The sequence below is a fragment of the Ectobacillus ponti genome (genome assembly GCF_024294785.1).
In the GTDB taxonomy this organism is placed as follows: Bacteria; Bacillota; Bacilli; order Bacillales; family Bacillaceae_G; genus Ectobacillus; species Ectobacillus ponti.
On sequence record NZ_JANCLT010000005.1, the window covers coordinates 1 to 57,671 of the forward strand.

The window sequence follows — 57,671 nt, forward strand, 5'->3', positions numbered from 1 at the left end:
TTCTATTCAAAACACCTAAAAAAAGCGCCCTCGCTGCCAAAGGCAGCGAGGGCGCTTCACTAAAGTTGATGGCAATGGCCTTTGGCGGCTTTCTTTTTTTATATTTTCTTGGTTCCCCGGAAGGAAAACGCTTTCTTCTCGAGAATATAACTTTTACCTGTATCTGGAAGATACCGGCCGGTCAGTAAAGGAGGCGTACATATGCATTTTTCATACTCTGATAAAACAAAGCACTTGCTGCAGCAGGTGGAGCAGTTCATGGAGGATGTCATTTATCCGAATGAAAAGCTGTATGAAGAGCAGCTGCGGGAGGCTGGCAATCCATGGTTCATCCCGCCGATTATGGAGGAAATGAAGCAACAAGCGAAGCAGGCGGGACTTTGGAATCTGTTTCTGCCGGAGAGCGGATATGGAGCCGGGCTGACGAACCTGGAATATGCCCCGTTGTGTGAGGTGATGGGGCGTTCGATGATTGCGCCGGAGGTATTTAACTGTGCGGCCCCGGACACAGGAAACATGGAGGTGCTCGTCCGCTACGGGACAGCGGCCCAGAAGGAGCAATGGCTGCTTCCGCTGTTGGACGGCGAGATCCGTTCCTGCTTCGCGATGACGGAGCCCGGGGTGGCTTCCTCTGATGCAACAAATATCCAGGCGGAAATCCGCCGTGAAGGCGATGAGTACGTGATTAATGGACGGAAATGGTGGACGTCCGGAGCCGGCGACCCACGCTGTAAAATTGCGATTTTCATGGGGAAAACAGACCCGCAGGCCCCGCGCCATCTGCAGCAGTCCATGATTTTGGTGCCGATGGATGCACCGGGTGTGAAGGTGCTGCGCATGCTGCCGGTTTTCGGCTATGACCACGCGCCGCATGGCCACGCCGAGATTTTGTTTGAAAATGTCCGGGTGCCCGCATCCAATATCCTTTGGGGCGAAGGAAAGGGCTTCGCGATTGCGCAAGGACGTCTCGGCCCCGGCCGTATCCATCATTGCATGCGTCTCATCGGTGTCGCGGAACGGGCGCTTGAGGTCATGTGCGGGCGTGTAATGCAGCGTGTGGCATTCGGGAAGCCGCTGGCCGAGCAAGGGGTTGTGCAAGAGTGGATTGCAGAGTCCCGCATGGAAATCGAACAAGCCCGCCTCCTGACGCTGAAGGCGGCCTATATGATGGACACAGTTGGAAACAAGGAGGCGAAGCAGGAAATTGCGATGATTAAGGTGATTGCGCCGAATGTGGCTTTAAAGGTGCTCGACCGTGCCATTCAGGCTTGCGGCGGAGCGGGTGTGAGCGATGACTTTCCGCTTGCGGCGCATTGGGCCAATTCCCGCACTCTCCGTCTGGCGGATGGGCCGGATGAGGTGCACAAGGCGGCCGTTGCCAAGCTGGAGCTGCGCCCGTACCGGCAGAAGGAGGCGGCAGTCAAATAAGGGGGTGAAGGCATGAGGGACAAGCTGATTCAAAGCAGCATCGAGCTGTTTGAGAAGCAAGGGTTTGCGGAGACATCCATTCAGGACATTGTCAGCGGCCTTGGTGTGACCAAGGGGGCATTTTATTATCATTTTCCGTCCAAGGAGGCCTTGCTGCTGCAAATCCACCAACGCTTCATTGATGCCCTGCTGCGCCGGCAGCACAGCATTCTTGAGAGCGCAAAAACGTGCAGTGAGAAGCTCCGGGAAGTCGTGCTTATGCTGCTGCAAAACATTGAGCAGAACGGTGCCAGCGCCCGCGTATTCTTTCGGGAGCTGCAAAATATCAAAGAAGAGAATCTGCCGGGCGTGCTGGAGAAACGGGACAGCTTCCGCAAAGGCATCAGCGATTTAATCCGGGCCGGCATGAAGAGCGGGGAATTCCGGGGGGATTTGCATCCCGATATGACGGCGCTCGGCATACTTGGCATGTGCAACTGGAGCTATATGTGGTTTAACCCAGGCGGACTGCTGCAGACGGAGGAGCTGGCCGTTTATTTTACCGGCCTGATTCTATCAGGCATTGTGAGGGAGGAGCAAGGATGGCAATAGATACAATGCCGATGCGTAAAGGCGAGGAGTTGCCGGTTTGCGAGCTGGAGGTGTTTTTACGGAAGCATGTGACGGATTTGCCGGATGGCCCGTTGCGGGTGGCACAATTCCCGGCAGGGCACTCGAATTTGACTTATGAGCTCTCCGTTGGATCGTGGGAAGCTGTGCTGCGCCGGCCTCCTCTCGGTCCAGTGGCGCCGAAGGCTCACGATATGGAGCGGGAGAGCCGTCTGTTGGCGGCACTGCATGGGCACTTTCCGCTGGCGCCCAAACCTTATTTCTATCATGACGGAAGCGAGGTGATCGGGAGCCCTTTCTTTGTCATGGAGCGCCGGCGCGGCGTCGTGATGGATACCGCTTTTCCGCCGGAGGTGCAGGTGACACCGGGATTGTGCCGGGCCGTCTCTCATTTGGCGGTGGACACATTGGTGCAGCTCCACCAGGTTCCGTATCAAGGAACGGCACTGGAAGCAATCGGGCATCCCGCCGGCTTTATGGAGCGGCAGGTGCACGGCTGGATCAGGCGGTATGAGCGGGCAAAAACAGAGACCATCCCAGAGGTGGAGGCGCTGACGAAATGGCTGGCGGCGAACATCCCGGCATCATCGGAGGCGGCCATGATTCATTACGACTTTAAGTGCAATAACATGATGTTCTCCCATGACTTAACGAAGGTTACGGGCGTATTTGACTGGGAAATGTCCACCATTGGCGATCCGCTTGCCGATCTTGGCGCCGCGCTGAGCTATTGGGTGCAGGCGGACGATCCGAAGTTTCTGCAACATGGGCTGGGCAAGCCGCCTGTTACTGTACTGGACGGCTTCCTGACACGAAAGGAATTCATTGAGGAATATGCCCGCCGCAGCGGCCGTGATGTTTCGGGCATCCATTTTTATGTCACCTTTGCCTACTTCAAGCTGGCAGTCATTGCACAGCAGATTTTCTACCGCTTTGCCAAAGGGCAGACAAATGACCCGCGCTTTGCCGGCATGGACAAATTTGTGTATATGCTTGTGCTGCATGCATTGGAGCATAAGCAAAAAGAGGTGTAGGACTTGGGGCGGCTGCATGTGATTATGCGAAAGGAAGATATCGACCCGAAGAGAGTGGAGGAAAAGGTGGCTGTCGTGCTGGATATCTTAATTGCGACCACAATGATTACATCAGCATTCCGGCACGGGGCTAAGCAGGTTGTGCCCGTACGCACACAGGAGGAAGCATTGGAGGCTGCTGTTCACTATTCAGCCGGGGAAGTGCTGGCAGCGGGAGAATACCAGGGACGTGCTGTGGAGGGGCTCCTGCTGCCGAATCCTACAGAACTGCAGGCACATCTCCCGGGCAAAACCTTTGTCTTATCCACTACAAACGGCACCGTCGCAATTTCAAAAGCAGCAGGAGCGAAGGCGCTGTATGCCGCTTCCCTGTTGAACGGGGCAGCGGTGGCCCGGCGTATCGGCAACTGCCATCCCGATGATACCATTCTCATCATTTGCTCCGGTTCTGGCGGGTCTGTGGCGCTTGAAGACTTATACGGAGCGGGCTACCTCATTTCTTGTCTTTTGGAGCAGGCGGGCTGGGAGCTGACAGATTCCGCCTGCGCCGCCTTATTTCTGTATGAAGGGAAGAAAGGGCAGGCGGAGGAGGTGCTGCGGGCATCCAGGGTCGGCAGGGCGCTTGTCCGCGGCGGCTATGAGAAGGAAGTGCGTTACGCGGCGCAATGCGGCATGTATGGGACGGTGCCGCAGCTGCAGGAAGGAACCATTCTAATGGAGGTGGGGGAGACATGGCCAAAACGGACGTAAAACAAAAGGGAGGCGGCTTTTTGCTCGCGGAAACGAGTGCGGCTTCGGTGTTCACACCGGAAGATTTCACAGCAGAGCATCGTTTAATTGCGCAGACTGCGGAAAAATTCGTGGAGCGGGATGTGCTTCCTCAAATGGAGGCCATTGAACGGCAGGACTTTGGCGCAGTGGTTCGTTTGCTGCATAAGGCCGGGGAATTGGGTCTTTTGGCGCACAGCGTGCCGGAGCCATACGGCGGCCTCGGGCTGGATAAGATTACGAAGAGCATTGTCGGAGAGCATGTGGGCCGGGCAGGCGCTTATGGGGTGGCCCATTCCAACCATACATGCATTGCCACACTTCCCATCACCTATTTCGGAACAGAGCGGCAAAAGGAGGCATACCTGCCCAAGCTCGCCTCGGGTGAATATATTGGCGCCTACTGCCTGACCGAGCCGGATGCCGGATCGGATGCAATGTCCGGCCAAACAACGGCGCGTTTGAATGAAGCGGGGACGCATTACTTGCTGAACGGCTCCAAGCTGTATATTACCAATGCCGCCTTCTCGGACACATTCATTGTATATGCCAAGGTGGACGGAGAGAAATTCACGGCATTCCTGGTGGAAAAGGGCTTTACAGGCTTATCCATCGGCCCGGAGGAAAAGAAGATGGGCATCAAAGGCTCTTCGACCTGCCCGGTTATATTGGAGGACTGCGAGGTTCCGGCGGAGAATGTGATTGGCACTGTCGGCAAAGGGCATCATATTGCCTTTAATGTGCTGAACCTTGGGCGCTTTAACCTGGGATCCGCCTGTATGGGCGGAGCGAAGGGCTCATTAAAGCTTGCCATTGATTATACGCTGGCACGCCGGCAATTTGGCCGTTCTATTGCATCGTTCCCGGCCACACAGGAGAAGCTGGCAACGATGGCCAGCCGGATTTATGCGGCAGAATCGCTGCAGTACCGGACAGCTGGTTTGCTGGAGGCTGTGTTAGGGGACGGAACAGAGGGCGTGGGAAGCGTGACGGAGAGACTGGCGGAATACGCAATCGAATGCGCTGTGTGCAAGGTGTTTGGTTCGGAGACGCTGGATTATGTAGTGGATGAAGCTGTGCAGCTGCACGGCGGCGCGGGCTACATGCAGGAGTATGCCATTGAACGGGCATACCGGGATTCCCGGATTAACCGCATTTTTGAGGGGACAAATGAAATTAACCGCTTGATTATTCCAGGCTTTCTGCTGCGGAAGGCAAAACAGGGCGGCATACCGCTGCAGGAGGCAATCACCCAAGCAACGGTTGAATGGCAAAATGGCAGCAATACGGAGAAAGCGCGGGAGGAGGACATGACAGCATCTATGCGCCGGTTGTTTCTGGCGCTGCTGGGCGCGGCGTTTCTGCAGTTTGGCGCGAAGCTGGAGAGCGAGCAGGAGCTCGTCATGAAGCTGGCAGATGTGGCGATCAGCCTGTATGCGGCTGAGTCAGCCGTACTGCGCGCCAAGAAGGCGGAAGGTGAAAAATTAAAAGCGCAATTGGCTGCCCAGTATGTCGATGATGCGTATATGGAAACGGAAAGATTGGCTAAACAGCTGGTCATTTCCCTGTACAGCGGGGAGCAGCAGCGGCACTATCTGCATTTGCTTCAAAAGGAATGCAGCCGTTTTACCTACGAAAATCCGATTTTGCGCAAACGGGCCATTGCGGCAGCGTTGCTGGATGCGCAAGCCTATACGTGCTAAGGAGGGGAAGGCTGATGGAAAAGCAATGGCTGTCGCAATACACAGATTCCATTCAAACAGTGGTGGAAGTGCCAGTGGTCCCGGTTTATCGGGTGCTGGAGGAAACAACGGAACGATATGGCGGGCAGGATGCCGTTTCTTTTTACGGCCGCACCTTGACATATAAACAGGTATTGGGGATGGCGCGTGCATTTGCCGGCGCCATCCAGGAGCAGGGGGTGCAAAAGGGCGACCGGATAGCGATTATGCTGCCGAATTGCCCCCAGTATATCGTAGCGTATTATGGCATCCTGCTGGCCGGCGCTGTTGTGACACAAGTGAATCCGATGCTGATGGAGCGGGAGCTCACTCATATTCTGCAGGACTCCGGTGCCCGCATGGTGGTTGCCTATGCGCCGCTGTCGGGGCGTGTGCAGGCCGTGCAGGGGGAGACGGATGTAGAGACTGTCATTTCTGTGGTGCTGACGCCTGAGGAAGCAGCCTTGTCACAGGGCGTTCCGTTTGAGGCTTTTATGCAGACGGGAGTTGCCTGGCGCCCTGTTGAGATTCATCCGCGGGAGGACGTGGCGGTGCTGCAGTACACAGGCGGCACGACCGGCCTCTCCAAGGGCGCGATGCTGACCCATTATAACGTGGTGGCCAATCTGGTGCAAACGTACGAGTTTTTCAAGGAAGAAATCACAATGGGGCAGGAGCGCTATCTTACAGTAATCCCCCTGTTCCATGTGTTTGGCATGACCTCCTGCATGAATCTCGCAATCTATGCCGGAGGAACCAACATTCTGCTGCCGCGCTTTGGGACCGAAGAGGTGCTTCAGACGATCAAGCGGGAGCGGCCGACCATCTTCCCCGGTGTGCCGACGATGTATATTGCCCTTACCAGCCATCCGCAAGCAGAGCAATACGGCATTGACAGCATCCGCATCTGCAATACAGGAAGCGCCCCGATGCCAGTTGAGGTTTTGCGGGAGTTTGAGAGAAAGACAGGAGCGCAAATCCTGGAGGGATACGGCCTCAGCGAAGCTTCTCCTGTTACGCATGTGAATCCGCCGTTTGGCGTCCGCAAGCCGGGCAGCATCGGCATTGGCGTGCCATCCACCGATTATAAGGTTGTCGATTTGGCGCAGGGCTTGCAGGAGGTTCCTGCCGGTGAACTGGGCGAACTCATCATCCGCGGTCCGCAGGTCATGAAAGGGTATTGGAATATGCCGGAGGAAACAGCACATACCATCCGGGACGGCTGGCTCTATACGGGTGATATTGCCCGAACGGATGAAGACGGTTATGTATACATCGTGGACCGGAAAAAGGACATGATTCTGGCAAGCGGATTTAATGTGTATCCGCGTGATATTGAGGAGGTCCTGTATGAGCATCCGGCTGTACAGGAAGCAGTTGTAGTCGGCGTGCCGGATGCATATCGCGGCGAGACTGTGAAAGCGGTAGTCGTGCTGAAAAACGGTGCCGCCGCCGCAGAAGACGAGCTCATTGCGTACTGCCGGCCGCTGATGGCTGCCTACAAGGTTCCGAGAATTGTAGAATTCAGGGGGTCTCTCCCAAAAACAAACGTCGGCAAAATTTTGCGCCGGGCCATCCGGGATGAAATGAAGCAGCGGTAAAGGAGGAACGGAAATGGGACAGGTACAGGTACAGAACATTACAGTTGTGGGTGCGGGGTCCATGGGGCACCAAATTGCCATGCTGTGTGCGCTTGGCGGTTTTCGGACCGTACTGCAGGATGTGAATGAGGAAGCACTGAAAAAGGCGGGGACAATACTGCAGGAGCTTATGGCGAAGTGGGAGGCAAAGGGGAAAGTCACGGCAGAGCAAAAGGAGGCCGCCTTCTCCCGCCTTTCCTTCACTGCGAGCCTGGAGGAAGCGGCGCGTCACACGGACTTCGTCATTGAAGCGGTGGTGGAGAAGCTGGATGTCAAGCGGGATGTGTTTGCCAAGCTGGACGAGTTGGCGCCGGCGCATGCCATCCTGGCAACGAACAGCTCCACAATTGTCAATTCTTTGCTTGCCGACGTAACAAAGCGTCCGGAACGGGTATGCAACATGCATTTCTTTTATCCGCCGCTTGTTATGGACTGTGTCGAGGTTGTGATGAGTGAGCAGACAGCGGGAGAGACGGCGCAGATTGCCATGGATGTGTGCAAACAGATCAACCGTACCGGTGTGTTGCTTCGTAAAGAAATTTCAGGCTTCGTTGCCAACCGGATTCTGGGAGCGCTGATGGATGAGGCGCTGCATCTGTATGAGCAGGGCATCGCTGATTTTCAGGACATTGACTTCATCTGCAAAAAGGCATTGAACCATCCGATTGGCCCATTTGCCCTAATGGATTTGTCCGGCCTTGATGTGGCGTATTTTGTGCAGCAGCAGCGCTATGCGGAAACGGGCGACCCGAAGGACATGCCGCACGCCGCTGTTGTGGAGAAGGTGCAGGCCGGCAAGCTGGGCCGCAAAACCGGCGAGGGCTGGTACAGCTATCAGCAAAAGGAGGAGGTGAAGCGCCCATGACGCTGCTGCGGGTGGAGAAAGAGGCGAAGACAGCGGTTGTGACCATTGACAATCCGCCGCTGAATGTAATGTGCAAAGCTGTGCTCGAGGAACTGCGGGATGCCTTCAGAGACTTGGCGGCAGATGCGGATGTGAATGCCATTATTTTAACAGGGGCAGGACAGAAGGCCTTCATGGCCGGTGCAGATATTAAAGAATTCCCGCAATGGATCGGCCGTGAGAATCTGAAGGATATGTTCCTCGAGACACATGAAATCCTGAATGCGGTCGCTTCTTGCCCGAAGCCTGTAATTGCTGTGCTGAATGGCATTACCTTCGGGGGCGGCTGCGAGCTGGCGTTAGCCTGCGACTTGCGGATTGCCGAGGAGCATGCGCAAATCGGGCTGCCCGAGATTAAGCTTGGCTTGTTCCCGGGCGGAGGCGGAACACAGCGTCTGCCGCGTCTGATCGGGGGAGCGAAGGCAAAGGAGCTGATGTTCACAGGCGACCCGATTTCAGCGTCTGAGGCCAAGGCGATTGGCCTCGTGAATCAGGTGGCTCCAGCCGGGGAGGGGCTCGCGGCAGCGCAAAAGCTGGCCGGCAAAATAAGCGGCTATTCTCTGCAAGCCTTGACCCGGATCAAAAAAGCGGTGGATGAAGGAATGAATACAACGCTGCAGCAAGGACTGGTGCGGGAAGCAGAGCTGTTTGAAGAGGTGTTTCAGACAGAAGACATCAAAGAAGGCGTGCAGGCTTTTCTTGAAAAGCGCCGGCCGGCCTTTACCGGACGATAGGAGGAATGGATATGCAGGCAAGAGAGCTGTTCAATCTAGAAGGCAAGGTTGCCATCGTGACAGGTGGAGGGCGGGGGCTTGGCGAACAGATGGCCATCGGCCTGGCGGAAAGCGGTGCCCATGTCGTTGTGTGTTCACGGAAGCTGGAGGCATGCGAAGAGGTGGCGCACACGCTGGAATCACTCGGTGTCGGCACGTTGGCTTTGGCATGCGATATTACAAAGCAGGAGGATGTAGCGCGCGTTGTGGAGGAAACAAAGCGGAAATTCGGCCATATTGACATTCTCATCAATAACTCCGGCATTTCCTGGGGGGCGCCGGTGGAGGAGTATCCCATCGACCGTTTCAATCAGGTGCTGCAGGTGAATGTTGCGGGTTTGTTCATGATGACGCAGGCTGCAGGAAAAGAAATGCTTGCCCGCCGGTACGGCCGGATTGTAAACATTGCATCTGTAGCGGGGCTTGTCGGCCAGGATCCGCGTGTCCTGAACGCTGTCGGCTACAGCGCCAGCAAAGGGGCTGTGCTTTCCTTAACAAAGGACTTGGCTGTAAAATGGGCACCATACGGCATTACTGTAAATGCGCTGGCACCGGGGTTCTTCCCGTCGCGCATGGCGGATGCAATTATTGGGCGGGCCGGCGGGAGCATTACAAGCGGTGTGCCGATGGGCCGTCTGGGCGGTGCCGACGATTTGAAAGGGGCTGCATTATTTTTTGCATCTGATGCATCAAAATACGTAACGGGACAAATCCTTGCCGTGGATGGCGGCGCAACAGCCATGTGAGAATGCGGAAAAATATTTTTTGAAAATAGTGTATGAGGAGAAGGGCGGAGAAGTGATCCGGCCTTCTTCTATTTCTGCCGTCAGGAAAAGTCGAAACGTCATGGAAAAACAAAATTTTTATGTAAGAGGATTGTCAGATAAACGCTATTTTGGCAAGTATTTTTTCGTTCCAGCCTGCAAATATTATTTGAATATTCCTATTTTGTACACTTTCTTGTAGACAGGCATTCCATAGTTTTATACAATGAGAACGTAGTGTTTTTCACATGCTAAATGCGGGGAGGATGGGAACCATGAATATCCATGAGTATCAAGGAAAAGAAATCCTTAGAAGCTATGGGGTAAGCGTTCCTAATGGAAAGGTTGCTTTCACAGTAGAGGAAGCTGTTGAAGCTGCAAAGGAATTAGGGACTCAAGTATGTGTAGTGAAAGCGCAAATCCACGCGGGCGGACGGGGGAAGGCCGGCGGTGTAAAGGTAGCGAAAAACCTTGACGAGGTTCGTACATATGCGGAAAACATCTTGGGCGCTACGCTTGTCACTCATCAAACAGGTCCTGAAGGAAAAGAAGTTAAGCGCTTACTTATCGAAGAAGGCTGCGATATTAAAAAGGAATACTACGTCGGCTTGGTGCTTGACCGCGCGACTTCCCAAGTGGTGCTGATGGCATCCGAAGAGGGCGGCACTGAGATTGAAGAAGTGGCAGAACAGACACCAGAAAAGATTTTCAAAGAATACATTGATCCGGCAGTCGGCCTGCAGGCGTTCCAAGCGCGCCGCATTGCTTTCAACATCAACATCCCGAATGAACTGGTCGGACAAGCTGTCAAGTTCATGACAAGCCTGTACCAGGCGTTTGTAGAAAAAGACTGCTCGATTGCAGAAATCAATCCGCTCGTTGTTACAGGCGACGGCAAGGTAATGGCATTGGATGCAAAGCTGAACTTTGATTCCAATGCACTGTACCGCCATAAGGATATTGTGGCGCTTCGCGACCTGGATGAAGAAGATCCGAAGGAAATTGAAGCATCCAAGTATGACCTGAACTACATCTCTCTTGATGGCAACATCGGCTGTATGGTTAACGGCGCAGGCTTGGCAATGGCAACAATGGACATCATCAAGCACTATGGCGGCGACCCTGCGAACTTCCTGGATGTCGGCGGCGGCGCAACAGCTGAAAAGGTGACGGAAGCATTTAAAATCATCCTGTCTGACCAGAATGTAAAAGGCATTTTCGTTAACATCTTCGGCGGCATCATGAAGTGTGATGTAATCGCGCAGGGCGTGGTGGAAGCGACAAAGCAGGTGGGCCTTGAGTTGCCGCTTGTTGTACGCCTGGAAGGCACGAACGTGGAGCTTGGCAAGCAAATTTTGAATGAATCCGGCTTAAACATTACAGCTGCTGAATCAATGGCAGACGGTGCGCAAAAGATTGTTGCGCTTGTAGGCTAAGGAAGGCGGGGGAGACAGATGAGCGTATTTATTAACAAGGATACAAAGGTAATTGTACAAGGTATCACGGGGAAACAAGGTTTGTTCCATGCGACACAAATGCTGGAGTACGGCACACAAATCGTGGGCGGCACATCTCCAGGCAAGGGTGGCACCGAAGTGATCGGTGTGCCTGTCTTCAACACGGTCGAAGAAGCGGTACAGGCAACTGGCGCCAATGCTTCTGTTATCTATGTTCCGCCGGCATTTGCGGCAGATTCCATTATGGAAGCTGTTGATGCGGAGCTTGACCTTGTGGTATGCATCACAGAAGGCATCCCGGTGCTTGACATGGTGAAAGTGAAGAAGTACATGGCCGGCAAGAAAACACGCTTGGTTGGTCCAAACTGCCCGGGTGTGATTACACCTGAAGAGTGCAAAATCGGCATCATGCCTGGCTACATCCATATGAAGGGCCATGTCGGCATCGTATCCCGCTCCGGCACCCTGACATATGAAGCTGTGCATCAGCTGACACAAGCAGGGATTGGTCAGTCCACGGCTGTCGGCATCGGCGGCGACCCGGTGAACGGCACAAACTTCATCGATGTGCTGAAGGCGTTCAATGAGGATCCGGAAACACATGCGGTCATCATGATCGGCGAAATCGGCGGCACGGCTGAAGAAGAAGCTGCTGAGTGGGTAAAAGCGAACATGACAAAGCCGGTTGTCGGCTTCATCGGCGGCCAGACTGCGCCTGCAGGAAAGCGTATGGGCCATGCCGGCGCCATCATTTCCGGCGGCAAAGGCACAGCTGCAGAGAAGATTAAGACCATGGAAGAGTGCGGCATTAAAGTTGCTGAAACTCCATCTGTTATGGGCGAAACCTTAATTGCTGTACTGAAGGAAAAGGGACTGTTTGAAACTTGTAAAGTAAATTAAGGCGGCAGAAGGACACTCCTGGGACAGGGGTGCCCTTCTTCGCTTTTCCTTGTTGGCATCATATTTAAGGAGGCGCGTATGAAACAAGAAAGGCTGCTTCATGTACACTGGGCTTTGTTTGACAATCACAAGGCAATGCAACGGCTTATGCAGTGGGATCCGGACTTGCAGCAGGTATACACACAGTCACCCTCTGGTCTCCAAACACTCCTTATGCTATCTCCACGCCAGGCGCAGGCGCTGTTTTACTGCCTGCACCATATTCCTCTTTCCTCCATTATAAGCCAGCTTCAGTGTGAGCAAATCTTTTATGTGACAATTTGGGATGCGGATTATCCCGCACTTCTGCAGCAAATCTATGACCCTCCGTTTATTTTGTACGGCAAGGGAAGCCGCAATCTGCTGCAGCATGCTTGCAAGCTGGCGGTGGTGGGCACACGGACGCCTTCCTCATATGGAATGGCCAGCTTACAAGGGATTCTTCGAGACCTGCTGCAGTACGATGTGCTCATTGTCAGTGGAATGGCCAACGGCATCGATACAGCAGCGCACCGTCTTGCTTTAGAACAAAAAAAACCGACAATTGCCGTATTGGGCGGCGGTTTTCGGTATATTTATCCGCAGACGAATTATACTGTATTAAAAAAGTGGCAGGCTCTTCTCCTGTTGCTGAGTGAGTACCCGCCGCATGTGAGACCGCAAAAATGGCATTTTCCGAAGCGGAACCGAATCATCAGCGGATTGTCCCAAGGGGTGCTTGTTGCAGAAGCAAAGGAAAGGAGCGGGTCACTTATCACGGCCGACTGCGCCTTGGAGCAGAATAGGGAGCTGTTTGCTGTTCCGGGGCCTCCGTTCCTGCCCACGGCAGCGGGTCCGAACCGTCTCATTCAGCAGGGAGCCAAGCTGGTTATGAATGCGGCAGATATAATAGAAGAATTGTGGAATTAGCAGGATTTGGTCGAATTACATCTTTTTGAAAGAGAACAGTTGACAATAGTAGCATGCCTTATGGTATTTTATACTCATTATAGATTGACAAACGAAATGAGAATCCATAATATTAGTCAATGACTTGTATCATCCTGTATATCATATAGACAAGTGTCCCCTGCTGATGGACAAGGAGCGGGCTGCTGGTGCATCGCGGGGGACTTTTTTATACAAATAGCTGTATTTCACGACTACATAACAAGAGTTGAATCCACCTCTCAAGGAGGCATAAGCATGTCGGAGTATCTCGTAATTGTCGAATCGCCTTCTAAAGCGAAAACGATAGAAAAATATTTAGGCAAAAAATATAAAGTAGTAGCGTCCATGGGGCACGTTCGCGATTTGCCAAAGAGTCAAATGGGAATTGAGGTCAAGCATAACTTTGAACCGAAGTATATTACCATCCGCGGCAAAGGGCCTGTGCTGAAGGAATTGAAGAGTGCAGCCAAAAAGGCAAAGAAAGTGTTTCTGGCGGCTGACCCGGACCGCGAAGGGGAAGCGATTGCCTGGCATTTGGCGCATACGTTGAATGTGGACACAGCCTCGGATTGCCGGGTTGTCTTCAATGAAATTACAAAAGATGCGGTTAAGGAGTCCTTTAAGAAGCCGCGGGCCATCAATATGGATCTCGTGGATGCGCAGCAGGCGCGCCGTGTGCTGGACCGTCTGGTCGGCTATAATATCAGCCCTTTATTATGGAAGAAAGTGAAAAAGGGCTTGAGCGCCGGACGGGTGCAGTCAGTGGCGGTCCGTCTCATTATTGAGCGCGAAAAGGAAATTCAGGCCTTTGTGCCCGAAGAGTTCTGGACAGTGAAAACAGAGCTTGTGAAGGGCAAGGATGTGTTTGAAGCATCCTTTTACGGTGTGGACGGGGCCAAGGTCGAGTTGACCAATGAGCAGCAGGTGCAGGACATTCTGGCGAAGCTGCAGGGGAATGCGTTTACAGTTGAAAATGTAGTACGGAAAGAACGAAAGCGGAACCCGGCTTTGCCGTTTACAACCTCGTCCCTCCAACAGGAGGCTGCGCGCAAGCTGAACATGCGCGCGAAAAAAACAATGATGATCGCCCAGCAGCTGTATGAAGGCATTGAGCTTGGCAAGCAGGGTTCAACAGGCTTGATCACTTATATGCGTACAGACTCCACACGCATTTCGGAAACAGCCCAAAAGGAAGCGCGTGCCTATATTGAGGAAGTATACGGAGCGGATTACGCGGCGACGGAAGCACGAAAGGAAGTAAAGGGGACCAACGCCCAGGATGCTCACGAAGCAATCCGTCCAACCTCTGCGATGCAAAGGCCCGATGAGCTGAAGGAGTACTTAAACCGTGATCAATACCGATTGTATAAGCTCATTTGGGAGAGATTTCTTGCAAGTCAGATGGCACCTGCTATAATGGATACGGTAACTGTTTCTCTCGTGAACAATGGCGTGCAGTTCCGGGCTCACGGCTCTGTAGTCAAGTTTCCGGGCTTCATGAAGGTGTACGTGGAATCCAATGATGAAGGAACAGAAGAAAAGGACCGCCTCCTGCCGCCGTTGGATTTGCAGGAAACGGTGTATTCCAAGGACATGGATGCCAAACAGCATTTCACACAGCCGCCGCCGCGCTACACGGAGGCCCGCCTGGTGAAGACGCTGGAGGAACTGGGCATTGGACGGCCTTCCACATATGTGCCGACCTTGGAAACCATCCAAAAGCGCGGATATGTGGCGCTTGACAACAAGCGGTTCGTGCCGACAGAGCTGGGGGAGATTGTCACGGAGCTTATGCTGGAGTTTTTCCCTGATATTATCAATATCGAGTTCACCGCCAACATGGAGAGCAGTTTAGACCAGGTGGAAGAGGGAAAAGCTAATTGGGTCAAGGTCATCGACGAATTCTACCACGGCTTTGAGCAGCATTTGGAGAAAGCCGAGAAGGAAATGCGCGAGGTGGAGATTAAGGACGAACCTGCCGGTGAAGACTGTGAGCACTGCGGGAACCCGATGGTCTTTAAAATGGGGCGGTACGGCAAGTTTATGGCGTGCTCAAACTTCCCGGATTGCCGCAATACAAAGGCAATTGTAAAAGGAATTGGAGTCACGTGCCCGACTTGCGGCGAAGGTGAGATTATAGAGCGCCGGAGCAACAAGAAGAAACGGATATTCTATGGCTGCAGCACATACCCTGGCTGTGAGTTTTTATCCTGGGATAAGCCGGTTGGCCGCAAGTGTCCAAAGTGTGAGGGGATGCTTGTTGAGAAGAAGCTGAAAAAGGGCGTCCAGGTGCAGTGTGTTTCTTGCGATTATGAAGAGGAACAACAAATGTGAGCAGACATGCTCACATTTTTTTCGGAGCAAACAAAGATGGTGCAGGGGCAGCAGCGAAGCCCCTGCAGGATGAGGTGGATCATATGGAGCAAGTGGTAAATGTAATTGGAGCCGGTTTGGCTGGCAGCGAGGCTGCTTATCAGATTGCCAAACGCGGTGTGAAGGTAAAGCTGTATGAGATGCGTCCGGTCAAGCAAACGCCGGCTCACCACACAGATAAATTTGCGGAGCTGGTGTGCAGCAACTCGCTGCGGGCCAATGCGCTGACCAATGCAGTCGGGGTCATTAAAGAAGAGATGCGGCAATTGGATTCGGTAATCATCCGCGCAGCTGACGAATGTGCGGTTCCGGCAGGCGGCGCCTTGGCAGTGGACCGCCATGAATTTGCGGCAAAGGTGACAGAGTATGTGAAGAATCACCCAAACGTGACGGTAATCAATGAGGAGATTACAGAAATCCCGGCGGGGCCGACAGTCATCGCAACAGGCCCGTTGACATCCAAAGCGCTGTCTGAACAGCTGAAAGCGCTGACGGGGGAAGAGTACTTCTACTTCTATGACGCCGCAGCGCCCATCATTGAAAAAGACAGCATCAATATGGAGAAGGCATATTTGAAATCCCGCTACGACAAAGGAGAGGCAGCTTACATTAACTGCCCGATGACGGAAGAAGAGTTCAATGCGTTTTACGAGGCTCTGATTGCGGCTGAAGTCGTTCCTTTGAAGGAATTTGAAAAGGAAATTTATTTTGAAGGCTGTATGCCGATTGAAGTCATGGCCCAGCGCGGCCGAAAGACAATGCTGTTCGGCCCGATGAAGCCGGTGGGTCTGGAGGATCCGCGCACAGGCAAACGGCCGTATGCCGTTGTCCAGCTCCGCCAGGATGATGCGGCCGGCACGCTGTATAATATGGTCGGCTTCCAAACGCATTTGAAGTGGGGGGCGCAAAAAGAAGTGTTTCGTCTGATTCCGGGCTTGGAGGATGCAGAAATCGTCCGTTACGGGGTCATGCACCGCAACACGTTCGTAAATTCACCGAAGCTGCTGCGTCCAACGTATCAATATAAGGAGCGGGACGACTTGTTCTTTGCGGGGCAAATGACGGGCGTGGAGGGCTACGTGGAGTCAGCGGCATCCGGATTGCTTGCCGGCATCAATGCGGCGCGCCTGGTGCAAGGGCAGGACATGGTAACACTGCCGCCGACGACGGCAATGGGAAGTATGGCCCACTACATTACAGCGACAAATGCAAAGACATTCCAGCCAATGAATGCGAATTTTGGCATCTTTGAGCCGCTCGAAGCAAGAATCAAGTCCAAGCAAGAACGCTATGAAGCATATGCAACGCGCGCCTTAGAAACAATTCGAAATTTTGTAAATATTTAGTCATTTTTATTGCAAAGGCTACTGGATTGTGATACGATTTAGTAGCCTTTTATTGGGGTGGAAATGATGGATGTGAACAAGCTGTTACAATTATTCTACGAATATTTACAAATGGAACGAAACTATTCACAATATACAGTTACAAGCTACCGTGATGACTTGGATCAGTTTGTTATATTTCTGCAGCAGCAAGGGGTTTCAAGCTTTTCTGGTGTTTCCTATGCGGATGTCAGGATATATCTGACAGAACTTCATCAGAAAAAATTTTCCCGAAAAACTGTTGCACGAAAGCTTTCAAGTATGCGAAGCTTATATCGGTTTCTGATGCGCGAGGGCTATTGCCAGGATAATCCCTTTGTGATGGCATCGCTCCCAAAGAGAGAATGGGCGTTGCCCCAATTCCTCTATGAGGAGGAGCTGGAGCAGCTCTTTGCGGCAGTTGATGGAACGGTGCCGCTCGGCCAGCGTGACTTGGCGTTGTTTGAGCTTCTGTACGCCACAGGCATTCGTGTGGGAGAGTGCTGTTCGCTGAAGCTGTCTGACGTGGATTTCACAGTCGGGACCGTCTTGGTAATGGGCAAGGGTAAGAAGCAGCGGTATGTACCGTTTGGAAGCTGCGCGCACGATGCCCTGCAAAACTACATAGAAGATGGAAGAGCGAAGCTGTTAAAGAATGCCCAAGGAGAGACGGCGCTGTTTGTGAATGCCAAGGGGCGGCCTTTGACAGAGCGCGGCGTGCGTTACGTTCTTCAGCAGACGATTGAAAAGGCGGCTTTGACAATGAAGATCAGCCCGCATACGCTGCGGCACACCTTTGCCACCCACCTGTTAAATGAGGGGGCGGACCTGCGCGCGGTACAGGAATTGCTCGGACATGCCCAGCTTTCTACAACGCAAATTTACACGCATGTTTCCAAGGAGAGGCTCCGTTCGGTGTACATGACGCATCATCCGCGTGCATAAAATGCTAAAAGTGTGATGGGCTCCATAGTTTGGGGAGGGCATGGCGTGTAAATTGAAGAAAAGGAGTTTTGACGATGGGACAGTTTCATGCAACTACTATTTTTGCTATTCATCATAAAGGCCAGTGCGCAATGGCTGGCGATGGACAGGTAACGTTTGGCAATGCTGTTGTGATGAAGCATACCGCACGGAAAGTCCGACGGCTGTTTCAGGGAAAGGTATTGGCGGGATTTGCCGGGTCTGTGGCGGATGCATTCACGCTGTTTGAGATGTTTGAAGGCAAGCTTGAGGAATATAACGGCAACCTGCCGCGGGCTTCCGTGGAGCTGGCGAAGCAGTGGCGGGGCGACAAAATGCTGCGCCAGCTGGAGGCCATGCTGATTGTGATGGATCAAGAGCATTTGCTGCTTGTATCAGGAACCGGCGAAGTGATTGAGCCGGATGACGGCATCCTGGCAATTGGTTCGGGCGGCAACTATGCGCTGTCGGCAGGCCGGGCTTTAAAGTCTTATGCGGGTGAGCATTTGTCCGCGAAGGAAATTGCGAAAGCAAGCCTGGAAATTGCCGGGGACATTTGTGTATATACAAACAACAACATTATTGTGGAAGAACTGTAAAGGGGGAGCATGTATATGCATCTGCATTTTACTCCGCGTCAAATTGTTGAGAAGCTGGATCAGTATATTATCGGACAAAGGAGTGCGAAGAAAGCGGTAGCGGTGGCATTGCGCAACCGTTACCGCCGCAGTCTGCTGGAGGAGTCCCTGCGTGATGAGATCGCCCCGAAAAATATTCTTATGATCGGTCCAACGGGTGTCGGAAAAACAGAAATCGCCCGCCGGCTTGCCAAGCTGGTTGGCGCTCCCTTTATTAAGGTGGAGGCAACGAAATTTACAGAGGTCGGTTACGTGGGCCGCGATGTGGAATCCATGGTGCGCGACCTCGTGGAGACATCCGTCCGCATTGTAAAGGAAGAGAAAATGGCGCGTGTGCAGGAAAAAGCGCAGGAGCAGGCAAACCAGCGACTTATTGAACTGCTTGTTCCGGGAAGACAGAAGCAGCAGGGCATGAAAAATCCGCTGGAGATGCTGTTTGGCAGTATGCAGAACCAGCAATCCCCGCAGGACTCCCATCAGGATGATGCGTCGGTTGCCCAAAAGCGGCGTGAAACGGAATATCGCTTGGCTGCCGGGCTGATGGAGGATGAGTTGGTGACTGTTGAACTGGAAGAGCAGCAGCCGTCCATGTTTGATATGTTCCAAGGCACGGGCATGGAGCAAATGGGGACGAATTTTCAGGATGCGCTCGGCAGCTTCATGCCGAAGCGGACGAAAAAGCGGAAGCTGACAGTGCGGGAAGCCCGTAAGGTATTGGCGAGTGAAGAGGCGCAGCGATTGATTGATATGGATGAGGTTGCGCAGGAAGCTGTGTACCGAGCCGAACAGCTTGGCATGATTTTTATTGATGAGATTGATAAGATTGCCGGCAAGAACTCCAACACAGCGGATGTGTCGCGGGAGGGCGTGCAGCGCGATATTCTGCCGATTGTGGAAGGATCTACAGTCGTGACGAAGTACGGCCCTGTCAAGACAGATCATGTTTTGTTTATCGCAGCGGGCGCCTTCCATATGTCGAAGCCGTCTGATTTAATCCCGGAGCTGCAGGGGCGCTTCCCGATCCGGGTTGAACTGACAAAGCTGTCTGCCGATGATTTTGTGAAGATTTTAGTCGAACCTGATAACGCTTTGCTGAAACAATATCAGGCTTTATTAGGGACAGAAGGTATAGAAATTGAATTTTCAGACGAAGCTATTCATAGAATTGCCGAAATTGCCTATCAAGTGAATCAAAATACGGACAATATCGGCGCCAGAAGATTGCATACCGTTATGGAAAAGCTTTTGGAGGATTTATCGTTTGAAGCATCTGAGATTACGCTGGAAAAGGTCACAATTACGCCGCAGTATGTAGAGGAGAAACTGGCCGTTATCGCCAAGAACAAGGACGTCAGCCAGTTTATTCTGTAAAGGCGGCACCTGGGCCGGCATACATGGAAATACAATGTAGGAGGAAGTTCGAAGCATGGAACTATTAGACAAAACAAGGAAAATTAATGCGCTGCTGCAGCAGGCTGCGGGAAAACCGGTAAACTTCAGAGAGATGGCAGATACACTTTGCGGAGTGATTGAAGCAAATGTATTCATCGTCAGCCGCCGAGGCAAGCTGTTGGGCTATGCGGTGCATCAGCAGATTGAGAACGAGCGGATGAAGCGGATGCTGGCTGAGCGGCAGTTCCCGGAGGAATATACAAACAGCCTATCCCATATTACAGAAACGTCGCCAAACCTGCCGATCGGCAGCGAATACACAGCTTTTCCGGTTGAAAACCGCGAGCTCTTTGAAGAGGGCTTGACGACTGTCGTGCCGATTGTAGGCGGTGGGGAGCGCTTGGGCACACTCGTGCTGGCGCGCTTAAGCGAGCAGTTCTTAAACGACGATCTCATTTTGGCTGAATATGGCGCGACTGTAGTCGGCATGGAGATCCTGCGGGAAAAGGCGGAAGAGATTGAAGAGGAAGCGCGCAGCAAAGCGGTTGTGCAAATGGCGATCAGCTCCTTGTCTTACAGTGAACTGGAAGCAATTGAACATATTTTTGATGAGCTGAAAGGCATGGAAGGCTTGCTGGTTGCCAGCAAAATTGCCGACCGCGTCGGCATCACCCGCTCTGTAATCGTCAACGCGCTCCGCAAGCTGGAAAGCGCAGGCGTCATTGAATCCCGCTCTCTGGGCATGAAGGGCACCTACATCAAAGTCCTGAACGACAAGTTCCTGCAGGAGCTTGCGAAGCTGAAAGCAAACTGAGATTAAGGAGGCTGCCTGGGTGCAGCCTCCTTTTTTATGCGGCAAGCCGGGCAACAGAGCAATTTTTTCATGCTTTCTAGTAAAACAGCCTTGCTTGTCACATTATGTTGTGATATAGTATTCCATGGTGTGAATACACAACACACGTCTGCTGATTTGCCTGCTGGTGCTGCCTTGTGGCGGTGGCATGCAAAGGTGATGCGGACGGAGGATATGAAACCATTAGGAGGAACAACCATGTCAGTAATTTCTATGAAGCAATTGCTTGAAGCTGGTGTACATTTCGGTCACCAGACTCGCCGTTGGAACCCAAAGATGAAGAAGTACATCTTCACAGAGCGTAACGGCATCTACATCATCGACCTTCAAAAGACTGTAAAAAAGGTTGAAGAAGCTTACAACACAATGAAGGACATCGCTGCAAACGGCGGTACAATCCTTTTCGTTGGCACAAAGAAGCAAGCTCAGGATGCGATCAAAGAAGAAGCGATCCGTTCCGGCATGTACTATGTAAACCAACGTTGGTTGGGCGGTACTCTGACAAACTTCCAAACAATCCAAAAGCGCATCAAGCGTCTGAAGGATATCGAAAGAATGCAAGAAGACGGCACATTCGAAGTGCTTCCTAAGAAAGAAGTTGTTCAGCTGAAGAAAGAGCTGGAGCGTCTTGAGAAGTTCTTGGGCGGCATTAAAGAAATGAAGGATCTGCCAGATGCAATCTTCATCGTAGATCCACGCAAAGAGCGTATTGCAGTTGCAGAAGCTCGCAAGCTTAACATCCCGCTGATCGGTATCGTTGACACAAACTGTGATCCAGACGAAATTGACCACGTAATTCCTGCAAACGACGACGCAATTCGCGCCGTGAAGCTGCTGACTTCTAAGATGGCTGATGCAATCCTGGAAGCGAAGCAAGGGGAAGAAACTGTTACTGCGTAACATGGCGGAAAGGTGATAAGAGGTTGAGCCTTTTATCACCTTTTTTACAAATGTCCGTGTTTCTCTTTTGTGAAAAGAGAGCATGATAAATAAGTAGCACCTGCTATACATACACAGGAGGATGAAAACAATGGCTATTACTGCACAAATGGTAAAAGAACTGCGCGAAGCGACTGGCGCAGGCATGATGGACTGCAAAAAAGCATTGACAGAAACAAACGGCGACATGGAAAAAGCAGTTGACTACCTTCGCGAAAAGGGTATCGCAAAAGCTGCAAAGAAAGCTGACCGCATCGCGGCTGAAGGCTTGACTTATATCGCAACACAAGGCAACGAAGCAGTTATTCTGGAGGTAAACTCCGAAACAGACTTCGTGGCAAAGAACGAAGGCTTCCAGGCGCTGACAAAGGAATTGGCAGCACACCTGCTGACACAAAAGCCTGCTACTGTTGAAGAAGCACTGGCACAAACAATGGAAAACGGTGTGACAGTTGACCACCACATCAACACTGCAATTGCAAAAATCGGCGAGAAGCTGACGCTTCGCCGCTTTGAAATTGTAACAAAGACAGATGCAGACGCATTTGGCGCGTACCTGCACATGGGCGGACGCATCGGCGTATTGGTAACTCTTGCAGGCACTACAGAAGAGTCTGTTGCAAAAGATGTTGCTATGCACATTGCGGCTGTAAACCCGAAATACATCGATCGTTCTGCTGTAACAGCTGAAGAAATTGAGCGTGAGCGTCAAGTTCTGACACAGCAGGCACTGAACGAAGGCAAGCCTGAAAACATCGTTGCGAAGATGGTAGAAGGCCGCCTTGGCAAGTATTTCGAAGATATCTGCCTGGTTGACCAAGCATTCGTTAAGGATCCAGATGTGAAAGTGGGCAAGTATGTTGCTTCTAAAGGCGCAAGCGTGAAGTCTTTCGTACGCTACGCAGTAGGTGAAGGTATTGAGAAGCGTCAAGATAACTTCGCAGAAGAAGTAATGAACCAAGTAAGAGGCAACAACTAAGATGAACGAGGGGACACTATGTGTTCCCTTTTTTAAAAGATTAGAAAAGCAGGATGTTTCCGGGCCGCGGGCCCTGGCAATCTGTTTTTCTGCAGGAATGAATATATTGCATGGAGGTTCATGATGAGTGAAGCAAAATATAAGCGCGTCGTGCTGAAGCTGAGCGGGGAAGCGCTGGCGGGCGACCACGGTTTTGGAATTAAACCTGCAGTCATCAAATCAATTGCTGAGCAAGTAAAGGAAATTGCGGAGCTTGGCGTGGAGGTTGCGGTTGTTGTGGGAGGCGGAAACATCTGGCGCGGCAAGACCGGCAGCGAAATGGGAATGGACCGTGCGACGGCTGATTATATGGGGATGCTGGCCACTGTAATGAACTCTCTGGCTCTGCAGGACAGCCTGGAGAACCTTGGGATTGCAACACGTGTGCAAACCTCTATTGAAATGCGGCAGGTAGCAGAGCCGTATATCCGCCGCAAGGCAATCCGCCACTTGGAAAAGAAGCGCGTTGTCATCTTCGCGGCCGGAACAGGCAATCCATACTTCTCAACAGATACAACAGCAGCACTCCGTGCGGCGGAAATTGAAGCAGATGTCATTTTAATGGCGAAAAACAATGTGGATGGCGTATACACGGCTGATCCGACAGTGGATGAAACAGCAACAAAGTATGAATCACTTACATACCTGGATGTGCTGAAGGAAGGCCTTGGCGTAATGGATTCTACTGCCTCGTCTCTATGCATGGATAACGATATCCCGCTGATCGTATTCTCAATTATGGAAGAAGGAAACATTAAGCGCGCCGTTCTCGGCGACAATATCGGAACAATTGTAAGGGGGAAATGATAATGGCACAACAAGTGTTGAAGGCGGCAAAAGAAAAAATGGATAAGGCAATTTCCGCATACACACGGGAATTGGCATCTATTCGCGCTGGCCGTGCGAGTGCAAATGTGTTGGAGAAAATCACTGTAGACTACTACGGTGCGCCGACTCCGGTTATTCAGTTGGCGAACATTACGGTTCCGGAAGCACGCATGCTGACAATTCAGCCATATGATAAGTCTTCCTTGAAGGACATCGAAAAGGCTATTATGATGTCTGATCTGGGCTTAAACCCGACGAATGACGGAAGCATTATCCGTCTTGTGTTCCCGGCTCTTACCGAGGAACGACGCCGTGACCTGGTGAAGAGCGTCAAGAAGTCTGCTGAAGAAGCAAAGGTGGCCATCCGCAATATCCGCCGTGATGCGAACGATGATTTGAAGAAGCTGGAGAAGAACGGGGATATCACAGAAGATGACCTGCGCGGCTACAGCGATGATATCCAGAAGGAAACGGATAAGCATATCGCAAAAATCGACGATATTACAAAGAACAAAGAAAAAGAAATTTTGGAAGTTTAAGGCGCTGCATGACCCTCTGCACAAGGGGGTCTTTTTACACTTTTACGGAATATGTGTGCTCGTGGAGGGTTTACATGATGTTAAAGAGATTTTCCTTTTTAAAGGACAAAGCGAATGCATCGTTTCAAGATCTTGTTGCAGAAGCGAAGCAACGGGAAATTCCGGAGCATATTGCCATTATTATGGACGGAAACGGACGCTGGGCAAAGCGGAGAGCATTGCCGCGGGTGGCCGGGCACCACGAGGGAATGAAGGTAGTGCGCAAAATTACGAAGTTTGCCAGTGAGCTTGGTGTGAAGGTTCTGACCTTATATGCCTTTTCCACGGAAAATTGGAAACGCCCGAAGCCGGAAGTGGAATATTTGATGAAGCTGCCGCAGGAGTTTCTCGGTACGTTTCTTCCGGAGCTTGTAAGCGAGAATGTTCAGGTGCGCCTCATGGGGCATAAGGAAGGGCTGCCTGCCCATACACTTGCCGCTGTAGAGAGAGCGATGGCTGAAACAGCTCATAACACCGGAATGGTTTTAAACTTTGCCTTAAACTATGGAAGTCGTGATGAAATGGTTTATGCGGTGAAAAACTTGGTTACAGATAGTATAGAGGGAAAATTCACTGCAGAGGACGTTACCGAACAGCTCCTGTCATCTTATCTCATGACAAGCAGTCTCCCTGTTCAGGATCCGGATTTGTTGATCCGCACAAGCGGAGAGATCCGGATCAGCAATTTCATGCTTTGGCAGATTGCGTATACGGAGCTTTGGTTTACAGAGGATTATTGGCCGGATTTTACGGAAGCACATTTGCTTGAGGCTGTAATGAGCTTTCAAAAGCGCGGACGCAGATTCGGCGGTGTCTAAGAAAGAGAGGTTATAGCAAGATGAAGCAACGAATTATTACGGGGGTTGTGGCAGCTGCTTTGTTCATTCCGATTGTCTGGTCGGGCGGATGGCTGTTCACTGCACTGGTGTATGTGCTGGCGTCCATCGGGCTGTATGAGCTTGTCCGGATGAAAAAGCTGCCTGTACTCTCGGTGCCGGCCCTGCTGGCAGCCGCGTTGCTTTGGGTGATTCTCATTCCGGGCGGATCATTCCAAGACAGCACCTTTACAGGACTGCATTGGTCCAAAGTGGACATAACATTTTTGGTTGTGCTGCTGCTCTTATCATATACAGTTCTGTCCAAGAATACATTTACTTTTGATGATGCCGCATTTCTGCTGCTGTCCACTCTATATGTGGCACTCGGCTTCTACTATCTGAATGAAACAAGAATAGAAGGAATCCGCAATATTCTCTATGCTCTCTTTGTCATTTGGGCAACCGATTCAGGGGCATATTTTATTGGAAAAGCAGTAGGGAAACGAAAGCTTTGGCCGGAAATCAGCCCGAATAAAACGGTGGAAGGTTCGATTGGCGGCGTGATATGCGCCATTGTGGTTGCTTTCATCTATCAGCTGTTCCTGCCGATTTGGGACAGTGCCGCTGCTGTTGTTCTTGTCACTGCGGTGGTCTCTGTCTGCGGACAGCTTGGCGACTTGGTGCAGTCTGCGTATAAGCGCCATTACGGTGTAAAGGATTCCGGCAACATTTTGCCGGGGCATGGCGGAATTTTGGACCGGCTGGACAGCCTTATTTTCGTGCTGCCGCTTTTACACCTGCTTCGTTTCTTTTAATGTGTTGTACAAGGAGCTGGAATCATGAAAAGAATTAGTTTGCTCGGAGCAAGCGGCTCAATAGGAACGCAAACATTGGATATTATTCGCCTGCACCCGGAGCAATTTCAGTTGACGGCCTTTTCGGTGGGCCGCAACATTGAATTTGCCGCAAAGGTGATTGCGGAGTTCGGACCGGATCTTGTATCCGTACAGCGGAGAGAAGATTTGGACCGGCTGCGGCCATTCCTTGCCCATACAAAGGCGGTGTACGGCGAGAATGGACTGCTGGAGGTGGCGCTGCACCCGGACAGCAGCCTTTTGGTGAATGCCGTTGTCGGCAGCGTGGGGCTTGTGCCGACGCTGGGAGCCATTGAGGCAGGAAAAACAATTGCGATTGCGAATAAGGAAACACTTGTAACAGCGGGCCATCTCGTCACAGAGGCGGCACGCCGGCATGGAGTGGATTTGCTTCCGGTGGATAGCGAGCATTCGGCTATTTTCCAAGCCTTGAACGGGGAAGATGAGAAGCGTATTTCAAGACTCATCTTAACTGCTTCAGGCGGCAGCTTCCGTGATCAGACAAGGGCGGATTTGGAAAGCGTAACGCTGGAGGATGCTTTAAAGCATCCAAATTGGTCCATGGGTTCAAAAATCACCATTGATTCTGCTACAATGATGAATAAGGGACTTGAAGTAATTGAGGCTCATTGGCTGTTCGGTCTTCCCTACAACCAAATTGATGTGGTGCTACATAAGGAAAGCATTATCCACTCCATGGTGGAGTTTGTGGACCGGAGTGTGATGGCCCAACTGGGCACGCCTGATATGCGTGTGCCGATCCAGTATGCGCTGACTTATCCGGACCGGCTTCCGCTGCCTGATGCAAAGCAGCTGCAGCTGTGGGAAATTGGCACTCTTCATTTTCAACAGATGGATCTGGAGCGGTTCCGCTGCTTGCGCTTTGCCTATGAGGCAGGCAGAATGGGCGGCAGTCTGCCGACCGTTATGAACGCAGCAAATGAAGCTGCAGTAGAAGCGTTCTTGCAACGTAAAATCAGTTTCTTGCAGATTGAAGAATTGATTGAGCAGGCAATGTACCATCACACTGTATGTCCAAATCCAGGTCTTGAGGAAATCAGGGAGATTGATGCGGCAGCCAGACGGTACGTGATGGGACAAATTTAACAAAGGTGGTTATCGATTTGAACACAGCGATTGCCTTTATCTTAATTTTCGGTGCGCTCGTATTCTTTCATGAGCTGGGACATTTGTATTTTGCAAAGCGTGCGGGCATTCTTTGCCGTGAATTCGCAATCGGTTTTGGACCCAAATTGTTTTCCTTCACGAAGAATGAGACTGTCTATACCATCCGTTTGCTGCCGCTTGGCGGCTATGTCCGCATGGCTGGCGAAGACCCGGAGACCATTGAGCTGAAGCCGGGCTCAAAGGCCGCGCTTTTGCTGGATGAAGGCGGGAAGGTTACAAAAATTATTTTGGACAATCGCGACAAGTATCCACAGGCCCGGGTGGTGGAGGTTGAGCATGCAGATTTGGAGCATGCGCTCACAATCAAGGCATATGAGGAATACGAGGATGAGGCACAAATCTTTCGCGTCAGTGAAAAGGCACAGTTTGTGTCCGGAGGAGAAGAAACACAGATTGCCCCTTATAACCGCCAATTTGGCTCCAAGACATTGGGGCAGCGTGCACTGGCCATCTTTGCCGGCCCGGCCATGAACTTTGTGCTTGCCTTTCTGCTGTTTGTCATTATCGGCCTCGTACAGGGAATTCCGGTGAATAAACCGATTATCGGTGAGCTTGTAGCCGGAAGCGCCGGGGCAAAAGCCGGCTTGCAGCACGGGGATGTCATTCAGTCCATTAACGGCACGCCGACTGAGACATGGACAGATATCACCACGCTCATTCGCAAGAATCCCGGCCAGGAAATCACCATGGAATTGCAGCGGAATGGCAAAAGCATGAGCCTGCAAGTAACGCCGGCTGCCGAGAAGGAAGGCAAGGAAACAGTCGGCCGCCTTGGCGTATACGGGCCGGTGGAAAAATCCCTGCTCGGATCTGTCCAATCAGGCGCTGAGCAGACGTATAAGTGGACGAAGCTTGTGTTTGTGTCGCTTATACAGCTCGTAACGGGCCAATTTTCGATTGATGCGCTGTCCGGCCCGGTCGGCATTTACAACTTGACCGGCAAGGTGGCGGAATCCGGGTCGATTAACCTGCTTGGGTTAACGGCTGCACTGAGCATCAACCTTGGACTGTTCAATTTGCTTCCGTTCCCAGCTTTGGACGGTGGGCGGCTCTTGTTTTTTGCAATTGAGGCATTGCGCGGCAAGCCGATTGACCGGCATAAGGAAGGGCTTGTCCATTTCATCGGCTTTGCTTTGCTGATGCTGCTCATGCTGGTTGTAACATGGAATGATATTAAGAAGTTTTTCCTATAGAAAAAGAGGTGTACATGAGAGATGAAACAAAGTATGCTATTTAGTCCGACGTTGCGTGAAGTGCCGTCGGACGCCGAGGTGAGAAGCCACCAGCTGTTGCTGCGTGCGGGCTTCATGCGACAGAACGCATCAGGTATCTACAGTTTTTTGCCAATGGGTCTGCGCGTTTTGCAAAAGGTGGAGCAAATTATCCGTGAGGAAATGGAGAATGCCGGTGCGGTGGAACTGCTGATGCCGGCGCTGCAGCCTGCGGAATTATGGCAGGATTCCGGCCGTTGGTATTCCTATGGGCCGGAGCTGATGCGCATGAGGGACCGCCATGAGCGGGAGTTCGCGCTTGGCGCAACCCACGAAGAAGTCATTACGTCGCTTGTGCGGGATGAAGTGAAATCCTATAAGAAGCTGCCGCTTACACTCTATCAGATTCAGACAAAGTTCCGGGACGAAAAACGCCCGCGCTTTGGCTTGCTGCGCGGCCGCGAATTCCTGATGAAGGATGCTTACTCCTTCCATGACTCCCAGGAAAGCCTGGGTGATGTATATGACAAGATGTATGCGGCCTACTCTAACGTGTTCCGCCGCTGCGGCTTGAACTTCCGTGCTGTTATTGCCGATTCCGGCGCAATGGGCGGAAAGGATACGCATGAGTTCATGGTGCTGTCTGACATCGGGGAAGATACCATCGCATATTCCGATACCTCCAGCTATGCGGCGAACATTGAAATGGCGCCGGTTGCGGCAACGTACGAAAAGAGCGGCGAGCCGCTGAATGGATTGGAGAAAACAGCGACACCGGACCAGAAATCCATTGAGGAAGTGTCAGGCTTCCTTGGCTTGACGGCAGCGCAATGCATCAAATCCATGGTGTTCCGCGTGGATGACAAGTTTGTGCTCGTGCTGGTGCGCGGCGACCATGAGGTGAATGATATTAAGGTCAAAAACCTCTATGGCGCATCCGTCGTAGAACTGGCTTCCGCGGAAGAGGTACAAGACCTGCTTGGCTGTGCGGTTGGCTCCTTGGGTCCAATTGGTGTGGCAGACAAGGTTGAGGTGATTGCGGACCATGCGGTGGAGGCTGTTGTCAATGGCTGCTGCGGCGCAAATGAAGAAGGCTTCCATTACGTAAATGTGAACCCGGACCGTGATTTCACAGTCAGCCAATATACAGATTTGCGCTTTATCCAGGAGGGAGACGCTTCTCCTGATGGACAGGGTACGATCCGCTTTGCCCGCGGCATTGAGGTTGGCCATGTGTTCAAGCTCGGCACACGCTACAGCGAGGCCATGGGAGCAACATATTTAGACGAAAACGGCAGAACACAGCCAATGATTATGGGCTGCTATGGCATTGGCGTATCCCGTACAGTGGCAGCGGTGGCTGAGCAGTTCAACGACGAAAATGGCCTGAAATGGCCGGTTGCAGTTGCGCCATTCCATGTACATCTGATTCCAGTCAACATGAAAACGGATGTACAGCGGGAAACGGCCGAGACACTGTACACGTCCTTGCGCGGACAGGGCTTTGAGGTGCTGCTCGATGACCGCCAGGAGCGTCCTGGTGTCAAGTTTGCCGACTCTGACCTGTTCGGAATTCCTGTCCGTGTAACAGTCGGGAAGAAAGCTGAAGAAGGCATTGTCGAAGTGAAGGTGCGGGAAACAGGAGAAATTGCAGAAATTCCAGTTTCTGAACTTCACACATACATCGCAAATATCTTACAATAAGAGAAGGGTACCCATTGGGTACCTTCTTTTAGAGTTTAGCAACGATTGTTTTTGGAGAATTGTCCAGCTTCAGCAGCCAGCCATCTGTCAGGGAGAACCTGACCACTAAAAGACAAAGAGCGCCTTTTAGTGGCCAGAGCCTCCCTTCTGATGGCTAAACGGGCTGCTTCAGCTTTTCTTTTGAGGGGAGGATTTTTATGGCGGCATTAACAGAAGAGCAGCGTGACCGGTTCCGGATTTTGCTGGAGCAGCTTGGCATGCCGGAATCTTGGCGTGCGGAGTACTTTGAACAGGCTGGAATTGAGAAGCTCGTTGTAGATACAAGCAATAAAAGCTGGTGCTTCCATTTCACTTTGCCCCGCATTTTGCCGGCGAAGGTATATGAGATGCTGGAGGACAAGCTGCAGCAATCCTTTTCACAGATTGCCGCAGTTTCCTTCCTGGTACAGGCAGAAAATAAGCAGTTTGGGGAAAGCGATGTGCAGGCCTATTGGCCGCTGTGTACAAGCAAGATGACTCTTTCTCCCATGTTCGCATATTTGCGGGAGCAGCTGCCATCTGCGAATGGTTTAAAGCTGATGCTGCGCGTGAAGAATGAATTGGAAGAAGCTGCGCTGAAGAAGAATGCGGCAAAGTCCATCAGTGATCTTTATGAAGTATTCGGTTTCCCCAGATTGACTCTGGATACAACCGTCAATCAAGATCAAGAGGAGATTCAGCGCTTCATGGAGCAGAAGCAGCAGGAGGACCGCGAGAAGGTACAAAAAGCGGTGGAGGAAATGGCGAAGAAGGACGATGAGAGGAATGCCGTGCCTGCGGACCAGCCGCTGATGATCGGTTACAATATTAAAGAGGATGAAGAGATCATCCCAATCCGGGATATCCAAGATGAAGAAAAGCGCAAAACTGTGCAGGGCTATGTATTTGATGTAGAGGCAAAGGAACTGCGCAGCGGCCGTACGCTATTAACATTTAAGATTACGGATTATACAGATTCCATTATTGTGAAAATGTTCTCGCGCGATAAGGAGGACATCCCGTTGCTTCAAAGTGTGAAAAAAGGCATGTGGCTGAAGGTGCGCGGCTCGGTGCAAAATGATACGTTTGTCCGCGACCTCGTGATGATTGCGAACGATGTCAATGAGGTAAAGGCACCGCAGCGGAAGGACACTGCAGCGGAAGGGGAAAAGCGGGTGGAGCTGCATCTGCACACACCGATGAGCCAGATGGATGCAGTCACGCCGGTGGCCAAGCTCATTGCCCAGGCGAAGAAATGGGGGCATGAAGCCATTGCCGTCACAGACCATGCCGTGGCGCAGTCCTTCCCGGAAGCATACTCCGCAGGGAAAAAAGCTGGCATCCAGGTGATTTACGGTGTGGAAGCCAACCTCGTCAATGACGGGGTGCCGATTGCTTACAACGAAGTGCATCGGCTGTTGGCCGACGAGACCTATGTGGTGTTTGACGTGGAAACAACCGGCTTGTCAGCCGTCTATGACACCATTATTGAGCTCGCGGCTGTCAAGGTGCGCGGCGGCGAGATTATCGACCGCTTTGAGTCATTTGCGAATCCGCACCGCTCATTGTCGGCAACCATCATTGAACTGACAGGCATTACCGATGATATGTTGAAGGATGCACCAGAGGTGGATGTGGTGCTGAAACGGTTTGCCGACTGGATGGGGGATCACACGCTTGTGGCCCATAATGCTTCATTTGATATGGGTTTTTTGAACGTCGGATTTCAAAAAGCCGGATTGCCGAAGGCGCAAAATCCCGTTATTGATACGCTGGAGTTGGCGCGTTTCTTATATCCGGAAATGAAAAACCATCGCTTGAACACGCTTTGCAAAAAGTTTGATATTGAATTGACGCAGCATCACCGTGCTATTTATGACACGGAGGCTACTGGCTATCTGCTGGTGAAGCTGCTGAAGGATGCGCTGAGCCGCGGCATGGAGTACCATGATCAGCTCAATGACAGCATGGGGCAGGGCGATGCGTATAAGCGCGGACGCCCAAGCCACGTGACGCTGCTGGCTGTGTCTGATGAAGGCTTGAAGAACCTGTATAAGCTCGTTTCGTATTCCCATATACAGTACTTCTATCGGGTGCCCCGCATTCCGCGTTCTGTGCTGAAGAAGCACCGGGAAGGACTGCTGATTGGAACAGCCTGTGACCGGGGGGAAGTATTTGAGGCGATGATGCAGAAGGCGCCGGAGGAAGTGGAGGGGCTGGCGCAGTTTTATGATTATATTGAGGTGATGCCGCCGCAGGTGCTGAGCCATCTGATTGACCTCGAGCTTGTCCGTGACGAAAATCAGCTGCGCAAAATTATTACAAATCTCGTAAAGCTCGGCAAAAAGCTGGATAAGCCGGTTGTGGCGACCGGAAACGTGCATTATTTGGACCCGGATGATGCAATTTATCGAAAAATTCTCATCAGCTCACAGGGTGGGGCGAATCCGCTGAACCGGCATAAGCTGCCATCCGTGCATTTCCGGACGACAAACGAGATGTTGGAGGCATTCGCATTCTTAGGCGAAGAGACCGCAAAGGAAATTGTGGTGACAAATACACAGCACGTGGCTTCTTTGATCGGCGATGTGAAGCCGGTGAAGGACGACTTGTATACGCCTCGTATTGAGGGGGCGGACGAAGAGACGCGTGAGATGAGTTATGTGCGGGCACGCAGCATTTACGGTGAACAGCTGCCGGAAATTGTGGAGGCGCGCCTGGAAAAGGAATTGAAGAGTATTATCGGGCACGGCTTTGCGGTTATTTATCTCATTTCGCATAAGCTGGTGAAGAAGTCGCTTGATGACGGATATCTTGTCGGCTCGCGTGGTTCTGTCGGCTCCTCGTTCGTGGCGACGATGATGGAAATTACCGAGGTAAATCCGCTGCCGCCGCATTATGTGTGCCCAAGCTGTAAGCGCTCGGAGTTCTTTAACGACGGGTCTGTCGGGTCGGGCTTTGATTTGCCGAACAAAGATTGCCCGCATTGCGGCATTGCTTATAAGAAGGACGGGCATGATATTCCATTTGAAACGTTCCTGGGCTTTAAGGGAGACAAGGTCCCTGATATCGATTTGAATTTCAGCGGCGAATATCAGCCGCGGGCGCATAACTACACAAAGGTATTATTTGGAGAGGACAACGTCTACCGCGCCGGCACCATCGGCACGGTGGCTGATAAGACAGCATATGGCTACGTTAAAGGCTACGCATCGGATCATAACATCACCATCCGCGGAGCGGAGATTGACCGCCTTGTCATGGGCTGCACCGGCGTGAAGCGGACAACCGGCCAGCACCCGGGCGGCATTATCGTAGTGCCGGACTATATGAGCGTGTATGATTTCACGCCTATTCAATATCCGGCGGACTCCACCTCGGCCGAGTGGCGGACGACGCACTTCGACTTCCACTCAATCCATGATAACCTGCTGAAGCTGGATATACTCGGGCACGACGACCCGACCGTTATCCGGATGCTGCAGGATTTGAGCGGCATTGATCCAAAAACAATCCCAACCGATGACCCGGAGGTTATGAAAATCTTCTCCGGCACAGAATCGCTCGGGGTGACGCAGGAGCAAATTCAATGTAAAACGGGAACGCTCGGCATTCCGGAGTTTGGGACGAAGTTTGTCCGCCAGATGCTGGAGGAAACGAAGCCGACCACCTTCTCCGAGCTTGTACAGATTTCTGGCCTGTCGCACGGCACGGATGTTTGGCTCGGCAACGCCAATGAGCTCATTTACAGCGGCACCTGCACGCTGAGTGACGTTATCGGCTGCCGCGACGATATCATGGTATACCTTATTTATCGGGGCCTTGAGCCGTCTCTGGCATTTAAAATCATGGAATCCGTGCGTAAAGGAAAGGGTGTGCCGCCGGAGTGGGAGGAGGAAATGAAGAAGAACAATGTGCCCGACTGGTACATTGATTCCTGTAAAAAAATCAAGTACATGTTCCCGAAGGCGCACGCCGCTGCATACGTTCTGATGGCGGTGCGGATCGCGTACTTCAAGGTGCATTTCCCGACGCTGTATTATGCTGCGTATTTCACGGTGCGTGCGGATGACTTTGATTTAGAAGCTATGGCAAAGGGGTCAACGGCCATCCGGGCCCGGATTGATGAAATCGCACAAAAGGGACTGGAAGCATCGCCGAAGGAGAAGAGCTTGCTCACGGTTCTGGAAATGGCTTTGGAGATGTGCGAGCGCGGCTTCTCCTTCCAAAAGGTGGACTTGTACCGTTCAAGCGCGACAGAGTTTATCATTGACGGTGACTCTCTGATCCCGCCGTTCAATGCGATCCCGGGCCTTGGTACAAACGCGGCACTGAATATTGTAAAGGCGCGCGAGGACGGTGAATTTCTGTCCAAGGAGGACCTGCAGCAGCGCGGCAAGGTTTCCAAGACGATTATGGAGTATTTGGACAGCCAGGGCTGCCTGGCATCTCTGCCGGATCAGAACCAGCTGTCGCTGTTCTAAGAAAATGCTTTGCAAAATATAACAGTTTATGTTATAGTAAGAAACGAGATATTCATGCGACTATAGCTTTTTCCAAAAAAGAGTGGGGCAACCCGCTCTTTCGTGTTATATGAAGTATCAAGAAAGCGTGAAAGTGACCATACATATTTTGCTACACGTTTTATTGCTTGAATTTGGCAATACTAACACAGACACTCCCTGCTTTTTGGCAGGGGCTTTTGTTAATGAGCTAAGAAAGCATAGGATGCTTTGGGCGACACTTTGGTTCACGGACCAATTCGCTGTTTCTATAGTTGCTGTGCGGGTTGCAAGAAAGGAGGCGCTTTATGAGCGGAAATGTAACGGAAATTGTAGCGCAATTGGCGAAGCCGATTGTAGAGGAATTGAACCTGGAGTTGGTGGACGTTGAGTACGTGAAGGAAGGAAAGGATTGGTTCCTGCGCGTGTTCATCGACTCTGAAACAGGTGTAGATATTGAAGAGTGCGGGACGGTAAGTGAGCGCCTGAGCGAGGCGCTTGACCAAAAGGATCCCATTCCTCACCTATACTTCTTGGATGTATCATCTCCCGGAGCCGAACGTCCTTTGAAGAAGGAGCAGGATTTTGTGAAGGCGGTAGGGAAGAAGGTAGCTGTAAAGACATATGAGCCGATCGACGGCGAGAAGATGTTTGAAGGGCTGCTGCTTTCTTATGATGGTACGGTTGCCATACTGCAGATTACCATTAAAACGCGCAAAAAAGAGGTACAAATACCAGTTGAAAAAATTGCAAGCGCACGGCTTGCAGTGATGTTTTAGTCAGAAGGGGGATCACCATGAGCACTGAATTATTAGATGCTTTGCTCGTACTAGAAAAAGAAAAGGGCATCAGCAAGGAAATTATCATTGATGCGATTGAAGCGGCGCTTATCTCTGCCTACAAGCGCAACTTCAACCAGGCTCAAAACGTGCGGGTCAGCTTTAATCCGGAAGTCGGCAGCATTAAAGTGTTTGCCCGCAAGGATGTCGTTGACAGCGTGTTTGATCCGCGCCTGGAAATCTCAGAGGAGGAAGCGCGCCTCATCCACCCGAACTATCAGGTCGGCGATGTTGTGGAGCTTGAGGTCACGCCGAAGGATTTCGGCCGCATTGCCGCCCAGACGGCAAAGCAGGTGGTGACACAGCGTGTACGCGAAGCGGAACGGGGCGTCATCTACTCCGAGTTCATCGATCGCGAAGAAGATATTATGGTGGGAATCGTGCAGCGGCAGGATGCCCGCTACATTTATGTGAGCCTCGGCAAGGTAGAGGCCCTGCTGCCCGTCACAGAGCAAATGCCAAACGAGCATTATAAGCCGCATGACCGCATCCGTGTCTTTATTACAAAAGTGGAAAAAACAACAAAGGGGCCGCAAATTTTTGTATCCCGCACGCACCCTGGCTTGCTGAAGCGCCTGTTCGAGCTGGAGGTTCCGGAAATTTACGACGGAACAGTTGAAATCCGCTCGGTAGCCCGTGAAGCAGGCGACCGTTCCAAAATCTCTGTATACTCCGAGAATCCGGACGTAGATCCAGTCGGCTCCTGCGTGGGTCCGAAGGGACAGCGTGTGCAGCGCATTGTAAACGAACTGAAGGGCGAAAAAATCGACATCGTACGCTGGTCCGATGACCCTGTGGAATACGTGGCAAATGCCCTGAGCCCGTCACAGGTGGTGAAGGTGCTGGTCAATGAAGAGGAAAAGGCAACGACAGTGATTGTGCCGGATCACCAGCTTTCCCTGGCTATTGGCAAGCGCGGCCAAAATGCGCGTCTGGCTGCAAAGCTGACAGCATGGAAGATTGATATCAAGAGTGAGTCTGATGCAAGAAAGTCGGGCCTGCTGGCAGAGGAAGAGAAGCCTCAGCTTGATGTATTCTATTCTTTTGATGAAGATATGGAATAGGAGTGGCGCGGCATGAATAATCGAAAGGTTCCCATGCGCAAATGTGTGGCGACGCAGGAGATGAAGCCAAAGCGTGAATTGGTCCGGGTTGTCCGGTCCAAGGAAGGCGAGGTTTCGGTTGATATAACCGGCAAGAAATCCGGACGCGGGGCCTACCTGTCACTGAACAAGGAGTGCATTTTACAGGCGCAGAAAAAGCGGGTGCTGGAGCATCATTTGCACACACAAATCGATGCGGCCATTTACGAGCAGCTGCTGGCGCTGGCCGAAAAGGAGACAGTGTAGGTGGATAAGTGGATGTCTCTGCTCGGGTTGGCCAACCGGGCGCGCAAAATTATATCCGGTGAGGAGCTTGTATTGAAGGAGGTGCGAAGCGGCAAGGCAAAGCTTGTTTTGCTCGCGGGGGATGCCTCGGATAATACGAGAAAGCGTGTCACTGATAAAACAACGTATTACCATGTACCATTGCAGTATGTAGACAGCCGGCAGAACTTAGGGCATGCAATCGGGAGAGATGAGCGGGTAGTTGTGGCGGTGCTAGATGACGGCTTTGCCAAGAAGCTGCTTAGCATGCTCGATACAACTTATCGGGGGTGAAGGTATGAATAAAGTGCGAGTGCATGAATATGCAAAGCAGAAAAACGTATCCAGTAAAGATGTAATAACAAAACTAAAAGAAATGAACATAGAGGTCTCCAATCATATGGCAATGTTAGATGACGATGTAGTAGGTAAATTAGATAACCAGTATGCTCCGGAGGAACAGGGAGCGAAGCGTTCTATTGTAGATGAGTTTGAGGAAGAAGTATCCGAAGCGGTCGCAAACGTCGGCGGCAAGAAAAACAGCAACAAAAAGAAGAAGAAAAACCAGAACACGGCAACTGCCAACAACCGTTTCGCACCAGGGAAGCGCAACCAGCAGAAGCAGCCGCAGTCCAAAGACGCACCGACAAAGGTTGTGTTCAGCGGAAGTTTGTCAGTTGGCGAGCTTGCCAAGAAGGTAGGCCGCGAGCCATCTGAACTCATTAAGAAGCTGTTCATGCTTGGCATCATGGCTACCATCAACCAAGAGCTCGATAAAGACACAATTGAGCTGATTGCGGGCGAATACGGCCTGGAAGTGCAAGAGGAAGTTATCATCGACGAAACAAACTTTGAAACTTTCATTGACGAGCCGGATGCGCCTGAGATGCTGGAAGAGCGTCCGCCGGTTGTGACGATCATGGGACACGTTGACCATGGTAAAACAACCCTGCTGGACTCCATCCGCAACTCAAAGGTAACGGCTGGAGAAGCAGGCGGCATTACACAGCATATCGGTGCGTATCAGGTGGAAGTGAATGATAAGAAAATCACCTTCCTGGATACACCAGGCCACGCAGCCTTTACTACAATGCGTGCCCGTGGTGCACAAGTAACGGATATTACCATTCTGGTAGTTGCAGCAGACGACGGTGTGATGCCGCAAACAGTTGAGGCAATCAACCATGCGAAGGCTGCCGGGGTACCAATTATCGTGGCAGTGAATAAAATGGATAAGCCGTCTGCAAATCCTGACCGTGTTATGCAGGAGCTGACGGAGTATGCCTTAATTCCAGAAGCTTGGGGCGGCGACACCATCTTCGTGCCAATCTCTGCTTTGCAGGGAGAAGGAATTGACAACCTGCTGGAAATGATCCTTCTTGTCAGTGAAGTGGAAGAGTGGAAAGCGAATCCGCACCGCGCAGCGCTTGGCACAGTCATCGAAGCGCAGCTGGACAAAGGGAAAGGACCAATCGCGACGCTGCTTGTCCAAAATGGAACATTGCGCGTTGGCGATCCGATTGTAGTCGGCAGCACATTCGGCCGTGTGCGTGCAATGGTCAATGACCATGGACGCCGCATTAAAGAAGCGGGCCCATCCACGCCAATCGAAATTACAGGCTTGAACGATGTGCCGCAAGCGGGCGACCGTTTCATGGTATTCACAGACGAAAAGACAGCCCGCCAGGTCGGGGAAGCACGTTCTCAGCGCGCTGTCATGGAACAGCGTACAGACAAAGCGAAGCTGAGTCTGGAGGATTTGTTCCAGCAAATTCAGCAGGGTGAAGTGAAGGACATCAACCTGATTGTCAAGGCGGACGTACAAGGCTCTGTAGAGGCGCTTGCTGCAGCTCTGCAAAAAATTGAGGTTGAAGGCGTAAAGGTGAAAATTATCCACACCGGCGCCGGTGCCATCACAGAATCCGATATCATTCTGGCATCTGCATCCAACGCCATTGTTATCGGCTTCAACGTACGCCCTGATGTCAACGCAAAGCGTACGGCTGAAGTGGAGAATGTAGACGTTCGTCTGCACCGCATCATCTACAATGTAATTGAAGAGATAGAGTCTGCCATGAAGGGCATGCTGGATCCTGAGTATGAGGAGAAGGTGATCGGCCAGGCAGAGGTGCGCCAGACATTTAAGGTATCCAAGGTTGGCACGATTGCCGGCTGCTATGTCATTGACGGCAAAATCACACGTGACAGCAGCGTTCGTGTCATCCGTAACGGTGTAGTAGTATTTGAAGGAAAATTGGATACACTAAAACGCTATAAGGATGATGTAAAAGAAGTGGCACAAGGCTACGAGTGCGGTATTACTGTTGAAAAGTTCAACGATATTAAAGAACAGGATATCATTGAAGCCTATGTGATGCAGGAAATTGAGCGCAAGTGATTGGCTCCGTTTTCTGTGAATGCATCATCTATGACGCAGCCTCGCTGAAAGACAAGCGGGCTGTGCTGCAGCGCATCATAACCCGGCTGAAGCAGCGCTATAATGTAGCGGTCGCCGAAACCGGGTTTCAGGATGCCTGGCAGCGGACTGAAATAGCCATTGTGTCCGTTTCCTCCCATCGCGCGTCCTGTGAGCGCGAGCTGCAAAAAGCGCTGGAAATGATCGATTCCTTTCCGGAAATTGAGCGCACAGTGACGACGATGGAATGGCATTAGACGAGGTGATAGTATGAAGGTACGTGCAAACCGCGTGGGCGAGCAGATGAAAAAAGAACTGGGCGATATTATCGGCCGGAAAATCAAGGACCCGCGCATTGGCTTTGTAACTGTTACAGATGTGCAGGTCAGCGGAGACCTGCAGCTTGCCAAAGCCTATATTTCGATTTTGGGCGATGCAGAGCAGAGAGAGAACACACTGAAGGCGTTGGCAAAGGCAAAGGGCTTCATCCGTTCCGAAATCGGGCAGCGGATCCGCCTGCGCAAAACGCCGGAAATCTCTTTTGAATTTGATGAGTCCATTGATTATGGACACAGAATTGAAACGCTGCTTCATGAAATCAACAAGGACAGTCATGAGGCTGAGGAATAAAGGCGTATGGAAAATGGATAGACACTCGTCTATCCATTTTTTATGAGGAAATACACAGCGGAGGTGGAGCAATGGATGGAGTGTTGCTGTTAAATAAGCCAAAGGGCATGACCTCGCACGATTGCGTGTTCAAGGCCAGAAAAATATTGCGGGAGAAACGGATCGGCCATACGGGTACGCTGGACCCTGATGTTACGGGGGTGCTGCCTTTATGTATCGGCCGTGCCACCAAGATTGCGCAGTTTCTCACGAGCGAAACGAAAATATACGAGGGAGAAGTGACCATTGGCTTCTCTACGACAACAGAGGATGCGTCCGGAGAAATTGTGGAGCAAAAGGAGGTCAGCCGCACATTTTCACGCGCTGACATTCTGGATGTCCTCTCTTCACTGACAGGAACATTGCAGCAGATGCCGCCCATGTACTCTGCGGTGAAGGTAAATGGCAGGAAGCTGTACGAGTATGCCAGACAGGGCATAGAGGTGGAGCGTCCGGTGCGCACCATCACCATTCATCAATTTGAGCTGTTGGATGACCGTGAAGCCTTCACCGGCTCCCCCCTGTCATTCCGCTTTCGGGTGGCCTGCAGCAAAGGCACCTACGTGCGCACGCTGGCGGTCATGATTGGGGAAAGGTTGGGCTATCCGGCACACATGTCAGATTTGACCCGCACAGCATCCGGTATGTTCACACTCGCTCAATGCGTCACCCTGGCAGAACTGGAAGAACGCGCGGAGCAACAGAGTGTGCAGAACATCCTGCTGCCAATCGAACAGGCGCTTGCCGAATTTCCGCGCATTGACGTGGATGCGGAACAGGCCGACAAAGTCAAAAATGGTGCGTTCCTGCCGAATCATGATAAGATAGAGACGTATTGCACTGTCTTTGACCCGCATGGGGTCTGTTTGGCAATTTACGAGCCGCACCCGGCAAAGCAAGGATTGCTGAAGCCGCTGAAAGTTCTTGTGAATGATCAAGAATTGCAGCTATAATGAAGTATTGATAGGAGTATAAGAGAAAAAGGTGAAGCTGAGCGTGAAACTTGTCCATTTAACCCACCCGCCTGCGTGGAAACAGGAGGATATGCCGCCGACCGTTCTGGCGCTGGGCTATTTTGATGGTGTCCATCTGGGGCATCAGGAGGTCATCCGCACGGCGAAGCGAATTGCTGATGAATACGGCTGCCAGAGTGCGGTTATGACGTTTGCGCCGCATCCAGCTGTTGTGCTGCGGAATTCCGCGGTTCATATGAAGCACATTACACCGCTATGCGATAAAGAGCAGCAGATTGCCCGACTGGGAATAGATGTGCTGTACGTGGTAGAATTCAATAGGTCATTTGCCAATCTGCTTCCGCAGCAATTCGTTGATGCTTATATTATTGCGCTCAACGTAAAGCATGTGGTGGCAGGCTTTGACTTCACATATGGCCGTCTCGGAAAGGGAACAATGGAGACTATGCCATTCCATGCAAGAGGGGAGTTTACACAAAGCGTGATTGAAAAAGTGCAGCATGACGAAGAGAAGGTAAGTTCCACTTTATTGCGCCGCCTGATCAGCGAAGGGAAGATGGAGGAGCTGCTCCCGATTCTCGGCAGATATTATACCATTGCCGGCACAGTGGTGCACGGCGACAAGCGCGGCCGGCAAATTGGCTTTCCGACAGCCAATGTCGGCTTGACGGAGGACTATATGCTGCCGCCGACTGGGGTGTATGCGGTCCGCATGAAAGTGGAGGACGTCTGGTACAACGGGGTGTGTAACATCGGGTATAAACCAACATTTCAGCAGGATGAGAAAAAATTATCCATAGAAGTGCATTTGTTCGGTTTCGATCAGGATATTTATGGAGAAGATGTAGTTGTAGAGTGGCACACCCGCATCCGTTCGGAACAGCGGTTCAATGGCATTGCTGAGCTGGTGGCACAAATTCAGCGGGACAAAGAAACAGCCATGCAGTATTTTCAGCAAAATGAAGAATCTGCTTGCTTTTTCTAAAAAAAAGTAGTACTGTAATATATGTACTTTATTAGAACCATTGCTTGGCAGCGCGACTCACCGACGCCTGCTCGGTAACTGGGGATTACAATTAGGAGGTGAATAGGATGGCTATTCAACAAGAGCGTAAGAACGAAATTATTGCTCAGTACAAAACGCATGAATCTGACACTGGTTCACCAGAGGTACAGATTGCTGTCCTAACAGAGCAAATCAACGTACTAAACGAACATTTACGTACTCACAAGAAGGATCACCACTCACGCCGCGGTCTGTTGAAAATGGTTGGTAAGCGTCGTAACCTGCTTACTTACCTGCGCAACAAAGACATCACGCGTTACCGTGAACTGATCACGAAGCTTGGCTTGCGTCGATAATCGGAAAAAGCGGGAATCTTCCCGCTTTTTTATTAGGTAAAAATATTGTTTTCTTCCCCGAATCCGGTGATTTTAAATCGCGGTACTAGGGAAGGAATATATAATGATGAGTCTGCTTTTTTTACATACAAGCATATACATATCTTATATTGAGAGGGGTACTGAAATGGGTCAGGAAAAGCAAGTCTTCTCGACAGAACTTGCCGGCCGCCCGCTTGTGGTTGAAACCGGCCAGCTTGCGAAGCAGGCAAACGGCGCGGTGTTAGTCCGTTACGGCGACACGGTTGTTTTATCAACAGCAACAGCATCTAAAGAACCAAAGAACTTAAACTTCTTCCCGCTTACAGTGAATTACGAGGAGCGTTTGTACGCAGTCGGAAAAATTCCTGGAGGCTTCATTAAGCGCGAGGGCCGTCCAAGTGAGAAGGCCATCTTGGCGAGCCGCTTGATTGACCGTCCAATCCGCCCGCTGTTTGCGGATGGCTTCCGCAACGAAGTCCAGGTCATCAGCATGGTTATGAGTGTGGACCAGGATTGCTCTTCTGAAATTGCTGCAATGGTCGGTTCATCTCTGGCATTGTCCGTCTCCAATATTCCGTTTGAAGGACCGATTGCCGGTGTGATTGTTGGCCGTGTAAATGAAGAATTCATTATTAATCCGACAGTTGAACAGGCCGAGCAAAGCGATATCCACCTTGTGGTAGCCGGTACAAAGGATGCCATCAACATGGTAGAAGCCGGTGCCAACGAAGTGCCGGAGGAAGTCATGCTTGAGGCCATCATGTTTGGCCATGAGGAAATTAAGCGCCTGATTGCATTCCAAGAGGAGATTGTACAGGCAGTCGGCCAGGAGAAGATGGAGGTTGCGCTGTACGACGTAGACGCGGAGCTGGCGCAGGAAGTGCGCGAAATGGCGGAAGCGGATATCCTGTCTGCAGTCCAGGTGCATGAAAAGCATGCGCGTGAAGAAGCAATTACAGCAGTGAAAAAGCGTGTGCTGGCCCACTATGAAGAACAGGAAGCAGCACCGGAAACCATTTCACAAGTGAACGAAATGTTGTACCGCCTTGTGAAGGGCGAAGTACGCCGCCTGATCACAGTGGAGAAGGTGCGTCCGGATGGCCGCAAGGTGGATGAAATCCGTCCGCTGGCTTCTGAAATCGGCCTGCTGCCGCGCACACACGGATCAGGCATGTTCACACGCGGCCAGACACAGGCGCTCAGCGTGTGTACGCTCGGTGCACTTGGCGATGTGCAAATTTTGGATGGCCTTGGCATTGAAGAGTCCAAGCGCTTTATGCATCACTATAACTTCCCGTTGTTCAGCGTCGGTGAGACAGGTCCGATCCGTGGTCCGGGCCGCCGTGAAATTGGTCATGGTGCCCTCGGTGAGCGTGCGCTTGAGCCTATCATTCCATCTGAAAAGGACTTCCCATACACAGTCCGTCTGGTATCTGAAGTGCTGGAATCCAACGGTTCCACTTCACAGGCATCCATTTGCGCAAGCACGCTTGCACTCATGGACGCGGGTGTGCCGATTAAGGCGCCGGTGGCCGGTATTGCCATGGGTCTGGTTAAGTCCGGAGAGCACTATAGTGTACTGACGGACATCCAAGGCATGGAAGACCACCTCGGCGATATGGACTTTAAGGTAGCCGGAACGGCAAAAGGCGTAACCGCATTGCAAATGGATATCAAGATCGAAGGCTTGTCCCGTGAAATCCTGGAAGAGGCACTGCAGCAGGCGAAAATCGGCCGTATGCAAATTCTGGAGCACATGCTGTCCATTATCGACAAGCCGCGCAGCGAGCTGTCTCCATATGCGCCAAAGATTCTGATCATGACAATCAACCCTGACAAGATCCGTGACGTAATTGGGCCAAGCGGCAAACAAATCAATAAGATTATTGAGGAAACTGGCGTCAAGATTGACATTGAGCAGGATGGAACCATCTTCATCGCGTCTACCAATGAGGAGATGAACCAGAAGGCGAAGAAAATTATCGAGGATATTGTCCGTGAAGTGGAAGTGGGACAAGTGTACCTTGGTAAAGTAAAACGCATTGAAAAGTTCGGTGCCTTTGTAGAGCTCTTCACGGGCAAGGACGGCCTGATTCACATCTCTGAATTGGCTGAAGAGCGTGTCGGCAAGGTAGAAGATGTGGTGGCAATCGGTGATGACGTGCTTGTGAAGGTCATTGAGATTGACAAGCAGGGACGTGTCAACCTATCCCGCAAAGTCCTGTTGAAGGAACAGCGCGAAAAAGAGCAAAAAGCACAAGAAGCACAAGAGCAGCAATAAGAGCCGGGCATCCGGCTCTTATTTTTGTTCTATACTATAGACGGGGGACATAATGTGTTTTGAGGGGGTTGTCTGATGAAAAAATATATATCAGCTGGATTGATCCTTCTTATTGCCTTCGTCTTGGTACAGAACTCTTATACTGCTTCGTATCTGCAAACGATCAGAAGCACGGCTGCTTCCAAGTCTGTTTCTCCCTTATATGCAGAGATTCAGGAGAAGGCCAAGAAGTATTACATTCCTGCACAGGATGCAGTGGTGGATAAAGTGTGGAAGGCCACGCCCGGGTATAACGGCCGCCTGGTGGATGTACAGGCCTCCTACGAGAGCATGAAGAAGGGCAAGGTATTTGATGAGAACAAGCTCGTGTTCCAAGAGGTGAGGCCGAAGGTGCACCTGCAGGATTTGCCGCCTGCCCCCGTTTACCGCGGGCATCCGGATAAGAAAATGACGGCACTTACGGTAAATGTTGCCTGGGGAAACGAATATATCCCATCGATGTTAGAGATATTAAAAAAGCATAAGGTAAAAGCCACCTTCTTCTTGGAAGGACGTTGGGCCAAGGAGAATCCAAGTATGGCCAAAATGATTGCGGATGCCGGACAGGAGATCGGAAACCATTCGTATACACATCCCAATATGAAGCTGCTGTCAGCAGCGGCTATCCGTGAGCAGCTGTCCAAAACAAACGAAATTATTGAGGCAGCCACAAATCGCAAAGTGCGGTGGTTTGCTCCGCCAAGCGGCAGCTTTCGTGATGAAGTTGTCAGCATAGCAGATGAAATGGGAATGGGAACGATTATGTGGACTGTCGACACCATTGATTGGCAGCGGCCTGAGCCAAGTGTACTGCTTCAGCGGGTGCTTGGAAAGATGCATCCGGGAGCCATCGTGCTCATGCATCCAACCTCCTCCACGGCAAAATCACTGGATACCCTTATTGTCCAACTGAAGGAGAAAGGCTATCAGATTGGCACCGTATCTGCTTTATTGGATGAAAAACGGCTGGAACCGTGAGAATTACATGACATTGCTTCGTAAACTTGCTATGATTAGGAAATAGACAAACTGTCTGTTGTAACAAGATCACATGTCTTAGGAGGATGGCACTTGATTAATAAATATACATGCAGCAACGGAGTCCGCATTGTGTTTGAACACATTCCGACTGTGCGTTCCGCCGCCATTGGCGTTTGGATCCACACAGGCTCCCGCAATGAAAATGAGATAAATAACGGCATTTCCCATTTCTTGGAGCACATGTTCTTTAAGGGGACGGCATCCCGCTCAGCCCGCGAAATTGCGGAGTCCTTCGACAGCATCGGCGGACAGGTGAATGCCTTCACTTCCAAGGAATACACCTGCTATTACGCAAAGGTGCTGGATGAGCATGCGGAATATGCTCTTGAGATCCTGGCAGACATGTTTTTCAACTCCACCTTTGTAGAAGAGGAATTGGAAAAGGAAAAGAACGTGGTGTACGAGGAAATCAAGATGTATGAGGATACACCCGATGATATCGTCCATGATATCCTGACGAAAATTACATATGAAAACCACCCGCTGGGATATCCAATCCTTGGCACAGAGGATACCTTGGCGACTTTTACAGGAGATACACTCCGACAGTACATCAAGGATCACTACACGCCGGAAAATGTCGTCATCTCCATTGCCGGAAATGTGCCGGAATCCTTTATGAAGGCTGTAGAGGGATATTTTGGCCACTATCAGGGAACAACGAACAAGCAGCAAATACATAAGCCGGAGTTTCATTTCAACCGTTCTGCCCGCAAGAAGGAAACAGAGCAGGCCCATCTTTGCCTTGGCTATAAGGGGCTGAGTGTGGGAGACGAGAATGTGTATGATTTAATCGTGCTGAATAATATTCTAGGCGGCAGCATGAGCAGCAGACTGTTCCAGGAAGTGCGTGAACAGCGCGGTTTGGCTTACTCTGTGTTCTCCTATCATTCCTCCTATGAGGATACGGGAATGATGACGATCTATGCGGGAACAGGCAGCCAGCAACTGGATACGCTGTATGAAACAGTCCAGCAAACACTGGCGCAGCTGAAGGACACGGGCATCACAGAGAAGGAATTGAAGAACAGCAAGGAACAGCTGAAGGGGAACCTTATGCTGAGCCTGGAGAGCACAAACAGCCGGATGAGCCGCAACGGAAAAAATGAATTGCTGCTCGGCAAGCATCGCTCACTCGATGAAATTATTGAAAGCATTAATGATGTCACCAAGCAAAAAGTGGATGCACTGATTCGCCGTACCTTTACAGATGAATTTTCTGTTTCTCTGATTTCGCCTGCAGGGGAACTGCCGAAAGCCCTTGCCTACAAGTAATCTTGTAGGCATTTTTTGATGGGACTGGGCATACGTGTAAGTACGGGGGTGAGGAGCTTGCGGCTGAGTGAACTGAGCGGGAAGGAAATTGTGGATTTGCAGCGGGCGGAACGGATGGGGGTGCTGGGACAGGCCGATCTGGAAATTGATGAAACAGATGGCCGGATTCATGCGTTGATTATTCCGTTGGGGAAATGGAATGCGTTCAAGCGTCCGCAACAGGAAGTGCGGGTTTCCTGGAATCGCATACGCAAGGTTGGGCAGGACATGATTATCTTTGATTTGTCTGACAGTCCATTGGATTGAGAAAAGACGAAGAAGCCACAGGGCTTCTTCGTCTTTTTTCATGCAGACGTATCACCCACCTTCCCGCTTTGACATATGATGTGGAGGAAAACAGCGAGATAGGCGAATTTCTTATATGACTTCATGAGCTCAAGAAAGAAGAAGGTGAAGCACGATATGTTAACGAATATGCACGTGGCAGTGGTCGGCGGAGATGCACGGCAGCTCGAGGTGATCCGCAAGCTGATTGAGTTGGATGCGAAGCTCTCGCTGGTCGGCTTCGACCAGCTGGACCATGGATTCACCGGCGCATCCAAGGAGCAAATTCAAACGTTGGACTTTTCTTCGCTTGATGCAATGATTCTGCCAGTGGCGGGAACAAATGCGGAGGGCGGGGTTGATACTATTTTTTCAAATCAGAAGGTAGTGCTGACCAAGGAACAGATTGAACAGACGCCTGCTCATTTTACTATCTTCTCAGGCATCAGCAATGCATACTTAGACAGCTTGGCAGCCTCCACAAACCGCAAGCTGATCCGGCTGTTTGAGCGTGATGATGTAGCCATTTACAACTCGATTCCGACCGTGGAAGGAACGATTATGATGGTGATTCAGCATACGGATTATACCATTCACGGATCGCGTGTCGTTGTGCTTGGCTTTGGCCGCACCGGGATGAGCGTTGCCCGAACCTTCCACGCACTCGGCGCAAATGTCCGGGTTGGCGCGCGGCGCTCGGAGCATCTGGCCCGCATCAGTGAAATGGTCATGGTGCCGTTCCATATGAACGACATTGAGAAGGAAGTGCAGAATGCGGACGTTGTCATTAATACCATTCCGCATCAGGTGGTGACGGCAAGCGTCATTTCGAAAATGCCGGCCCATACCTTAATCATTGATTTGGCCTCCAAGCCTGGCGGAACGGACTTCCGTTATGCCGAGAAACGCGGCATCAAAGCCTTCCTGGCTCCCGGTCTTCCCGGTATTGTAGCCCCGAAAACTGCCGGGCAGATTTTGGCAAATGTATTATCTTCCCTCTTGCAGGATTTGCGATTGAGAAAGGAGACAACAGCATGAGCTTAAAAGGAAAACGTATCGGATTTGGATTTACAGGATCGCATTGCACCTATGAGGAAGTGATGCCGTATCTGCAGCAGCTTGTGGATGAAGGAGCAGAGGTGCGGCCGGTTGTATCCTACACGCTGAAACATACAAACACCCGTTTCGGAGAAGGAGAAGAGTGGATCAAGAAAATTGAAGCCATTACAGGCTTTACGGCTATTGACAGTATTGTCGGCGCAGAGCCGCTTGGACCGAAAATTCCGCTTGATGTCATGGTCATCGCCCCAATGACAGGCAATTCCATGAGCAAGCTCGCCAACGCGATGACAGATTCCCCTGTGCTCATGGCTGCCAAAGCCACCCTGCGCAATTGCAAACCGGTTGTGTTGGCCATTTCCACAAACGATGCCCTTGGGCTGAATGGCGTGAACCTGATGCGCCTGATGGCAACGAAAAACATATACTTTGCCCCGTTCGGCCAGGATGCCCCGGATAAGAAGCCGAACTCCATGGTGGCGCGAATGGAGCTGCTGCGGGACACAATTACAGCAGCACTTGAGGGCAAGCAGCTTCAGCCTGTCATTGTAGAAAAATACCGCTATATGAATTAATACTCATCTTAAGAAATATTTTTTCGAAAAAAGTCGTTATTCCTGCGCTACATTATGATAAAATTGTTCTATTAAAAAGATGGAGCGGGTAACCTCCATCTTTTTCCAAAGTCAGAAAGGGGCATAGTGATGGAAAAGAAGCAATCTTTTCATGTCGCTGTAGTTGGAGCAACCGGCGCAGTAGGAGAACAAATGTTACAAACGTTAGAAAGCCGTAACTTCCCAATGGAGAAGTTAACGCTTTTGTCATCTAAACGTTCTGCAGGAAAGACCATCGTATTTAAAGGCCAAGAGTTAACGGTACAGGAGGCGACACCGGAAAGCTTCGAAGGTGTGGATATTGCCCTGTTCAGCGCAGGCGGTTCTGTATCCAAGGCGCTGGCCCCCGAGGCGGCGAAACGCGGCGCGATTGTAGTGGATAACACAAGTGCATTCCGTATGGATGAGCATACACCGCTTGTCGTTCCTGAAGTGAACGAAGCTGACTTACAGACACATAATGGCATTATTGCCAATCCAAACTGTTCCACGATTCAGATGGTGGTGGCACTCGAGCCGATCCGCCAGCAATACGGCCTGAAAAAGGTCATCGTTTCCACATATCAAGCTGTGTCCGGCGCGGGAGCCGCTGCGGTTCAAGAACTGCACAATCAAGCGCGCGCCATGCTGAACGGGGAGCAGCCGGAGGCGGACATTCTGCCTGTGGGCGCATTAGATAAGCATTATCCGATTGCGTTCAATGCCATTCCGCAAATTGATAAGTTTGAGGATAACGGCTTTACATTTGAAGAAATGAAGATGATTAACGAGACGAAGAAAATCATGCACATGCCCGAGCTGGAAGTAGCCGCAACATGCGTGCGTCTGCCTGTTGTAGCCGGCCATTCTGAATCTGTTTATATTGAAATAGAGCAGGAAGGCGTAACAGCTGATGAGCTGCGTGCTTTGCTGGCAAACGCTGAGGGGATTGTACTGCAGGATAATCCGGCAGAGCAGGAGTACCCGATGCCGTTATACGCAGCCGGCAAGAATGATGTATTCGTGGGCCGAATCCGCAAAGACTTGAATAACGACAAAGGCTTCCACCTGTGGATCGTATCCGATAACCTGCTGAAGGGCGCTGCCTGGAATTCTGTACAAATTGCAGAGCGTTTGGTGAAGCTTGGGCTAGTGTGACATCTAAAGAGGTGCAAACATGAAGATTATTGTACAAAAATTTGGCGGTACATCCGTGCGGGATGCGAACGGACGGAAGCATGCGCTGAAGCATATTTCACGGGCATTAGAAGAAGGCTATAAGGTGGTATGTGTCGTATCGGCCATGGGCCGCAAAGGCGAGCCTTATGCGACAGATACGCTGCTGGGCCTTGTGGGAGGCAAACACTCTTCCATTTCCAAGCGCGAGCAGGATTTGCTGATGGGCTGCGGCGAGCTCATTTCCGCAGTTGTGTTTTCCAACATGCTGAATGAGTGTGGCCTGGAGGCGACGGCGTTGACCGGGGCGCAGGCCGGCTTTTTGACAAATGAAGAATTCACAAATGCACGCATTCTGGAAATGAAGTGCGACCGGATTACGGAAATGCTGCAGGACTATGACGTAATCGTGGTGGCCGGCTTTCAGGGGCAGACAAGAGACGGCGATGTCACGACATTGGGGCGCGGCGGCAGCGATACCTCCGCCTCGGCCCTCGGCGTCGCGCTCGGGGCGGAATACATTGACATTTTCACCGACGTAGAGGGTGTGATGACAGCGGATCCGCGCATTGTAAAGGACGCCCGTCCTCTTGATGTGGTGACCTACAATGAAATTTGCAATATGGCCTACCAGGGTGCGAAAGTCATCCATCCGCGTGCCGTGGAGATTGCGATGCACGCCAAAGTGCCGATTCGAGTCCGCTCCACCTATTCTGACAATACCGGTACGCTGGTGACGGCTTATGACGGAGCGGTCAGGGGCGGAGATGTGCAGGAGCATTTGGTGACGGGGATTGCCCATGTTTCCAACGTCACGCAAATTAAGGTGCTGGCAAAAGACGGCCCTTACGATTTACAGGCACAGGTCTTTAAGGAAATGGCAAAGGAAAAGATCAGCGTGGACTTTATCAATATCTCGCCGACAGGTGTCGCATATACTGTCAGCGATGATGTTGCGGACCACGCGGTTGGCGTGCTGCGCAGCATTGGCTATGAGCCGATCGTAACCCGCCATTGTGCCAAGGTGTCCATTGTGGGCGCCGGCATTACAGGTGTACCGGGCATTACATCCAAGATTGTGACGGCATTGTCTGAAAAAGGGATTCAAATTTTACAATCCGCTGACAGCTACACGACGATCTGGGTGCTCGTCCGGGAAAGCGACATGGTTGAGGCTGTGAATGCCCTGCATGACGCGTTTCATTTCTCTGCCACTGAGCAGGCGGAGTATAAGGAGTGAAAGCATGATTGATTTTGGTACAGTTGCCACGGCGATGATTACGCCGTTTGATAAAAATGATAATGTAGACTTTGCGAAAACAACACAATTGGTGAATTACCTGATTGAAAACGGAACGACCGCCCTGGTTGTGGCAGGTACAACAGGTGAATCTCCAACGCTGACAACAGAGGAAAAGGTGGCGCTGTTCCGCCATGTTGTGCAGGTGGCAGCCGGCCGTGTACCGGTTGTAGCCGGTACCGGCAACAACAATACACAGGCTTCCATCGAGCTGACAAAGAAGGCAGAGGAAGCTGGTGTGGATGCGGTCATGCTGGTTGCGCCGTATTATAACAAACCGAATCAAGAAGGGCTGTATCAGCACTTCAAGACCATCGCAGAAAGCACAGAACTGCCGGTTATGCTGTACAATATCCCCGGCCGCTCTGTTGTTACGATGTCTCCTGACACAATCGCCCGTCTCGCACAGCTTCCAAATGTAGTGGCCTTGAAGGATGCGGGCGGAGATGTATTGGCCATGACAGAGGTGATTGAGAAAACCGATGACTCCTTCATGGTATACAGCGGTGATGACGGTCTTACATTGCCGGCTATGGCAATCGGTGCAAAGGGCGTCATCTCTGTTGCTTCCCACGTAATCGGCAATGAATTGCAGGAGATGATTGCGGCATTTCAGGCCGGTGATTTCGGCAAGGCGCAAAAGCTGCATCAGCTCGTGCTTCGGATTACAAAGGCCCTCTTCATGGCCCCGAATCCGACACCAGTGAAAACAGCACTGCAAATGCGCGGCCTGGATGTTGGTTCGGTGCGGCTGCCGCTTGTTCCGCTGACAGAAGAGGAGCGCCAGCGCCTGTACGCGGTACTGCAAACCATCTCACATTAACAAAAACCCGGTCCTGGACCGGGTTTTTCTGTTCTTTGCCTTTGCCGCCAGATTGCTTCCTGCAATGGGTATATCCACGTAAGCGCCCCCCAAAAACAGCATTTTTCATGCAGAGAGAGACACGCGCGGCTTAGCTGGACATTCCTCCTTTGCTAGAATTTCGCTTGTATTCTATTTCTTGTATCATGTATAATAGCCCTAAGTGACTTAGTACGGGTATGCACAGCACAAGTAGGAGGCTAAGAAGTGAGAGAGACAGAATCACAATCGATAAAAGTATTTGCCCTCGGCGGCGTGGGGGAAATCGGGAAGAACATGTATGTCGTGGAAGTGGACTCCGATATCTTTGTCGTAGATGCGGGGCTTATGTTTCCGGAAGACGAAATGTTCGGAATAGACATTGTAATACCGGACATCACCTATTTAGAAGAGAACAAGGACCGCGTGCGCGCGCTCTTTTTAACACATGGACATGAAGATCATATTGGCGGTATTTCGTACATACTCAGAAAATTATCCGTGCCTGTATATGGAACTCGTTTAACACTAGGTCTCGTGGAGGACAAGCTGAGCGAAGCGGGTCTTCTCGGACGCGTCACTTTAAAAACCATTGATGCGAACTCCATCATAGAGTTCAACCATGCCACTGTATCCTTCTTCCGTACCACCCACAGCATCCCGGATGCAGTAGGGGTGTGCGTCCACACGTCCCAAGGGGCTGTTGTATATACAGGCGACTTCAAGTTTGACCAGACACCGGTGGACCGCTACGGCTCAGATATGGGGAAAATGGCACAGCTTGGAAATGAAGGTGTGCTTTGTCTGTTATCTGACAGCACCAATGCGGAGCGTCCGGGATTCACCGGCTCCGAAAAGGCAGTCGGGGTAGAAATCTCCAAAGTCGTTTACAGTGCGGAAGGACGTGTAATTGTAGCTTCTTTCGCTTCCAATGTCCATCGTTTGCAGCAGGTGTTTGATGCATCCTATGAGCATGGACGCAAGGTCGCGGTGGTTGGCCGAAGCATGGTGAAGGTCGTGGATATCGCCCGGAATCTTGGGTACTTGCATATTCCGGACGGCATGCTGATTTCACCGCAGGATATCGAAAACTACCCGGAGCGCCAGATCACCGTTCTGACGACGGGAAGCCAAGGAGAACCAATGGCGGCACTGTCCCGGATGGCCAAGAATGCCCACAAGCAGGTTACCATCCGCAAAGGGGACACGGTCATCATCGCTGCTTCCCCTATCCCTGGGAATGAAACTTCGGTTTCAAAAACAATTGACCTTCTGTTCCGCGCAGGAGCCAATGTTGTCTACTATGGCGAAAAGAAAATTCACGTATCAGGGCATGGCAGCCAGGAAGAGCTGAAGCTGATGCTGAATCTGATGCGCCCGAAATACTTCCTGCCGGTGCACGGCGAGTTTCGCATGCAAAAGGCACATGCGCGTTTGGCACAGGATGTCGGAATTGACCGCGACCGTATTTTCATTGTGGAAAAGGGCGATGTTATAGGCTTCCGTGACGGAATTGCCCAAACCGGAACAAGAGTGCAAGCGGGAAATATTCTCATCGATGGGCTTGGTGTGGGAGATGTCGGCAATATTGTGCTGCGTGACCGCAAGCTCTTATCACAAGATGGAATTCTGGTAGTCGTCATTACCCTCAGCAAAGAAGCGAAGCGCATCATTTCCGGGCCAGAAATTATTTCTCGCGGCTTTGTATATGTGAGGGAGTCCGAACAACTCATTGACCATTCCACGAAGCTGGTTCGGGAAATTGTGGAGCAGTCCATTAAGGAATACTCCATTGAGTGGTCCACGCTCAAGCAAAGTGTGCGTGATGCCCTTGGGCAGTTCCTGTTTGAAAAAACAAAACGCCGCCCGATGATTTTGCCAATCATTATGGAAGTATAAAATAGATAAAAAGCTGATTCCAATGTTTCGGAGTCAGCTTTTTTCTTGTTGTCCAGCTGCGGGGGGCAGTCGGACCCCCTTCACTTTTCTTAGTTCGCATGAAAACGGCGTGTTTACAGATACTAGTGCTATACCAGCGAAAGGAGAAGGTGTCATGACACATCGCGAATACATACAGAGCGAGCAGGAGCCGGCGAAAAAGGAAGAGACGAAAGACTCAATCGTTGAAAAGATCCAGCAGCTCGGCCAAACAAACGTGCCCCAGATGAATGAGTCACGCATTCACTGCCTTACCATTGTCGGCCAAATTGAAGGGCATGTTCAGCTGCCGCCGCAAAATAAAACAACCAAGTATGAGCACGTAATTCCGCAAATCGTGGCAATAGAGCAAAATCCAAAAATTGAGGGGCTTTTAATTATTTTAAATACAGTAGGCGGAGATGTGGAGGCGGGCCTGGCCATTTCCGAGATGATTGCCTCTCTGTCCAAGCCGACAGTGTCCATTGTACTGGGCGGCGGACATAGCATTGGGGTTCCGATCGCTGTGGCAACCGACTATTCGTATATTGCGGAAACAGCTACGATGACCATTCACCCCATCCGCCTGACAGGTCTTGTCATCGGAGTTCCGCAAACCTTTGAGTACCTGGATAAAATGCAGGAGCGTGTCATCCGCTTTGTAACCAAGCACTCCAAGGTCACAGAAGACCGCTTTAAGGAACTGATGTTTGCGAAAGGAAATTTAACCCGGGACATTGGCACAAATGTGGTCGGCATGGATGCGGTGAAATACGGTCTGATTGATGGGGTTGGCGGCATTGGCGAGGCGATCCGCAAGCTGAATGAAATGATTGAAGCGCGCAAAAACGATGCGGGAAGAATGCTGCAATGATTTTATACACCATTGTACCCGAGCAAATGATTTATCCAATGGATGAGGCCGTGTACACAACGCAGCGGGTAGTGAATTGCAACGGAGCTGACCTTGTTGTGGCAATGGGGCCAAACCAGCAGTATGAAATTATCCGTGTCATGAGCACTGACCCACAGCATTATTTGCAATATGAACCCGGACAGCAAATCTGGATTCATTGAAAAGCAGGAAAATGAGGGGAAACTATAGTATAATAACCATAAAGTGAAAAGGCAGCCAGCATCGGCTGCTTTATTCTGTTTGCAATGATAGTTTGAGGTGAAAAGATGGCAAAGCAAAAGCAAAGAGGAAGAAAAACGAAAGGAAGACAAGCACTGCAGCTTACGATGCGCTACGAGATTGTCGGACTGGCATTATTTGCGCTCTCTCTTATTACAATTTTACAGCTTGGGGTGGTCGGCAAAGCACTTGTTCTGTTCTTCCGTTTCTTCTTTGGACAATGGTATATGATTGGACTGCTGGCCGTCATTGCCCTGAGCGTGTATTTTGTAGTAAAGCGGCAGTGGCCCAATCTGTTGAGCAAGCCAATTATTGGAGGCTGTCTCATCGTTCTCGCCATTTTGATGTTCAGCCATATTACGCTGTCCAACCTGTTGGCAAAGGATGGAACCTTCCAAAATCCCTCCATCATCCTGAACACAAAGGAATTGTTCCTGCTGGAGGCTAAGGGAAAGGTGAATGGCTATAATTTGGGCGGCGGGATGCTCGGCGCGCTCATGTTTGCTTCCTGCTTCTTTCTGTTTGATGAGGCGGGGGCTTATATTGTTGGCTCCATTATGGTGCTGCTCGGCATCCTTTGCATTACAAACCGCCATTTAGGTGAAGTGCTGCATCCGGTGCTCATTCTGGTCAAGAAGCAGCTGCAGGCATTCGGCAATGATTTTACGGATTGGAAGGAGCGGCGGGCAGCGGAGGCGGCCGAGAAGAAAAAGACGGCCAAGACACGAAGCGAGCGAAAGCTCCAGCCGGAGTGGGACGAAGAGGAAGATGGGCAGGAAGCCGCGGTACCTGTTGGAAAACGGGAGAACGATTTAATTATCCGCAATTTTGCTGAGACAGACCCTGAGCTGCCGGAGGAGGAGCAAATTGAAGAGGCGTCCGTACCGAAAAGCAGGACCTTGAAAATCAATCTGCACACACAAGCGGCAGAGGACAGCAAGCCGGAGCGCAAGGCAAAAGCGGCAGAGCCTGTTTCTCCAATTCTCTACAGCAGCGTGGAAAACAAAGATTACTTGCTGCCGCCGCTGGATTTGCTCCGATTGCCGGATAATCCGCAGACCGGCATGAACAAGAAGAAAATTAAAGAAAATGCCGGGAAGCTGGAGCAAACCTTCCAAAGCTTCGGCGTGAATGCAGAGGTGCTTGAGGTCAGCCAAGGGCCTGCTGTGACAAAATACGAGGTGCTTCCAGGCCCGGGCGTCAAGGTAAGTAAAATTGTGAATTTAAGTGATGATTTGGCGCTGGCGCTGGCGGCAAAGGATATTCGCATTGAGGCGCCGATCCCGGGGAAATCCGCAATTGGGATTGAAGTGCCGAATGAAGAGGTTGCAGTGGTTACCTTACGCCAAGTGCTGGAGGCGAAGGAAGAGTATCGGACGGATGAAAAACTGCTCATTGGACTCGGACGTGATATTACCGGCGAAGCAGTGATGGCACCGCTGAATAAGATGCCCCACCTTCTTGTGGCCGGTGCAACCGGAAGCGGAAAAAGTGTATGCATCAATGGGATTATTACGACCATCCTCATGCGGGCGAAGCCGCATGAAGTGAAAATGATGATGATTGATCCGAAAATGGTGGAATTAAACGTATACAATGGAATTCCGCATTTGCTGGCGCCGGTTGTGACAGATCCAAAGAGGGCTTCGCAGGCGCTGAAGAAGGTAGTCAGCGAAATGGAACGGCGCTATGATTTATTTTCACATAGCGGCACCCGTAATATTGAAGGCTATAATGAATATGTCAAGCAATATAACGAGCACGCTGAAGCAAAGCAGCCGCTGCTTCCGTATATCGTGGTCATTGTTGATGAACTTGCGGACCTGATGATGGTCGCTTCCTCTGACGTGGAGGACTCCATTATGCGGTTGGCGCAAATGGCCCGTGCGGCCGGCATTCACTTAATTATTGCCACACAGCGTCCATCCGTAGACGTCATCACAGGGGTTATTAAAGCCAATATTCCATCCCGTATTGCCTTTGCTGTATCTTCCCAAACAGATTCCCGCACTATTCTTGATTCAGGCGGAGCGGAGAAGCTGCTTGGCCGGGGGGATATGCTGTTCCTGCCAATCGGATCCTCCAAGCCGGTGCGTGTGCAGGGGGCATTTCTGTCGGATGATGAGGTGGAAAATGTCGTCCAATATGTCATTTCCCAACAAAAGGCGCAATATCAAGAGGAGATGATCCCTGCTGACGGGGGAGACAGCTATCAGGAGGTGGAGGACGAGCTGTACGAGGAAGCAGTCCAGCTTGTGGCAGAAATGCAGACAGCCTCGGTATCCCTTCTGCAGCGCCGTTTCCGCATCGGCTATACCCGGGCGGCCCGCCTGATTGATGCGATGGAGCAAAATGGTATTGTCGGGCCCTATGAGGGCAGTAAACCGCGAGAGGTGCTTATAAAAGATATACAGGAAAAAAGCTCATAAGGGGGCTTTTTTTCTTTTTGTATGAAGTGTCGAAATTTGTTGACCTGATTGGCATACCATGGTAAGATAACCACGGATTAAGCTTGTACAGATCGTAAGGTACATAAAACAAGATGGAATTGTATAGCTTTACCTCATATAGAGTTGGAGATAAGGTCCAAACGTTTCTACCCGGCAGCCGTAAACCGCCGGACTATGAGGGGAAGAGGCACCTTTGTGCGTCCGCTTTCTCTCATAAGCGCAGGAGACCGGAGTATAGAGGTGTTTTTATATGCATACACTAGTATGTAAAGCGCTTTCAAATCCTGAAGAAGCCGTATGGACGGCTGATTGAGGCTCCTAGTAAACTACCGAAATATTCATACAAGCGCATAAATAATCTTT

Annotated in this window: 51 protein-coding genes, 2 pseudogenes and 1 riboswitch; all 53 genes and pseudogenes read left to right on the plus strand. The window is 51.2% G+C overall.

The window, feature by feature from the left end; genetic code table 11:
- On the plus strand, positions 1 to 188 hold a 188-nt coding region (locus tag NK662_RS10685; protein WP_254758927.1), incomplete at its 5' end, for a hypothetical protein.
- Positions 189 to 201: 13 nt separating this feature from the next.
- Positions 202 to 1,428 carry an acyl-CoA dehydrogenase gene (locus NK662_RS10690; RefSeq protein ID WP_254758928.1) on the plus strand — a complete coding sequence of 409 codons (1,227 nt, stop codon included), beginning with the start codon at positions 202 to 204 and terminating at the stop codon, positions 1,426 to 1,428.
- 12 nt (positions 1,429 to 1,440) lie between these two features.
- Positions 1,441 to 2,019 carry a TetR/AcrR family transcriptional regulator gene (locus NK662_RS10695; protein ID WP_254758929.1) on the plus strand — a complete coding sequence of 193 codons (579 nt, stop codon included), beginning with the start codon at positions 1,441 to 1,443 and terminating at the stop codon, positions 2,017 to 2,019.
- Positions 2,010 to 3,071: a phosphotransferase family protein gene (locus NK662_RS10700; RefSeq protein ID WP_254758930.1), complete on the plus strand. Its 1,062-nt coding sequence runs from the start codon at positions 2,010 to 2,012 to the stop codon at positions 3,069 to 3,071. The genes NK662_RS10695 and NK662_RS10700 overlap by 10 nt, the downstream gene beginning before the upstream one ends.
- A gap of 3 nt (positions 3,072 to 3,074) precedes the next feature.
- Positions 3,075 to 3,821, plus strand: a complete 747-nt coding sequence (locus tag NK662_RS10705) for a 2-phosphosulfolactate phosphatase (RefSeq protein WP_254758931.1) — start codon at positions 3,075 to 3,077, stop codon at positions 3,819 to 3,821.
- Complete coding sequence (locus NK662_RS10710; RefSeq protein ID WP_254758932.1) at positions 3,803 to 5,542, plus strand: acyl-CoA dehydrogenase FadE; 1,740 nt, start codon at positions 3,803 to 3,805, stop codon at positions 5,540 to 5,542. Before NK662_RS10705 ends, NK662_RS10710 begins: the two co-directional genes overlap by 19 nt.
- 11 nt (positions 5,543 to 5,553) lie before the next feature.
- Positions 5,554 to 7,161 (plus strand): long-chain-fatty-acid--CoA ligase, encoded by a 1,608-nt coding sequence (locus NK662_RS10715; RefSeq protein WP_254759242.1) that lies wholly within the window; start codon positions 5,554 to 5,556, stop codon positions 7,159 to 7,161.
- A gap of 13 nt (positions 7,162 to 7,174) precedes the next feature.
- Entirely contained in the window at positions 7,175 to 8,065 is an 891-nt protein-coding gene (locus NK662_RS10720) for a 3-hydroxyacyl-CoA dehydrogenase family protein (RefSeq protein WP_254758933.1), read from the plus strand.
- Positions 8,062 to 8,838, plus strand: a complete 777-nt coding sequence (locus NK662_RS10725) for an enoyl-CoA hydratase (RefSeq protein ID WP_254758934.1) — start codon at positions 8,062 to 8,064, stop codon at positions 8,836 to 8,838. Before NK662_RS10720 ends, NK662_RS10725 begins: the two co-directional genes overlap by 4 nt.
- 11 nt (positions 8,839 to 8,849) lie before the next feature.
- Complete coding sequence (locus NK662_RS10730) at positions 8,850 to 9,623, plus strand: SDR family oxidoreductase (protein ID WP_254758935.1); 774 nt, start codon at positions 8,850 to 8,852, stop codon at positions 9,621 to 9,623.
- Positions 9,624 to 9,916: 293 nt separating this feature from the next.
- The gene (gene sucC, locus NK662_RS10735; RefSeq protein WP_254758936.1) at positions 9,917 to 11,077 is read left to right on the plus strand and encodes an ADP-forming succinate--CoA ligase subunit beta; all 1,161 of its coding nucleotides are present in this window, start codon (positions 9,917 to 9,919) and stop codon (positions 11,075 to 11,077) included.
- Between the two features lie 18 nt (positions 11,078 to 11,095).
- Positions 11,096 to 11,998, plus strand: coding sequence for a succinate--CoA ligase subunit alpha (gene sucD, locus NK662_RS10740; RefSeq protein WP_254758937.1), 903 nt, complete (start codon positions 11,096 to 11,098; stop codon positions 11,996 to 11,998).
- Positions 11,999 to 12,076: 78 nt separating this feature from the next.
- Complete coding sequence (gene dprA, locus NK662_RS10745) at positions 12,077 to 12,946, plus strand: DNA-processing protein DprA (RefSeq protein WP_254758938.1); 870 nt, start codon at positions 12,077 to 12,079, stop codon at positions 12,944 to 12,946.
- A 276-nt stretch (positions 12,947 to 13,222) separates the two neighbouring features.
- A complete protein-coding gene (gene topA / locus NK662_RS10750) occupies positions 13,223 to 15,301 on the plus strand; it encodes a type I DNA topoisomerase (RefSeq protein ID WP_254758939.1) in 2,079 nt (692 codons plus the stop codon).
- Positions 15,302 to 15,384: 83 nt separating this feature from the next.
- Complete coding sequence (gene trmFO, locus NK662_RS10755; RefSeq protein WP_254759243.1) at positions 15,385 to 16,686, plus strand: FADH(2)-oxidizing methylenetetrahydrofolate--tRNA-(uracil(54)-C(5))-methyltransferase TrmFO; 1,302 nt, start codon at positions 15,385 to 15,387, stop codon at positions 16,684 to 16,686.
- A gap of 66 nt (positions 16,687 to 16,752) precedes the next feature.
- The gene (xerC, locus tag NK662_RS10760; protein ID WP_254758940.1) at positions 16,753 to 17,649 is read left to right on the plus strand and encodes a tyrosine recombinase XerC; all 897 of its coding nucleotides are present in this window, start codon (positions 16,753 to 16,755) and stop codon (positions 17,647 to 17,649) included.
- 74 nt (positions 17,650 to 17,723) lie between these two features.
- Positions 17,724 to 18,266 (plus strand): ATP-dependent protease subunit HslV, encoded by a 543-nt coding sequence (gene hslV / locus NK662_RS10765; RefSeq protein WP_254758941.1) that lies wholly within the window; start codon positions 17,724 to 17,726, stop codon positions 18,264 to 18,266.
- Between the two features lie 15 nt (positions 18,267 to 18,281).
- Positions 18,282 to 19,676, plus strand: a complete 1,395-nt coding sequence (gene hslU / locus NK662_RS10770) for an ATP-dependent protease ATPase subunit HslU (protein WP_254758942.1) — start codon at positions 18,282 to 18,284, stop codon at positions 19,674 to 19,676.
- Between the two features lie 55 nt (positions 19,677 to 19,731).
- A complete protein-coding gene (gene codY / locus NK662_RS10775; RefSeq protein WP_254758943.1) occupies positions 19,732 to 20,511 on the plus strand; it encodes a GTP-sensing pleiotropic transcriptional regulator CodY in 780 nt (259 codons plus the stop codon).
- Positions 20,512 to 20,748: 237 nt separating this feature from the next.
- Positions 20,749 to 21,450, plus strand: coding sequence for a 30S ribosomal protein S2 (gene rpsB, locus NK662_RS10780; RefSeq protein WP_254758944.1), 702 nt, complete (start codon positions 20,749 to 20,751; stop codon positions 21,448 to 21,450).
- Between the two features lie 130 nt (positions 21,451 to 21,580).
- Positions 21,581 to 22,468 carry a translation elongation factor Ts gene (gene tsf, locus NK662_RS10785; protein ID WP_254758945.1) on the plus strand — a complete coding sequence of 296 codons (888 nt, stop codon included), beginning with the start codon at positions 21,581 to 21,583 and terminating at the stop codon, positions 22,466 to 22,468.
- Positions 22,469 to 22,591: 123 nt separating this feature from the next.
- Positions 22,592 to 23,314, plus strand: a complete 723-nt coding sequence (gene pyrH / locus NK662_RS10790; protein ID WP_254758946.1) for a UMP kinase — start codon at positions 22,592 to 22,594, stop codon at positions 23,312 to 23,314.
- Positions 23,315 to 23,316: 2 nt separating this feature from the next.
- The gene (gene frr, locus NK662_RS10795) at positions 23,317 to 23,874 is read left to right on the plus strand and encodes a ribosome recycling factor (RefSeq protein ID WP_254758947.1); all 558 of its coding nucleotides are present in this window, start codon (positions 23,317 to 23,319) and stop codon (positions 23,872 to 23,874) included.
- A 74-nt stretch (positions 23,875 to 23,948) separates the two neighbouring features.
- A complete protein-coding gene (gene uppS / locus NK662_RS10800; RefSeq protein WP_254758948.1) occupies positions 23,949 to 24,731 on the plus strand; it encodes an undecaprenyl pyrophosphate synthase in 783 nt (260 codons plus the stop codon).
- Between the two features lie 20 nt (positions 24,732 to 24,751).
- Positions 24,752 to 25,546, plus strand: a complete 795-nt coding sequence (locus tag NK662_RS10805) for a phosphatidate cytidylyltransferase (RefSeq protein WP_254758949.1) — start codon at positions 24,752 to 24,754, stop codon at positions 25,544 to 25,546.
- A 24-nt stretch (positions 25,547 to 25,570) separates the two neighbouring features.
- Positions 25,571 to 26,713: a 1-deoxy-D-xylulose-5-phosphate reductoisomerase gene (gene dxr / locus NK662_RS10810; protein WP_254758950.1), complete on the plus strand. Its 1,143-nt coding sequence runs from the start codon at positions 25,571 to 25,573 to the stop codon at positions 26,711 to 26,713.
- A gap of 17 nt (positions 26,714 to 26,730) precedes the next feature.
- Positions 26,731 to 27,987 carry an RIP metalloprotease RseP gene (gene rseP / locus NK662_RS10815; RefSeq protein ID WP_254758951.1) on the plus strand — a complete coding sequence of 419 codons (1,257 nt, stop codon included), beginning with the start codon at positions 26,731 to 26,733 and terminating at the stop codon, positions 27,985 to 27,987.
- 21 nt (positions 27,988 to 28,008) lie between these two features.
- Positions 28,009 to 29,709: a proline--tRNA ligase gene (locus tag NK662_RS10820; RefSeq protein ID WP_254758952.1), complete on the plus strand. Its 1,701-nt coding sequence runs from the start codon at positions 28,009 to 28,011 to the stop codon at positions 29,707 to 29,709.
- Positions 29,710 to 29,906: 197 nt separating this feature from the next.
- Complete coding sequence (locus NK662_RS10825; RefSeq protein WP_254758953.1) at positions 29,907 to 34,211, plus strand: PolC-type DNA polymerase III; 4,305 nt, start codon at positions 29,907 to 29,909, stop codon at positions 34,209 to 34,211.
- A 326-nt stretch (positions 34,212 to 34,537) separates the two neighbouring features.
- Entirely contained in the window at positions 34,538 to 35,008 is a 471-nt protein-coding gene (gene rimP / locus NK662_RS10830) for a ribosome maturation factor RimP (protein WP_254758954.1), read from the plus strand.
- A 17-nt stretch (positions 35,009 to 35,025) separates the two neighbouring features.
- Complete coding sequence (gene nusA / locus NK662_RS10835) at positions 35,026 to 36,132, plus strand: transcription termination factor NusA (protein ID WP_254758955.1); 1,107 nt, start codon at positions 35,026 to 35,028, stop codon at positions 36,130 to 36,132.
- A gap of 12 nt (positions 36,133 to 36,144) precedes the next feature.
- Positions 36,145 to 36,417 carry an RNase P modulator RnpM gene (gene rnpM, locus NK662_RS10840; protein ID WP_254758956.1) on the plus strand — a complete coding sequence of 91 codons (273 nt, stop codon included), beginning with the start codon at positions 36,145 to 36,147 and terminating at the stop codon, positions 36,415 to 36,417.
- 12 nt (positions 36,418 to 36,429) lie between these two features.
- Positions 36,430 to 36,729 carry a YlxQ family RNA-binding protein gene (locus NK662_RS10845; RefSeq protein WP_254759244.1) on the plus strand — a complete coding sequence of 100 codons (300 nt, stop codon included), beginning with the start codon at positions 36,430 to 36,432 and terminating at the stop codon, positions 36,727 to 36,729.
- Between the two features lie 4 nt (positions 36,730 to 36,733).
- Positions 36,734 to 38,833: a translation initiation factor IF-2 gene (gene infB, locus NK662_RS10850; protein ID WP_254758957.1), complete on the plus strand. Its 2,100-nt coding sequence runs from the start codon at positions 36,734 to 36,736 to the stop codon at positions 38,831 to 38,833.
- Positions 38,830 to 39,108 (plus strand): DUF503 domain-containing protein, encoded by a 279-nt coding sequence (locus NK662_RS10855; RefSeq protein WP_254758958.1) that lies wholly within the window; start codon positions 38,830 to 38,832, stop codon positions 39,106 to 39,108. The genes infB and NK662_RS10855 overlap by 4 nt, the downstream gene beginning before the upstream one ends.
- A 13-nt stretch (positions 39,109 to 39,121) precedes the next feature.
- On the plus strand, positions 39,122 to 39,481 hold the full coding sequence (gene rbfA, locus NK662_RS10860) for a 30S ribosome-binding factor RbfA (protein WP_254758959.1): 360 nt from the start codon (positions 39,122 to 39,124) through the stop codon (positions 39,479 to 39,481).
- 71 nt (positions 39,482 to 39,552) lie between these two features.
- On the plus strand, positions 39,553 to 40,473 hold the full coding sequence (truB, locus tag NK662_RS10865; RefSeq protein WP_254758960.1) for a tRNA pseudouridine(55) synthase TruB: 921 nt from the start codon (positions 39,553 to 39,555) through the stop codon (positions 40,471 to 40,473).
- Between the two features lie 43 nt (positions 40,474 to 40,516).
- Complete coding sequence (gene ribF / locus NK662_RS10870; RefSeq protein WP_254758961.1) at positions 40,517 to 41,479, plus strand: bifunctional riboflavin kinase/FAD synthetase; 963 nt, start codon at positions 40,517 to 40,519, stop codon at positions 41,477 to 41,479.
- Positions 41,480 to 41,586: 107 nt separating this feature from the next.
- Positions 41,587 to 41,856 (plus strand): 30S ribosomal protein S15, encoded by a 270-nt coding sequence (gene rpsO / locus NK662_RS10875; RefSeq protein WP_254758962.1) that lies wholly within the window; start codon positions 41,587 to 41,589, stop codon positions 41,854 to 41,856.
- A gap of 166 nt (positions 41,857 to 42,022) precedes the next feature.
- Positions 42,023 to 44,158, plus strand: a complete 2,136-nt coding sequence (gene pnp, locus NK662_RS10880; protein WP_254758963.1) for a polyribonucleotide nucleotidyltransferase — start codon at positions 42,023 to 42,025, stop codon at positions 44,156 to 44,158.
- Positions 44,159 to 44,233: 75 nt separating this feature from the next.
- Positions 44,234 to 45,175: a polysaccharide deacetylase family protein gene (locus tag NK662_RS10885; RefSeq protein ID WP_254758964.1), complete on the plus strand. Its 942-nt coding sequence runs from the start codon at positions 44,234 to 44,236 to the stop codon at positions 45,173 to 45,175.
- Positions 45,176 to 45,268: 93 nt separating this feature from the next.
- Complete coding sequence (locus NK662_RS10890) at positions 45,269 to 46,513, plus strand: M16 family metallopeptidase (protein WP_254758965.1); 1,245 nt, start codon at positions 45,269 to 45,271, stop codon at positions 46,511 to 46,513.
- A gap of 57 nt (positions 46,514 to 46,570) precedes the next feature.
- On the plus strand, positions 46,571 to 46,819 hold the full coding sequence (locus NK662_RS10895) for a YlmC/YmxH family sporulation protein (protein ID WP_254758966.1): 249 nt from the start codon (positions 46,571 to 46,573) through the stop codon (positions 46,817 to 46,819).
- Between the two features lie 156 nt (positions 46,820 to 46,975).
- Positions 46,976 to 47,875, plus strand: a complete 900-nt coding sequence (dpaA, locus tag NK662_RS10900) for a dipicolinic acid synthetase subunit A (RefSeq protein ID WP_254758967.1) — start codon at positions 46,976 to 46,978, stop codon at positions 47,873 to 47,875.
- Entirely contained in the window at positions 47,872 to 48,471 is a 600-nt protein-coding gene (locus NK662_RS10905) for a dipicolinate synthase subunit B (protein WP_254758968.1), read from the plus strand. Before dpaA ends, NK662_RS10905 begins: the two co-directional genes overlap by 4 nt.
- A gap of 129 nt (positions 48,472 to 48,600) precedes the next feature.
- Positions 48,601 to 49,647, plus strand: a complete 1,047-nt coding sequence (gene asd, locus NK662_RS10910; protein ID WP_254758969.1) for an aspartate-semialdehyde dehydrogenase — start codon at positions 48,601 to 48,603, stop codon at positions 49,645 to 49,647.
- A gap of 19 nt (positions 49,648 to 49,666) precedes the next feature.
- Positions 49,667 to 50,905: an aspartate kinase gene (gene dapG / locus NK662_RS10915; RefSeq protein ID WP_254758970.1), complete on the plus strand. Its 1,239-nt coding sequence runs from the start codon at positions 49,667 to 49,669 to the stop codon at positions 50,903 to 50,905.
- A gap of 4 nt (positions 50,906 to 50,909) precedes the next feature.
- A complete protein-coding gene (gene dapA / locus NK662_RS10920; protein ID WP_254758971.1) occupies positions 50,910 to 51,788 on the plus strand; it encodes a 4-hydroxy-tetrahydrodipicolinate synthase in 879 nt (292 codons plus the stop codon).
- A gap of 246 nt (positions 51,789 to 52,034) precedes the next feature.
- Entirely contained in the window at positions 52,035 to 53,705 is a 1,671-nt protein-coding gene (locus NK662_RS10925; protein ID WP_254758972.1) for a ribonuclease J, read from the plus strand.
- Between the two features lie 154 nt (positions 53,706 to 53,859).
- Positions 53,860 to 54,597, plus strand: coding sequence for a ClpP family protease (locus NK662_RS10930; RefSeq protein ID WP_254758973.1), 738 nt, complete (start codon positions 53,860 to 53,862; stop codon positions 54,595 to 54,597).
- Complete coding sequence (locus tag NK662_RS10935) at positions 54,594 to 54,800, plus strand: YlzJ-like family protein (protein ID WP_254758974.1); 207 nt, start codon at positions 54,594 to 54,596, stop codon at positions 54,798 to 54,800. The genes NK662_RS10930 and NK662_RS10935 overlap by 4 nt, the downstream gene beginning before the upstream one ends.
- Before the next feature lie 105 nt (positions 54,801 to 54,905).
- Positions 54,906 to 55,596 (plus strand): annotated as a pseudogene (locus NK662_RS24325) (cell division protein FtsK); the annotation flags it as partial.
- 248 nt (positions 55,597 to 55,844) lie between these two features.
- A pseudogene (locus NK662_RS24330) lies at positions 55,845 to 57,287 on the plus strand (DNA translocase FtsK); the annotation flags it as partial.
- A 114-nt stretch (positions 57,288 to 57,401) separates the two neighbouring features.
- Positions 57,402 to 57,503: riboswitch (purine riboswitch) on the plus strand.
- Positions 57,504 to 57,671: the final 168 nt, after the last annotated feature.

Bases quoted from the DNA above. Each gene is read 5' to 3' on its own strand.
- NK662_RS10690 (WP_254758928.1), top strand. From the start codon at position 202: ATGCATTTTTCATACTCTGATAAAACAAAGCACTTGCTGCAGCAGGTG.
- NK662_RS10695 (WP_254758929.1), top strand. From the start codon at position 1,441: ATGAGGGACAAGCTGATTCAAAGCAGCATCGAGCTGTTTGAGAAGCAA.
- NK662_RS10700 (WP_254758930.1), top strand. From the start codon at position 2,010: ATGGCAATAGATACAATGCCGATGCGTAAAGGCGAGGAGTTGCCGGTT.
- NK662_RS10710 (WP_254758932.1), top strand. From the start codon at position 3,803: ATGGCCAAAACGGACGTAAAACAAAAGGGAGGCGGCTTTTTGCTCGCG.
- NK662_RS10720 (WP_254758933.1), top strand. From the start codon at position 7,175: ATGGGACAGGTACAGGTACAGAACATTACAGTTGTGGGTGCGGGGTCC.
- NK662_RS10725 (WP_254758934.1), top strand. From the start codon at position 8,062: ATGACGCTGCTGCGGGTGGAGAAAGAGGCGAAGACAGCGGTTGTGACC.
- NK662_RS10730 (WP_254758935.1), top strand. From the start codon at position 8,850: ATGCAGGCAAGAGAGCTGTTCAATCTAGAAGGCAAGGTTGCCATCGTG.
- sucC (WP_254758936.1), top strand. From the start codon at position 9,917: ATGAATATCCATGAGTATCAAGGAAAAGAAATCCTTAGAAGCTATGGG.
- sucD (WP_254758937.1), top strand. From the start codon at position 11,096: ATGAGCGTATTTATTAACAAGGATACAAAGGTAATTGTACAAGGTATC.
- dprA (WP_254758938.1), top strand. From the start codon at position 12,077: ATGAAACAAGAAAGGCTGCTTCATGTACACTGGGCTTTGTTTGACAAT.
- topA (WP_254758939.1), top strand. From the start codon at position 13,223: ATGTCGGAGTATCTCGTAATTGTCGAATCGCCTTCTAAAGCGAAAACG.
- trmFO (WP_254759243.1), top strand. From the start codon at position 15,385: ATGGAGCAAGTGGTAAATGTAATTGGAGCCGGTTTGGCTGGCAGCGAG.
- xerC (WP_254758940.1), top strand. From the start codon at position 16,753: ATGGATGTGAACAAGCTGTTACAATTATTCTACGAATATTTACAAATG.
- hslV (WP_254758941.1), top strand. From the start codon at position 17,724: ATGGGACAGTTTCATGCAACTACTATTTTTGCTATTCATCATAAAGGC.
- hslU (WP_254758942.1), top strand. From the start codon at position 18,282: ATGCATCTGCATTTTACTCCGCGTCAAATTGTTGAGAAGCTGGATCAG.
- codY (WP_254758943.1), top strand. From the start codon at position 19,732: ATGGAACTATTAGACAAAACAAGGAAAATTAATGCGCTGCTGCAGCAG.
- rpsB (WP_254758944.1), top strand. From the start codon at position 20,749: ATGTCAGTAATTTCTATGAAGCAATTGCTTGAAGCTGGTGTACATTTC.
- tsf (WP_254758945.1), top strand. From the start codon at position 21,581: ATGGCTATTACTGCACAAATGGTAAAAGAACTGCGCGAAGCGACTGGC.
- pyrH (WP_254758946.1), top strand. From the start codon at position 22,592: ATGAGTGAAGCAAAATATAAGCGCGTCGTGCTGAAGCTGAGCGGGGAA.
- frr (WP_254758947.1), top strand. From the start codon at position 23,317: ATGGCACAACAAGTGTTGAAGGCGGCAAAAGAAAAAATGGATAAGGCA.
- uppS (WP_254758948.1), top strand. From the start codon at position 23,949: ATGATGTTAAAGAGATTTTCCTTTTTAAAGGACAAAGCGAATGCATCG.
- NK662_RS10805 (WP_254758949.1), top strand. From the start codon at position 24,752: ATGAAGCAACGAATTATTACGGGGGTTGTGGCAGCTGCTTTGTTCATT.
- dxr (WP_254758950.1), top strand. From the start codon at position 25,571: ATGAAAAGAATTAGTTTGCTCGGAGCAAGCGGCTCAATAGGAACGCAA.
- NK662_RS10820 (WP_254758952.1), top strand. From the start codon at position 28,009: ATGAAACAAAGTATGCTATTTAGTCCGACGTTGCGTGAAGTGCCGTCG.
- NK662_RS10825 (WP_254758953.1), top strand. From the start codon at position 29,907: ATGGCGGCATTAACAGAAGAGCAGCGTGACCGGTTCCGGATTTTGCTG.
- rimP (WP_254758954.1), top strand. From the start codon at position 34,538: ATGAGCGGAAATGTAACGGAAATTGTAGCGCAATTGGCGAAGCCGATT.
- nusA (WP_254758955.1), top strand. From the start codon at position 35,026: ATGAGCACTGAATTATTAGATGCTTTGCTCGTACTAGAAAAAGAAAAG.
- rnpM (WP_254758956.1), top strand. From the start codon at position 36,145: ATGAATAATCGAAAGGTTCCCATGCGCAAATGTGTGGCGACGCAGGAG.
- NK662_RS10845 (WP_254759244.1), top strand. From the start codon at position 36,430: ATGTCTCTGCTCGGGTTGGCCAACCGGGCGCGCAAAATTATATCCGGT.
- infB (WP_254758957.1), top strand. From the start codon at position 36,734: ATGAATAAAGTGCGAGTGCATGAATATGCAAAGCAGAAAAACGTATCC.
- rbfA (WP_254758959.1), top strand. From the start codon at position 39,122: ATGAAGGTACGTGCAAACCGCGTGGGCGAGCAGATGAAAAAAGAACTG.
- truB (WP_254758960.1), top strand. From the start codon at position 39,553: ATGGATGGAGTGTTGCTGTTAAATAAGCCAAAGGGCATGACCTCGCAC.
- rpsO (WP_254758962.1), top strand. From the start codon at position 41,587: ATGGCTATTCAACAAGAGCGTAAGAACGAAATTATTGCTCAGTACAAA.
- pnp (WP_254758963.1), top strand. From the start codon at position 42,023: ATGGGTCAGGAAAAGCAAGTCTTCTCGACAGAACTTGCCGGCCGCCCG.
- NK662_RS10885 (WP_254758964.1), top strand. From the start codon at position 44,234: ATGAAAAAATATATATCAGCTGGATTGATCCTTCTTATTGCCTTCGTC.
- dpaA (WP_254758967.1), top strand. From the start codon at position 46,976: ATGTTAACGAATATGCACGTGGCAGTGGTCGGCGGAGATGCACGGCAG.
- NK662_RS10905 (WP_254758968.1), top strand. From the start codon at position 47,872: ATGAGCTTAAAAGGAAAACGTATCGGATTTGGATTTACAGGATCGCAT.
- asd (WP_254758969.1), top strand. From the start codon at position 48,601: ATGGAAAAGAAGCAATCTTTTCATGTCGCTGTAGTTGGAGCAACCGGC.
- dapG (WP_254758970.1), top strand. From the start codon at position 49,667: ATGAAGATTATTGTACAAAAATTTGGCGGTACATCCGTGCGGGATGCG.
- dapA (WP_254758971.1), top strand. From the start codon at position 50,910: ATGATTGATTTTGGTACAGTTGCCACGGCGATGATTACGCCGTTTGAT.
- NK662_RS10930 (WP_254758973.1), top strand. From the start codon at position 53,860: ATGACACATCGCGAATACATACAGAGCGAGCAGGAGCCGGCGAAAAAG.
- NK662_RS10935 (WP_254758974.1), top strand. From the start codon at position 54,594: ATGATTTTATACACCATTGTACCCGAGCAAATGATTTATCCAATGGAT.